This is a genomic window from uncultured Lacinutrix sp., assembly GCF_947500605.1.
Lineage (GTDB): Bacteria > Bacteroidota > Bacteroidia > Flavobacteriales > Flavobacteriaceae > Lacinutrix.
In genome coordinates this window covers 288,357-337,015 of record NZ_CANMSJ010000004.1, presented here as the reverse complement: position 1 = coordinate 337,015, position 48,659 = coordinate 288,357, and the positions used below count along the sequence as shown (strand labels likewise).

Sequence of the window (48,659 nt, the reverse complement as noted above, 5' to 3'; positions counted from 1 at the left end):
CATTAATAGCAACATAAAACAAACTAACATGAAAACCCTTAAACTAACATTAATCGCACTTTTTTCAATAGGATTACTAACTGCAGTATTACCATCTAACGATACAGATACAGTTACAGAAACAGTAAATCACGAATTATCTAAGCCAAGTGTTGACTTAACAGCATTTATTGAGATAAGAGGAAAAAGAAAAGTGCCATCTCAAGGTTAAACTTTACACTTTTAGGTTTCAATATGGATACGTATTTAAAACAAATTTTTATTTTTTTTAGTTTAAATTTGATAAAATCAAAGCATAAACCTTGAAACAACTCTTTATTTTAATTTGTATTTTTTCATTCTATTTTTCTTTTGCTCAAAAGGAGAAATCGAATATTGAATTAGACTCTATATATGCTTATAGGGAATATTCTAAAAACACAAATTCATCTTTTAACAAGCGTATTGTATATGCTAAAAAAGCCATAGAACGCTCTAAAAACTATGGAGAAGATTCAACTATAATTAAAAGCCAAAAGGCTTTATCTTCAATTTATTTGAATCAATTAAATACCGAAAAACTTAAGTCGGTAAATTTTGAAATTATAAAAATAGCTAGCAAAATTAAAGATTCTGCTGCTCTAGCAAATGCAAATTTTATTTTAGGTTACGCTTATGATGAAGAATCTAAGCAAGATAGCGCCTATTTTTATTATTCGAAAGCGGTAAAGCAATACGAAGCTTTAGGGGATACTAAAGATTATATTAATGTATTGTCTAATATGAGCTATATTCAGCAGTCTGAGAGAGATTATATTGGTGCCGAAATTAATACAGTAAGAGCATTAAAAACGTTAGAGAAGCTACCTAATAATGAAGAAAACAATTTTGCTAAATGGGATAAGTATAATTTACTGGGTATAATTTCTGGCGAGCTTAAAAACTTTGATAAAGCACTAGAGTACTATAATCTCTCTATAAGTGTTTTGGAAGACGAACCTAATGCTTATTATTATATTTTATATTCTAAAAATAATATTGGATCAATTTATAGAAGAAAAGGAGATTACCCAAGTGCTATTAAAATTTTTAATACTCTCCTTGAGGATGATAGCTTATACGCTAACGATCCTGAATCTTATGCTAATATAAAAGCAAACTTAGCTTATTCTAAATTCTTAAATAATGATTTTGTTTCAGAAGAAATAGGAGAGATGTTTAGTGAAGCGTTTAAAATATCCAGCGTCATGGAAGACGAAATAGGCATTATGGGAACTAGTACTTATTATGCTGAATTCTTAAAAGAAATAGATCAAGTAGATTCAGCTAAAAAATATGTTAATCTGGCTTATAAAATTGCAAAAAATACTAAAACAAATAGTTTTGTTTTTAAAACATTAATAACAAAATCTGAACTTGAAAAAGACTCATCTGATATTTTCTTAAACAAGTACATAAAATTAAACGATAGTTTAATAACAGCAGAGCGTTCTATGAGAAACAAATTTGCAAGAATAGATTACGAGACAGATGTAATAATACAAGAGAAAGAAGCCATTTCAAAACAGAATCTTTGGTTAGTAATTACTTCAATAGTACTCTTGCTTTCTATATTGCTTTTATATATTATTAAAACACAACGAGAAAAAAATAAAGAGCTTGAGCTTGCGCAGCAGCAACAAGAGGCTAATGAAGAGATATATAATCTTATGTTATCTCAACAAGATAAAATGGATGAGGCTAGAGCTGTAGAAAAAAAGAGGATATCTCAAGAAATACACGATGGAATTTTAGGTAGATTGTTTGGTACCAGGCTTAGTTTAGATAGTCTTAACATGGTTAATACAAAAGAGGCTATTATTAGTAGAGAAAATTACATTAAAGATTTAATGGAAATAGAGAAGGATATTCGTAAAGTTTCTCATGATTTAAATACCGATTTTATTTCGCATGCTAGTTTCTCAGATATGATTAATACACTAGTTGAAACACAATGCACAGCCTATGGTTTAGATTACAAAACTAAAATGAACCATGATATAAAATGGGAGAACTTAACTAATAAAACTAAAATACATATTTATAGAATTATACAAGAATCGCTTCAAAATATTTACAAACATGCAAAAGCAAAACTTGTAAACATAATAGTGCAACAAGAAGATAATTTAATATCTTTATCCATAATAGATGATGGTGTTGGTTACGATAGCTCTAAACAAAAAGAAGGTATAGGCTTAAAAAATATCAAATCTAGAGTGAGTGCCATTGGAGGAAAACAGAAAATAAATACTCAAATTAATAAAGGCACAACAATAAATATAGAAATCCCAATTTAAGATAGAACACATTTAAAATGTCGGAAAAAACTATTAAGATATTAATGACTGATGATCATCCTATGATTATTGAAGGTTACCGTAATACTTTGTTAGCAACAAAAAAAGAGTCTCAAAATTTAACTATTGATTTTGCTACAAATTGCGAAGAATCCATAGATTTAATAAATAAATCGATTGCTCTTGGAGAGCTTTATACTGTTTATTTTTTTGATATTAGTATACCTCCTTCTAAGGATGGTAGATTTAAATCTGGTGAGGATTTAGCAATGTATGTTAGAGAAAAGTCTCCTAAATCTAAAATAGTTATGCTAACTATGTTTAATGAGTCTTACCGTATACATAGTATTATAAACAACATTAACCCAGAAGGATTTTTAATTAAAAGTGATTTAACATCAAGAGAACTTGCTAGTGCTTTTCAAGCAGTACTAAATAATCCTCCTTTTTATAGTGGTACAGTAAACCAAATAATTAAAAAAACAAGATTTAGTAATTTAGAAGTTGGAGAGGCAAATCATCGTATTTTGTATCTAATCTCTAGAGGAATTAAAAATAAAGATATTGCCAAGGAAATGAATCTTTCTTTAAGCAGTATAGAGAAGAAAAAGAAACAATTAAAAGAAATTTTTAGTATTGAAGAAGGAGACGAAAAATCACTTATTGAGAAAGCTAGAGGTTATGGTTTTATAGACTAAATACAGTTTTTTCTTACGATATTGTTAATTTTTTTAAAAATCAAGATTATTTTAAAATCTTTCAAAAGACCGTTTTTATTACTGTTTTGAGAGATTTTAATTTATTGATTACGGTAAAAACCGTAATCATATAATTTTATTTTACTTAAATTTATTCTATCAACAATCATACATGACTGAATTCGTAATTCAATTAGGATTTAGTTGGTAATAGCACATTTACACAAAACCTTGCTTTTTCTTTATGAAATAGCAAGGTTTCTTCTTATTAAAAAATAATGCTTTTATAATCCCAAAAGAGTTTAATAAATAAGCCAAAGTATATTATAGCAACAATAAACTTTATAAAAGTTCCTGTTATAAAACCTAAAAAAGAGCCAAAAGCAGCCTTTAAAGCTGTTTTAGAATCAGCTTTATTAGATAACTCACCTATAAGAGCACCTACAAAAGGCCCAATAATTATACCTCCAGGAATAGGAGCTAGAATACCAACAATAAGTCCAATAGTTGTACCTATCATTCCTGCTTTAGTTCCTCCAAATCTTTTTGCACCTATTGCTGGTATAATATAATCTAAAGCAAAAACTAGAAGAGCTATAACAAGTGTTATACTTAAAAAGGTCCAATTATTTGGTATTGCATCTGTAAGATAGAGTAGTAGTAAACCAACCCAACTTAGGGGTGGTCCAGGTAATATTGGTAGAAAACTACCAATAAGCCCAATAATCATGAAAAGTAAACCAAGAATGGTTAAAAATATATCCATAGTAATGTTTTATTATAAGACGATAAAAATGAATAAAAGTTACATTTATAACTAAAAAATTAGTTTAAACTAAAAAAATAGTTATATTTGAACTAAGGATTTAGTTTAAAAGTGTTGAATTCTAATTTAAAATACATCAAATAAAGATGAAACAACTTACAAAAGCAGAAGAAGATATCATGCAAGTACTATGGCAATTAAAAAAAGCCAATGTAAAACAAATAATAGAAAAGTTGCCAGAACCAAAGCCAGCTTACAATACGGTATCTACTATTGTTAGAATTTTAGAAAGCAAAGGTTTTGTAGATTATGAAAAGAAAGGAAAAGGGCATATTTATTTTCCTTTACTAGAGAAGCAAGACTACAGTAACCAGTCTATTAATAAACTGGTAGATAATTATTTTCAGGGTTCTTTTAAAAGTATGGTTTCGTTTTTTATGAAAAAAAACGACATCAATTTAAACGACCTAGAATCGGTTTTAAAGGAAATAGATAAGGATACTAAAAAATAAAACTATGCTACATTATATTTTACAAACTATCGTGTTTCAGTTACTATTTTTAATGGTTTACGATGTGTTTTTAAGGAAAGAAACCTTCTTTAATTGGAACAGGTTTTACTTACTGGTTTCCGCTTTTTTATCAATTGTATTACCTTTTGTAAAAGTAGATAGTTTTAAAACTGTAATACCAGAAAGATTCATTTATACTTTACCAGAAGTTATTTTAGGAAAAAGTACTACAACTGCAATCGCTGGTCAAGAGTTGTTAAGCGATGTAAGTACTGTTAATAGTTTTTATTTTAGTTGGTCTTATATTATATATTTTGGTTGTGTAATCGCATTAGTATTATTCGCTATCAAGCTTTATAGGTTAATAGCAATTGCTTGTAAAAATCCAAAAGTTAAGTTTGAGAAGGCTATTTTAATTGAATTGGTTAATAGTAAACACGCATTTTCGTTTTTCAATTATATATTTCTAGGAAAAGATATAAATGTAGAAGACAAGCAAACTATTTTAAATCATGAGTTGCAACACGTTAAAGAGAAGCACAGCATCGATTTATTGTTTTTCGAAATCTTAAAAATCTTGTTCTGGTTTAATCCTCTAATTTACATGTATCAAAAAAGGATAGCCAATTTACATGAGTTTATAGCAGATTCTAAAGCTGTAAAATCGAGTTGTAAAGCTAGCTATTATCAAAATTTGTTATCGCAAGTTTTCGATACTCAAAAGGTGTCATTCATCAATCCATTTTTTAAACAATCATTAATCAAAAAACGAATCATTATGTTAAGCAAATCAAAATCAAATCAAATTCATTTAACAAAGTATTTACTATTGTTTCCAATGGTAATTGGGATGTTGTTTTATACCTCTTGTTCAGAGAAAACAGAATCTGAGAGTGAAATTAGTAATTTAGAACAATACTCTTATTCATTAAAACTAGATGAAGAGATGTCTGATGATGTAAAAATTACACATCAAAAGTATGAGTCTTTTTTGAAAGAAAATAAAGACTATGTAAGCTGGTCGGTAATAGATAAAGAAGCAGGAGTAATTTCTTATAGTGTTCATGCTAAGGCTGAAAAAAGACCAATAGGTATGCATGAAATAAGAGTAAATTCTACAGACGGTGCTAGTTATATATCATATTTTAATTTTGATGGTTTAAAAACGGAAAAAGAAGAATATATTGAAACAGCACTTATAGATGATGAATCACTCAGTTTTGCAACTATCAATCAAGTACCGGTTTATCCTGGCTGTGATACTTTTTTATCTAACAAAGATCAAAGAAAATGTTTTAGTGAAAATGTAAATAAATTAGTAAGACAGAACTTTAATTTAGATCTAGGTAAAAAACTTGGCTTAACAGGTAAGGTGAGAATTTACGCTAGGTTTATTATTGATAAAGAAGGTAATATTGAAACGATTAAAACAAGAGCTCCACATCCAGAATTAGAAAAAGAGGCTAGAAGGATAGTGAAGTTAATACCTCAAGTTAAAGCAGGACAACATGAAGGAGATCTTGTAAAGGTTGCTTTCGATTTGCCGATTACATTTAATATTCAAGAATGATTAGAATCTTTATAATAGCATTAATACTAATAACGTTTAAAACCGAAGCTCAATCTTCGGTTTTAAACGTTTCGGACAGTTTAATGGCTAATGGTAATTTTTCTAAAGCTATAGTATTACTTGAAAATAGTAATATAGAAAACACATCATATAAATTAGCAAAAGCATATAACGCTATTGGTAACTACGATAAAGCTATTTTAAACTTTAAAAATGCAATAGAAAACAGTCCAGAAAACACGTTGTTACAATACGAGTATGGAAAACTATTAAGCAAAGTAAAAAACAATGTAGAGGCTGTTATTATATTTAATAATCTAAAAGTAACAGATAGCACAAACCCAAATTATTATTACGAATTAGGTGTTGTTTTAGAGCGTTTAAAAAAAACAAAAGAAGCTCAAGGTAATTTTGAAGCTACTTATAAGTTAGATAAAACGCATCAAAAAGCAATATATAAATTAGCAAAGCACAGTCTTAAAAGTAAAGCTTTCGAAAGGCTTGATACTTTAATTACAGTGGGTTTAAATAGTTATCCAAAAAATGCAGCTTTAACAAATTTAAAAGCACAAAGCTTGTACTTGTTGCAAGATTATACAAAGGCAATTGTTTGGTTCGAAAAACTATTAGAGTTAGGTGAAAGAAGCCAGTTCATTTTTGAGAAATTAAGCTTCGCTTATCGTAAAGATTTAGAGTACAAAAAGGCGATAGAAAACATGGAACAAGCGTTACTTTTCAATCCTAAAAATGCTGAGAATCTATACCGATTAGGATGTTTGTACCAGTTGGTTAAAGATTATAAAAATGCCGAAAAGTATATAAAACGTTCACTCGAAATTCTTGATGTGTCTTTGGATGCCGAATATAGGAAACTGGCAACAGTTTATAATCGTTTAGAAAAACCACAGGTAGCAGTTAAATATTTTAAAAAGGCACTTAAAGAAAATCCAGATGATGAGTTTGCTAAATTTTACCTTGTAACAACAAAAGCAAGTTACTATAAAGACATGCAAAGTAAGATTGAGTTGTTCGATGTTTATATTAAAAACAACCCGGAAAGTATATTTGTGGAATATGCAAAAAGAGAAAGATTAAAACTAAAACAAGAAGCGTTTTTAGATGTTGAAGAACCTAAAAATTAGCTTAAGTATTCTTGCTAATTGAGACGCTGTATTTTAGGTATTTTTTGTAGTAGATAAATGTTGATTAACCTAAGTATATATAAACCGAAGGCATAAGTTTTCGGTTTTTTTATTTTTAAGATAATATATTGTACTTTTCGGTTTTATATCAATCTAAATTGGTGTTAATTAAAGCCATGCAAAAACTATTTGTTTTTTTATTAATTATATGCGCAACCTCTTGCGAGTATTTTAATGCAAAAAAAATAACATCTGAAACTATTTATAATGAAGAATTAAAAATGGTTAATTGGAATGCTGTAGATACCTATCCTACCTTTTCTGTTTGCGATACTTTTGAAACAAAGAACGAAAAGAAAACGTGTTTCGAAAATACATTATCAGAACACATTACTTCAAGCTTACAAAATGAAATAATTATAGTTTCTCAGGATATTGATGATACTGTTGTATTGGAGTTTCAAATTTCCGAACGAGGAGAAATTACAATCAAGCATATTAATTTAAACGCCGTTACAGCGTTAGAAATACCTGAAATTGAAAACATGATAGCAAGTAGTCTAAATACTTTGCCTCAGGTTTTTCCAGCAATAAAACGCAATCAGCCAGTAAAAACAGAGTTTAAATTACCTATTGTTATTGCAGTAAATTAAGTTGGAGTAACTAAATTTTATTAGCTTCTAAATCTTAGTTTACGACTAACCACATAGGGTTAATTTAGATTTTAAATTTTACTTTTATAACTACGTTAATAGCCTTAGTTTTTTTCTGTAAACCTAAATTGTTTTACTAAAAACAGCTTAAAATTAAGATAAGTTTTTTTTAATAAAACGCTATAAATTAAATTTATATCCAATGGCAAAATCAACTGGGAAGTTGTCTTGGGTATCTAAAAAAGCAGCGACAATAGAGTCGTAAATAACAGTCAAGTATCCTTTTCCTAATTTAATATCAGCACCTAAACCAAATATAAATGGCGCATCGAATGCTGTAGAGCTATCTTCTAATGTTATAAAAGCAGTCGCATCACTAGGATCTACAATTGTAGATGTTACTTTAGAGCTTGTATATGTTGCAAACTTAGTTTGCGCATAGATATTAAATTTCGCTTTACTAATAAAACGATAACGATATCCTAAAGCAATTTGCGTAGCCGAATATTGAAAATCATCACTCTCTGTAGTGTGTCTCACATTTAAAAATGCTGCATGTCTAGAGTCTGTATTGTCCGAAACTGCTTCCAGTTCTGTCCCAAAAAGCGCTGTGTTTTTGTTGTTTGGATTTTTATTAAACGGACTGTTAGTAATTCCTCCAAAAACACCTAATCGTAATTTTACTTTAGATTTAGGGTTGCTTGAAACGTAGTTAGAATCTGTAGAACTATTGTATTTATCAATAAAAGATTTAAGACTATAAGTTGTTAGGTTTACTCTAGAAACCTCCATAGAGGTTAAGTCTGCTAATACCTTTTTATATTCTTCTTGATATTTGTTATCTGTATTTTTAGTGTTTTTAAGTTCTGTAATACTGTCATCTTCAGTTTTTATAAAATAGCGATATCTCTCGTTTACTGTATTCCAAAGTAAATCTAAAGTCCCTTCCGTTTCGGTCTTAAGTTCTAAGGTTTCATTTCCAACAGTATAGGTTTGTTGTGCAAAGGTCCAGGTGCTAGATGCTAGAAAGGTGAATAACAAGATGAATTTTTTCATAATATAATAGATTTGGTTCTTAGGGTAAATGTATTAATTTTAACGGACTTATATATTACTTACTGAAACTTCTATCTTTCCATTTATACTTAGTAAATAAAGATATAAAGGCAATATAAACACTAAAGAAAGGATATAAGATGCTAGAAAATATAAAACTTGATAATTGGCCTTCTTGTTTAAAAAAACTAGCAGTTTTAAAAAGAAGTAAAAAATCAACTAGACTTTTTATTATAAAAATATAAAGTAATGGTTTAAGTTGAAGTAGTCCAAATAATACAAAAGTAAAACTACTAACTAAAGCCGCATTCATTAATAGAACAATTAAACCAACTACTTTACCAAAAACAGAATTGTAACTAGATGTTTTTGCAGCCCAACGTTTACGTTGTGAAATTAAAGCATGAATATTGGGTTGCGCTTTGGTTTTTACAATAGCAGATTTAGATTTTAAAAATTGAACAACACTTTTGTTACTTTTAATTGCTTTTTGAAGCAGAAAAATATCGTCTCCACTTGCAATTTCATCATTACCATCAAAACCATTAAGGTCTAAAAACAACTCTTTTTTATAGGCTAAATTTGCACCATTACATAAAAACGGTTTGCCTATACCAAAACCACCAATGGTTGCGCCAATTAGACTTAAAAAATCGAGTAGTTGAAATCGTTTTAAAAATGAATTTATTTTGTGGTAAGTAACAGGAGCAACAATCATTTTTGGTTGTTTTTTCTGAATGAAACAATCTAAAGTATCTAACCAGAATTTTGGTAATACACAATCTGCATCTGTAGTAACAATCCAATCGTGTTTAGCTATTTTTATAGCCGAAGTAATTGCATCTTTCTTTGGTGACTTTGAAACTCTTACGTTATTAATTATTTTAATGTCAGTTCGAGTGAAATTCTCATTTAAAAATTTTTTATCGAGAACCTTTGAAATAATCTCAACTGAATCATCACTAGAGTCATCATCTACAAAAATAAATTCGTAATGTGATTTAAGATATTTTAGCTCACTAATTGAAGCCAGTAGTTCTGGTAAATTTTCAGCTTCATTTCTAAACGGAATAATTATCGAAAATTTTGTTTTTGCTTTAATGTCTTCAACTTTAAAATCTTCAACTTTATCAAAGCCAAAAGCAAGTGCTAGAATTAGCAATAAGTATAAAACCGTTATAATTATTAATAGAAAAATCATAATGACTTATTTTGTTTTTCAAAGTTAAAATTGAGCACATAATAGCTTCCTAAAAGACTTGGTAGCACAAAATTAAATAACCACATTATAGTAATAATACATAAAATAATAACTTCGTTTACTTCAGTAAAAGAAAATAAATATACAGCAACACTACCTTTTACCACAACATCTAATATAAAAATAGATGGTATAACCGAAGCTAATAAATACATAGATGTTATAATTGCCATTGCATCTATGTAGTTTAATTCTACTGCAAAAAGTTGTAATAAAAAGTAAAACTGAAAGGAAAAAACGAAGTAGCGTAATACTGAAATCATAAAAGTAAACACACTAATGTTTAATGGTAATGCTTTTATAAATTGTTTTAATTTTTCAACAGAAAAACCTTTTATTGTGTGCCTTTTTTGTTTTATAACAAATAACAATAAACCCAAAACAGTTAAAATAATAACCAAGAGTTTAGTTACTCTATATGTGTTAATTTCAATAGGATAATACCGCGTAAATAAAAATAAACCAATCGCTCCAAAAATAACAGTAACAGCCATTTGCATTACATTACCAATTAAGTTTAAAAGTAAAATGCGTTTTCTGTATTGCTTGGTAAAATAGATGGCTTTTGCTCCATATTCACCAATACGATTAGGTGTTAAAAGAGATGCCGTAAGCGAACTTAAACTTTGTTTTAAAGCATGATAAAAAGTAATATTTTTAATAAAAGACGTTAGTTTTTGCCATTTTAGTATTTCTAAAAACCAATTAAAAGTGCTTAAGAATAATAGAAAAGTGATGTTTTTTAACGAAAAAACGTTATTTTCTTTCAAAGTAATAATAAATTCAGAAAAATGTAAGGCACTATTATTTGCTAATTTGTTGTAAATAAAATAAAAAGCACCTACAACAATGCTTAATTTAATAAGTACAAAAAAGAATTGTTTAGTTTTGTATGATAAAGCGATGTGCAAAGCGTTATGGAATAGTGCATGCAAATTAAACCAAATATTACAGAATGGAGTCCAAATTTAATTACTATTGTCTTTTAGCCTTATTTTTAGTGAGTGCTTTCGGCTTTTCTCAGCAAGAAGAAAGCAAGTGGAAAGCTTTAATTGCCTTTGGTGTAAATAGCCCATCGCAATCGGGTTTGTTAGAACCATTTGAAGCAAAAGGTGTCAATTTTCCAACTATTAATTTAGGTGTCCAGCACATGTTTAAGCCACAAATGGGAGTTAAGGTCGATTTTGGTTATAATCGTTTTTCTAATACAGATAATTCACCAGATTTTAAAATTAATTACACTAGAATAAATGCTCAGTTTGTTTACGATACTTCTAAGGTTTTCTTTTTTTTACCCGAAGAAATGAGTTTGGTATTTCATGCAGGTCCAGGTTACACCATGATAAAACCATTAGATATTTATAGAGAAAACACAAACTCTTATTTAAATGCAATGGCAGGTGTAGAATTGCATTATGGTATTTCTAGAGCAGTTTCTTTATTTATAGATGGCTCTTATATTATGGGCTTTGCAAAAGATTTTGATCCAGTAATAGAAGGCGCAGGAAGTTTTAATGGTAATATGTTAACAGTAACCGTTGGCGCTTCAATTTCTTTAAGTGGTTGTAGAACTTGTAATTAAATGGCTGAAGAAAAAATAATTTTAGGTATCGATCCAGGAACTACAATTATGGGTTTCGGACTCATAAAAGTGGTGAATAAAAAAATGCATTTTCTGCAACTTAATGAACTCGATTTAAAAAAGTACGACGACCATTATCTTAAGCTTAAGCTCATTTTCGAACGTACCATCGAGCTAATAGATACACATCATCCAGACGAAATAGCTATTGAAGCACCTTTTTTTGGTAAAAACGTACAGAGTATGTTAAAACTAGGTCGTGCTCAAGGTGTTGCTATGGCAGCAGGTTTGTCGCGAGAGGTTTCAATTACAGAATATGCGCCAAAGAAAATTAAAATGGCAATTACAGGAAATGGTAATGCAAGTAAAGAACAAGTAGCTAAAATGCTGCAAAGTATACTTGGACTTAAAACCATACCTAAAAACTTAGATTCTATGGATGGTTTAGCAGCAGCAGTTTGCCATTTTTATAATCAAGGTCGTGTTGAGATTGGTAAAAGTTATTCTGGTTGGGCAAGTTTTGTTAAACAAAATGAGAAGCGAGTTAAGAAGTAATTTTGTCATTCCTGCGAAGGCAGGATCCACTTTATAGTATTGATATAGAATACATATTATTTGCATTATTTGTTTCAGCAACTATTACAGAATCTAAAAATTAAATGTCCGGAATATATATACACATACCGTTCTGCAAGCAAGCTTGCCATTATTGCGACTTTCATTTTTCTACCTCATTGAAAAAGAAAGATGAACTTATTGACGCTTTAATTTCAGAAATAGAAATTAGAAAAAATGAGTTTGAAAGTACTACTGTAGAAACCATTTATTTTGGAGGAGGAACGCCATCGCTTTTAACTTCAGAAGAAATAAAAAGAATAATAGATTCGGTTTACAACAACTACAGCGTTTCAGAAGATCCAGAAATAACGTTAGAAGCGAATCCAGACGATTTAAGTAACAAACGAATAATAGAATTGTTTAAGAGTCCTGTTAATAGATTATCAATAGGTATTCAATCTTTTCATGAAAAAGATTTAAAACTCATGAATCGTGCGCATAATATGCAAGAAGCAATACAGTGTTTAGAAGAGGCGACTAAGTATTTTAATAATATTTCACTAGATTTAATTTATGGTATTCCTAATACTACAAATAAAGAGTGGGAAGAAAATATAGACATTGCTTTAGGTTTTGGTGTAAATCATATTTCTAGTTATGCACTTACTGTAGAGCCAAAAACAGCTTTGGCTTCTTTTATAGAAAAAGGTATTATCGATAATGTAGACGATGCTTTGGCGCAAGAACAATTTCATATTTTAGTAGATAAATTAGAATCTCAAAATTTTGTACATTACGAATTGTCTAACTTTGGAAAACCTGGTTTTTTTAGTAGAAATAATTCGGCATACTGGCAAGGTAAAAAGTATATAGGTATTGGGCCTTCGGCACATTCTTTTAATGGAAAAGAACGTGGTTGGAATGTAAGAAATAATACAAAATATATAAAAGCGATTCAAAATAGCGAGGTGCCAATTGAAACTGAAACACTTACAAAAACCGATCAATATAACGAGTATGTTATGACGGGCTTAAGAACTGTTTGGGGTGTATCAATTAAAAAAGTTAAAACAGATTTTGGCATTACTTTTGAAACCTATATGATGCAACAAGCACAGAAACATATTACTGAAGATTTGTTGTATATTGAGGGTAATAAACTAAAAGTGACTAAAAAAGGAAAATTTTTAAGCGATGGAATTGCTAGTGACTTATTTAAAATAAATTTAGATTGATAACAACAATACAAATAAAATCGAAAAAAATAAAAATAGACTTATCAAAACCGCTAGATATTTCTATGCCATTACGAGCTTCAATTAAAAATGCTAATGCATGGTATATCGATGAGCCTAAAATAGAGCCTGTAAAGATTAAGGAGTGGGTTGCAAGTGTAAAAGAAGGCGCAGATATTAATTTTAATAACATCTCATTTAATCCGCATGCACATGGTACACATACCGAAAGTGTTGGGCACATAACCGAGAAATTGCACAGCATTAATAAATGCTTAAAACGTTTTATGTTTATGGCTGAGGTTATTACTGTAGCTCCAGAAGTAATTGGCGAGGATAAAGTAATATCTAAAGCTCAAATACAATATTTATTAAAAAGAAAACTGCCCGAAGCACTTGTAATACGTACAATGCCAAATACAAAAGATAAAAAATCTAGGCAATACTCGCATACAAATTGGCCATATCTTACAGAAGAAGCCGCACATTATATTAGACAAAAAGGCATTTTACATTTGTTAATAGATTTGCCAAGTGTAGATAAGGAAAAAGACGAAGGTCAATTATTGGCGCACAAAGCCTTTTGGGATTTTAATGGAAAAATAAGAAAAGAAGCTACAATTACAGAGTTTATTTACGTGCCTAATAAAGTAGAAGATGGAAGTTATATGCTAAATCTTCAAATAGCACCTTTCGAGAACGATGCTACACCTAGTAAACCTGTTTTATACAAGATAGAGTAATGGAAATAATTTTTGCAATCATATTTGGCGTATTGTCAGCTTTAGGTGTTTCAACTTATGTAAAGCATATTCAAGGAAAAAAACTAGCACAAACACAATCTGTTGTTCTTTTAGATAAGATTAAAAAAGTGTGTAAAATTATTAGCGTAGAAGGCGATTTTGCAGAAATCTATCATTACGAAGATGTAAAAGAACGATTCTTAAAGCTAGTGTCAAGTAGAAAGAAAGCATTGGTAATTATAGATGCTAAAGCACATGTAGGTTTCGATTTATCTAAAATAGTTATGGATGCTAATCCAGAAGCAAAAATGGTGACTTTAAAACATTTTCCGCAAGCGGAAATACTCTCTATAGAAACAAATTTAAAGTATTACGATAAGCAAGATGGTATGTTTAATAAGTTTCAGGCAAGCGATTTAACAGATTTGCATAACGAAGCTAAGCTTCACATTAGAGATAAGGTACCACAAAGTGGTTTGTTTCAAATAGCACAAAACGAAGCTTTAGATTCTATATTTATTATTGAAGGTTTAGTGCAAACTATTGGATGGAAATTGGATTATTCTGCATTAGAAATTAAGAGCGAAGTTATTCCAGAATTGAAAAATTAGTATGAATACAGGGAATTACTGTGCTGGTAATCGATAATATTAGCTCTTTATCGATTATTTTTATGTAAGGGTATGATAATCTTATAGTTAGTTGTTATTAATATAACTTTACTACTAATTATAAGCCCTATATCAAATGAACAAATTTTTACTTTACATTAACGAGGTTTTAGAAAGTTTAGATATTCTTACAACTACAAATGTTAAGAACATTAAATCATCTACAAAAAGATATTCAAAAGATAATTATCTAGAAGAGAAATAAGTTTTTTTCTTGTAAATTTATTACATGAATATTGAACAAGTCCGAGAGTATTGTCTTGATAAACCGCATACAGAAGAAACTTTTCCATTCGACCAAAACACGCTGGTGTTTAAAGTAGCTGGAAAAATGTTTGCATTAGCTCCTTTAGATAAATGGGAGCAAGGTTTGGCTTCTTTAAACCTAAAAGCCGATCCAGATTATTCTCTAGAGCTAAGGGCAGAATACGAAAGTATTGAGCCAGGTTGGCACATGAGCAAAAAACACTGGAATTCTATTTACATATATAAAGGTGAATTACAACCCAAATTTATTATGGCATTAATAGATCATTCTTATAATATGGTAGTAAAAGGTATGACTAAAAAAATGCGTGTACTGCTTGGGTTAAAACAACTTATCTAAGCTTTCGTGTTATTTATCGACATAAAACCTATAGTCTAAAGAATAAAAAGAAGTTAAGGAGTTTATACTATTAATTTTGAACCATAATTAATTAATAACCTCCTCAAACATGAACCTTCTTAATAGTAGTATTCTTTCCAAAATATTTAGAATTAATACCAATTCCTTAGTAAAAAAGACTGGTAATAAACAGCAAGAAAAGCAAAGACTAAAAGCAAAAGATTGTAAACATTTACATGCTTGTTTAAAGCAGCTAGAGTTTATATCTTGTTTAGAAATGACGTTAGATAAAAAAAAGGAGGATAATTATTCTCTAAACTTTCTTTTAGAACTTAGTAAAGTCAAGCATTATGCAAAGTTAAATACTCTACAGTCTATAGATTATTGCAAAAGCTAAAAATAACTCATTTCCATTCGTCGACACTTAAACGTTATTGGTCTACACTTAAATAGCTCTAATCGAAATTTAAATTTCAACCTTTTTAATAGATGTAGTTTTGGAGATATTCAAAATAAACACCCTCACAATGACTAAAAACCTTAAAATTCTTCTAATTGAAGATGATATGATTGAAATAATGAAATTGAATAGAACAATTTCTACCTTAAAATTAGACCACAAAATTATAGAAGCTAATAATGGTGAAGATGCTTTAGGTATTTTAGAACAAAAAGATAATTTACCTGATATTATTTTATTAGATTTAAACATGCCAAAAATAAATGGTATTGAGTTTTTAAATATTTTAAAAAAGGACGACGTATTAAAATACATACCAACAATAATTTTAACAACTTCAAATAATCAAAAAGATTTGTTGGAATGTTACAAAACAGGAGTTGCTGGTTATGTTTTAAAACCCTTAAAGTATGAGGATTATGTTAGTAAAATTGAAAAATTATTAGCATATTGGAGTATAAATGAATTAATAGTAGTGTAATAAATGAAAGGAATAGTTTTTACGGAGTTTTTAGAGTTAGTAGAGGATAAGTTTGGTCTAGAAATGGTAGACAATATTATAACAAATTCTAAATTAGAATCTGAAGGTGTTTATACAGCAGTAGGGACTTATAGTTTTTCAGAAATGCTACAATTATTACAGCATTTAAGTGAGAATACTGGAATATCAATAGATAATTTATTATTGGTTTATGCAGAACACTTTTTTAGTGTTATAGAAAAAAGTTATCCAGGTCTTTTGGCAACATATAAAGATCCAATAGAAATGATTTCTTCTATAGAAAACCATATTCATGTTGAGGTAAGAAAAATATATCCAGACGCCGAGTTGCCAACTTTTGAAGTCGTCGAAAAAACAGAAAATTCATTAGTAATGATATATACATCAAGTAGAGCAATGCATCATTTTGGTCTAGGATTAATGAATAAAACTTTTGAGCATTTTAATTCAACTGCAAAAATTGAATTAGAAAAAATTAAAGAAGACGGAACTGAAGTTAGATTTATTATTCACAAAAACTAATGGGTCAAGAACAAGTTGAAATATTACAACGTGCTTTAAAAAGAGAAAAAGCGGCAAGAAAAGCTGCCGAAAAAATTCTTGAAGAAAAATCAAGAGATCTTTACTCAACTTCCCAAAAACTAGAAGAACTTCTAGATCAAAAATCCTCACAACTTCAGGGTGTATTCGAAAACATTGTAGATGCATATGTTGTTATGGATATACAAGGAAGATTCATAAAATTTAATGAGGCAGCAACCAAGTTATTTGGCTACGATATTAATAGAGATGAGGTAAATGTTGTGGATCTTATTTATAAAGAAGACTACCAATATGCAATGTCTTCTTTTCTAGAGTTACAAACCAAAGGCTATTTTAAAAATTACGAAGCTAGAGTGTATACTAAATCTAAAGAGGTTAAATGGGTACACATAAATGCAAGTGTAATTTTCGATAAAAACAAAAAACCTGTTGCAGCACAAGGTATTGTTAGAGATATATCTCACCAAAAAGCTTCCGAGGAAAAATTAATTGAATCAGAAAATAGATTAGCATCACTTGTTGTAAATCTAGATAGTGGTATTGTTTTAGAAGATGAAAACAGAAATATAGTACTTACTAATAACAAGTTTTGTGAGCTTTTTGGAATAAATGCTAGTCCTAAAGATTTAGTAGGCTTAGATTGTAAAGTAGCATCAGAACAAAATAAAATTTTATTTAAAAACCCAGACGCTTTTATAGAAAGAATGCGAGCTATTGATGCTAATAAAAAAGTAGTACTTGGTGATGAGTTAGAGATGGTGGATGGTAAAATTTTAGAACGTAACTATACACCAATAGTAATTGGAGAAAAGTCTAAAGGATATTTATGGACCTTTACCGATGTTACCTTAAAACGCACTTACAGAAAAAGTTTAGAAGCACAAAAGCAAAAATATTACAATATTATTGCGAATATGAACCTAGGGATGGTGGAGTTGAATAATAACGACGAAATCCTAATGGTAAATCAAAGCTTTGAGAAAATGTCTGGTTATACAGAAGCAGAAGTTATAGGCAAAAATGCAAGGACGCTTTTTGCTGCTGAAGACGCAGATATATTAAAAAAAGAACGCGAAAAACGAAAAGAAGGTATATCAAACTCTTATGAGTTTAAAGCCATTTGTAAAAAAGGAAAAACAAGACATTGGTTAGTTAGTGGCGCACCAAATTACAATATAGATGGAGAAGTTATTGGGTCTATAGGAATACATTTAGATGTTACTGATACTAAAAGTTTAGAGCTTCAAAAAGAAAAACTTTTAGAAAAGCTAGAAAAAAGTAACGACGAACTTCAAGAATATGCACACATTGTATCGCACGATTTAAAATCACCTTTACGTAGTATTAATGCTTTGGTTAGCTGGTTAAAAGAAGATAATCAAGGGAGTTTAGATGCTACAAGTCTTCAAAATTTTGCACTTATCGAGTCTACTTTAGAGAAAATGGAACAGCTAATAACAGATGTTTTAAACTACTCTAGCGTTGGTGCAGATAATTCTGTAAAAGTAGATGTCGATTTAAATAGTATGGTTAATGAGTTGGTTAGTATGTTATATATACCCGACCACATAGAATTTAAAAGTCTTAATGTATTACCAAATATAAAAGGAGATAAAACTAAGCTACAGCAAGTGTTTCAAAACTTAATTAGCAATTCTGTTAAGTTTATAGATAAAGAATGTGGCAGTATTACAATAGATGTAGAAGATTTTAAAAGTCACTACAAATTTTCAATAAAAGATAATGGAATTGGGATTGAAAAGAAATATCACGACAAAATATTTAAGATATTTCATTCTTTAAAGAAAAGTAAAGATTCTTCGGGAATAGGATTGTCTATCGTCAAAAAAATTATCAATTTACATGAAGGTGAAATATGGTTAGATAGTGAGCCAAATGTTGGTACCACCTTTTATTTCACATTAAAAAAATAAAAATGAAAACAGTACAGTTAGTCAAGCATAAAAATAAAGATTGGGAATATGTTATAGAAAAACAAGATCTAAAAGAACCTTTAGTATTGGTTTTTGGTAACAGATATATGTTAGAAGACGATGCTGTTTATACAGATATTAAACAGTTATTTCCAGATGGACATATTGTTTTTGCATCTTCATGTGCCGAAATATCATCAGATACAGTAAATCAAGATAGTATTACTATAACAGCTATCGAGTTTGAAAAAAGCAAGTTTGTAATTAAAACTAGTAATGTTTTAAATGCAGATTTAGATAGTTATAAAACAGGAAAAGAACTTATTGAGCAATTGCCTCAAGAAGGTTTAAAATACGTGTTTGTGGTTTCTGAAGGCAGTTTTATTAATGGTAGTCAACTTACCAAAGGTATGAGTGCTTCAACAAACGATAATTTAGTAATAACTGGAGGTTTGTGTGGTGACGATGCACGCTTTGAAAAAACATTAGCATCTTACAACGAAAACCCAAAAGAAGGAGAATTAGTCGCTATTGGTTTTTATGGAGATAGCTTAGAAATTTCTTTTTCAATACATGGCGGATGGACGCCTTTTGGACCAGAGCGTATTGTAACAAAGTCTAAAGGCAATATTTTATATGAATTAGATGGGCAACCTGCTTTAGACTTGTATAAAAAATATTTAGGAGATAAAGCTAAAGATTTACCAGGAGCGGCTTTGTTGTATCCTTTAAATGTAACTTCTACAGACGAAAAACAATCTATTGTTAGGTCTATTTTAAATATAAATGAAGAGGAAAATGCTGTAATATTAGCAGGAGATATTAAAGAAGATTCCAAAGTACAGCTAATGATGACTAATGTAGATAACATTGCAAACGCATCAGAACGTGCAGCAAAACAAGCATTAGAGTACAGAAAAAACAAACCTGAATTAGCAATATTAGTAAGCTGTATAGGTAGAAAGCTAGTGCTAGATCAGCGTGTTGAAGAAGAAATAGAAGAGGTTATAGAAGTTATTGGTAAGGATGCTGTAACAAGTGGCTTTTATTCTTATGGAGAAATAGCTCCTTTTCATGGAGAAACTAGTTGTCAATTACACAATCAAACCATGACCATAACGCTAATAAGCGAATAATGAATTCATTATTAAAAAGGCAAATTCGTAAATTTTTAAGTAACGAATTAAAAAACAATGAAGACATAGCAGAGTTTATTAATGCTGTAGACCTGTCTTACAATAATTTTGATGAGCAGTCTGTAATGATTCAAAGAGCAATGGCTATTAGTTCAGACGAATTATATCTTGCTAATAGAAAATTACAAAAGGAAGCAGACGAGCAAAAAGAAGTTATCGATAAGCTTAAAAGTGTTATCGATACATTAAAGTTTTATAATTTAAAAGAAGACGAAAAAGCAGACGATGTAGAGTTAACAGGTTCTAATTTGGTAGATTTTATCGATAGTCAAACCAAAGAAATCGTTCAGGTTAACAAGCAAAAACAATCGATGTTAAACGAGCTTGCGCATCAAAATCAGGAGCTTAGTGATTATGCACACATGGTATCTCACGATTTAAAATCACCATTACGTAGTATAGATACATTAACAACTTGGTTGGCTCAAGATTATGAAGAAACCTTCGATGAAAATGGAAAAAACACACTAAAACTGATAAGAACAAATGTTGAAAAAATGGATACCTTAATTAGTGGTATTCTAGAGTATTCAACAATTGGTAAAAATCAAATAGAAGTTTACGATGTAGATGTAAATAATCTTATTGAAGATATTTTAAATAGTATTCAAATTCCAAGTCATATTAATATAACAAAGTCTAATTTACCAATAACCAAAGGAGATAAATATAGGCTGCAGCAGTTGTTTCAAAATTTAATTGGGAATGCTGTAAAGTATAATGATAAAGCAGAAGGAATTATAGATATTGGCTTTGAAGATCAAGACAACTATTGGCAGTTTTATATAAAAGATAACGGAAAAGGTATCGAAGACACTTACTTCGAAAAAATATTTAAAACTTTCGAAAAACTAGAAAACAATCCAGAATCCTCTGGAATAGGTTTGTCTATAGTTAAGAAAATAGTAGAGTTATATGGTGGTAAAATATGGCTAGAATCTCAAGTTAATGTTGGAACTACTTTTTATTTCACCTTAAAAAAAATCCCAAATGGAACAACCTAATCAATCTTACATTAATAGTTTGTCTGGAGGAGACGAAGCTTTTAAGCAAAAACTTATAGATGTTATTAAAAGCGAGTATCCAGAAGAAAAAGAAGTCTACGTAAATAACTATAATGCTAAAAATTATAAGTTAGCGGCAGATAATGTGCATAAACTTAAGCATAAAATTAGTATTTTAGGGCTTGAAAAAGGTTATGAAGTTGCAGTTGCTTACGAGAATAATTTGCTAGATGGTAGTATAGACCAAAAAGAAGAATTTGAAGCAATATTAGACAGCATTACTAACTACTTAAAGACCCTCTAAATATTATTTATGAATTGTATTATTATTGATGATGAAGCTACTGCAAGAATGATTATTACTCAATTATGCTCGCGTGCACCAAGTCTTAATGTTTTAGAAGAGTTTCCTAATGCAATGCAGGCCATAAAGTATTTAAATCAAAACGAAGTAGATTTAATTTTCTTAGATATACACATGCCAGATTTTACAGGTTTCGATTTTATTGAAACACTAAAAAATCCACCAAAAATAGTACTTACAACATCAGACCCTAACTTTGCAATTCAAGCTTTCGAGTACGATTGTATTGTAGATTATTTAGTAAAGCCAATTACACAAGAGCGCTTTTTAAAAGCAATAGATAAAGCTGAAGCGAAGCAAGAAACGGCAATAAAACCAGAGTCTAAATCTCAAAATGTAGAAACTACTTCTGGTAATGATTTATATGTAAATATAGACAGGCGTTTAATTAAAATAGATATACCAAGTATTTATTTGGTTGAGGCCAAAGGCGATTATATACAGGTTAAAACTGAAGATAAAAATTATACAGTGCATTCTACACTTAAAAAAATTGAAGAAAAACTACCAGACAGTTTGTTTTTAAAAGTACACAGGTCTTACATTATTAACATCAAAAAAATTATTGACATTGAAGATAACAGTGTTTTAATTAAAAAAGATGTTATTCCGGTTAGTAGATCTAACCGACCAGAACTAATGAAACGCTTAAACTTACTATAATCGTGTATTTCGTCGATTATTGTAGTGCTTTGTCTTAAGTGTCTTTTCAAATAAATTTAAAAAATAACAATCACTTCTTAACGTATTACTTTTACAGTGTTATCATTTAAGGGATTGATTGATTATCAACTTAAAAAGACAGAAATTTTAATTTCTGTCTTTTTTTTATGCGTTAAATTCTCCTAATTGCTTCAAATAGAGAAGTGTTGTGTTTTTTTTTAAGTGTGGGAATAATCGGTTAATAGTACTTTTGTAGGTTTAACTTTAGTATTCTACCATTCGTCTATACTTAGAATTGTAATAATCGAAAAATATAAAACACAGCTGTCTTTCAAATTAATTTTGTCATCAAATTAAACCAACCATGATGAAAAATATAATTTTAATAGCCGTTTTGTTTAGTACGTTTTTAATGTCTTGCTCAGTTGAAGAAGAGGCAAACATACCTAATGAATATAGTTCGCAAAACACAAATGTAACATACACGCAGTTAGATTATGAAATTGCAGAGCTTATTAATAGTTATAGAATTTCTCAAGGTCTTAATGCTTTAAATATACTAAACGAAGTGTCTAGAGAAGCTATTACACATAGTCAGTATATGGTTAATCAAGGCGCATTAAGTCACGATTATTTTTATTTAAGATCTCAAAATATAATAGATGCTGTAAATGCCGAAAACGTTTCAGAAAATGTAGGCTTTGGCTTTACTAATGCACAATCGTTAGTTAATGCTTGGTTAAATAGTGAAGGGCACAGGCAAAATATAGAAAATCCAGATTTTACAGACTTTGGTATTTCAACACAACAAGACGAAGAAGGTAAAAACTACTTTACTAACATCTTTGTAAAGCTATAAAAAGTGTTTGTCTACAGAGAATTACCATTCGTCTACACTTAAATTACGCTAAACGAAAAACACTTTTTAAGGCAAGCTATAAAAGTAAATTTGTACTATAATAAAGCAATAAATACGCCATGATAACAAAACTACACACATTAAAAAATCAAACAGTACTACTTTTAGTAATATTGCTAAGCTTAACTACAGAAGCTCAAAACATACCTTTTAATTGCGATTATAGTGCTTATTTATTTCAACGTAATGATGTGTATGCTATAGACCTAGCTTCTGGTAACTCTTACCTTGCAGCAACAGATATTACACCTGGTAATATTAATGCAACGGCATATAATCCTGCAGATGGTTTTATTTGGGGATATTTAAGTTCGCCTTCTAAAACAATTGTTAGAATTGGTAAAGATTTTCAAACTACATCTTTTACAATACCAGAATTAACAAATGGTAATAAATATGTTGGTGATATTAGTTCAGGTGGGATTTATTACTTTAAAGCTGGAGGAACAAGTTATTTTAAAATAGATCTAAATCCAAGTTCTCCTACATATACGCAATACTTGTCTACGGAGAATTTATCACAAAACATTAGCATTCATGATTGGGCATTTAATGCTGTAGATGATAATTTATATGCAGTCGAAAAGAATACTAATATTTTATATAGAATTAACCCAACTACTAGTGTTGTAACGCCTTTAGGTATTATTCCAATTTTATCTGGATTAAGCTATACTTATGGTGCTGTTTATTTTGATGCAGATGGTCGTTTTTATGTATCGGCAAACGAAACAGGAACTGTATATGTAATGCAAAGTGTTCAAGATTTAGATGGAATAAATGTTATAGAATCTAACTTATTTGCATTCGGACCTTCAAGTTCTAGTAACGATGGTGCGCGTTGTCCTACAGCTCCTGTTGCACAAGAGATTTGCGATAATGGAATTGATGATGATGGAGATGGTTTAATTGATTGTGAAGATCCTTCTTGTTCTGGTTTTGGTAATTGCGAAGTTATTGCTCCTCCAACAACAGCTAATGATGGTGGTTTAGAAAGTAACGGAAGATTATCTGATGCCATTAATAAACGTAATTATAATCGTGCTAAAAACAGTTATAAGTTCAACCAGAAGACAGCAAAACGTGTAACGAGAGATTCTAGTAAAAATGCTAATAAAACATCATTTACTGGTTTTCAATTACAAGATTTTGTACCATTAACAACAATTAATGAAGATTATGCTATAGATTCTACGCCACAAGATTTATTAAATATTACTAATGCTACCGAAGTGTATTCTGTAGATTACATGCAAAACGATGCTTCTATAGCTTCAATATTAGCTTTAAAAACTGAGAATGGAGTATACGAACACACAAAATATATATGTGATAGATTATTAGGAGCAGAACTAATTTCGGTTTCAACAATTGATGTTAACGATCAAGCTTTTATAAAGTCTATTATTAAAAATGCAGATGGTAGTTTTGAATACGTTTTAAGCTTATCTGCCAAAGTAGAAAATAACGATGCTAATTTTGCAATAGAAAGTCATTGGAATTTAGATTTGTATGAAGAGAATGTAACGTTTTACAACTTTCAAATCTGGTCAGACTCAATAGACGATTTATATCTTTTAGCGGAAGAAGTATTGAATCTTTTAAATACAGAAAAAACAATTTCAGGTTACCAATTATCTACACCTCCAACGGTTTTTGTTAGAAAAGGAAAGTACAACAATGGTGCTTTAGATCTTCAAATTATAAATACAAATGCAACTGAAGATGTAGCTTTCGATTCTGGTTATAGAGTTACAGAAACTAGCGATTTTAATTACACATCGTCTAACATAAACTTAAACGAAAATTACATTACAGATATTCAAGTGCCAACAGGACATTTATTTGATGTAGGTTTTAGAATTGGAGATGGCGTAAATACACCAGACGATTTATTCATGTCTGATGGACCATGGGGAATTGATGATTCTCAAGCTAGCACAACGGTAAGTGATTATGTTATCTCACCAAATACTAGCGATTTTGATACTCAAGATTTTCCAATAGAAAGAAATTTAAATCTTACAGCAACAACAAGTACTTATTTTGCAGCTTATAGAGCTATTACGCCACGTTTTAAGGCTGTAGATTTAACAGATTTTAGTAGTCTAAAATTAAGAGCAAAAGGAACAGGTAATTTAGAAATTACTTTAGTAAAGCAAAGTATTACTAATTGGGATGAGCAGTACAAAACAACTATTGCATTAACAAACGAGTTACAGAGTTATGCACTTTTATTCTCAGATTTTACATCTCCTTTAGCTGCGTTCGATGCTAGCGATATTGTAACAATTGTATTTACAATGGTAAGTGAAGATGGTACAATTACAACAAAAGAGATGAATTTACAAGATGTACGTTTCTCTAGAGGTAATACCTTATCTGTAAATGATTTTGAAACTAATATTACAACAAATACACTTGCTGCATATCCAAATCCAATGGTTAATACATCAAGCATTCAGTTTACGTCTAATAAAACAGAGACAGTAGAGTTGGTAATATATAATCAATTAGGGAAAATAGTTTTTAATAAAATAGTAAAAACTCAAGTTGGTAAAAATAAAATAGCACTACAGAAACAAAATTTAAGTTCAGGATTATACATATGTAAATTATCTGGAACACAAACACTTTATAATCCCTTGAAGTTGCTAGTTAAGTAACAACTAACATTTAGTTTTTTATTATTAATAGCGTAGAAACTTAAAATTTGTAATAGCATATTAAATAGTTTCTATTAAGGGCAAAAGAAAATCTTTTGCCCTTTTTTTATGGTGTAATTTAATACTAGCTTTTCATTTTTGTGAAAAGGTTTATAGCCCAAAAGAAAGCTAACTTACTATTATATATTAACTATGCCTTTATTTGCATTATTTCTAATAACGATTCTCTTGTTATGGGTTTTACTATAAAATCGCTTACTTGTTCGTAGGTTTTTGCTTTATTAAAATCGGCTGGATCAATAGAAGAACTTACAATATATATAGTTGTTTTTTGCGATATTTTTAATTTAATAAATTCGTCAAGAAACTGCCAACCATCCATTATAGGCATGTTTAGATCTAATAGAATAAGATTAGGAATGGTTTTTCCAGAATCTATAATTTGTTTTAAACCAATAATAGCTTCTTTCCCATTATTGTAAACTGAAAAATTTTCACTTAAATGTGATGACTTTAAAATTCTTTTAACAGCAAAAACAAAAATAGGATCGTCGTCTATTAAGCAGGTTGAATCAATTTGTGTCATGTTTTAAATATATTGTAAACTTTGTACCTTTATTTACTTGGCTAACTACTTTAACCTTACCTCCCATAGCTTCAATTTGGCTTTTTGTAATATAAAGACCTAAACCTCTTGCTTTTTCGTGCCTATGAAAAGTTTTGTATAAACCAAAAATTTTATCTTTATGCAGGTCTAAATCTATGCCTAAGCCATTATCTTTTATGTTTATTTTTATATAGTTTTTAGTTTTTTTTGCACTAATGTTTATTACAGGCTTAATGTTTTCTCTCCTATACTTAATTGCATTAGAAATGAAATTTAATAAAATACTATCTAGATAGGCAGGTATAATAGAAACCTCTGTTTTATCATTTATATCTATATTTATACTAGCCTTTGTTTCTAATATCTCTGCCCTAAAACTTCCTAAAGCATTATTAACAAATTGTAGTAAATTGATGTTTTTAATTTTTTCCTTTTTACTAGAATTTATATTTGAAACTTCATTCAGGTTTTGAATAGTTTCACTTAGCTTGATTACAGCTTCTTTAATTAATGGAAAAAAATCATTTTTAGTTTGCTCTGGAATTTCAGCAGCCATTAGGTCAAGTAACATTTCTAAGTTGCCAGAATGCGATCTTAAATTGTGAGATACAATATGCGCGAAATTTAGAAGTTTTTCATTTTGGTTTTTGGTAGTCTGTAATAACGATTCTACTTTTTTGTAAGCAAATTTTCTTTCGGTTATATCTATAATTTGAGATATAAAGTGAATAGGATTGTTTATTTCGTCTCGCAGTACAGAAACAGACAGAATACAGTATATTATAGATCCGTCTTTTCTAAAATAACGTTTCTCACACTTAAATTTGTCTAATGTTCCATTAATTAAGGCTTCAATATTGTTGGGTATAATATTTATATCTTCGGGATGAGAAAGAGTATTTACTTTAAAACCAATAAGTTCTTCTTTAGTGTAGCCTAAAAAACCGCAAAAACTTTTATTTAAAGAAATAATTTCACCCTTTAAATTTATTAAAGCCATTCCATTGGGAGCATGCTCAAAGGTTGTGCTTATTAGCTTTTCTTTAAGTTCAAGGCTTTTAATTAAATTATTTTTATCAGTAATATCTTGTAAAGCTCCAATAATTTTAACAGTAACTCCATCTTTAATTACAGGATAACCAACAATACGCACCCATTTTAAATTGTTTTTAGCAGTTTTTAATTGAAAATCTGTATCGTATTTTTCTTGATGATTTACAGCTCTGTTAAATAATTTAGTTACTAAATCTCTATTGTAACCTTCTAAAAAAAAATTAATACCTTCTAATATATTAGGCTTATAATCAGGTTCTACTTCATGAATTGTCTTGGTCATTGTACTCCATGTTGCAGTGTTGGTTAGTAAGTTTACTTCCCAAGAACCAATAGCCATAGACTCTTGCAATGAGTCCATGTAAGTACCCATTTCATTTTCATTCGTAGTTAAATTGTGTTTCTGAAATAACTGTTTATAGAGTTCTTTCATAACTAGATGGTTAATTTTTAATAAGATTTGAGGCTTATTAATGGTTAATAGCGAATTAAGAGTAAATATAGTAATTTTTTAAGGTTTAAAGGTGAGTTTATCCGTTAAAAAACGACGATGATTACTGTTGTTTTTTGAGTAATTAAAAAATAAACGAGTGTTTTACTGTGTATTTAATAGTTGCCTGAGTAATGTTAATAAGTATTAGAAACCGAATACTATTTTTTATTTAGGGAATAAGTTTTGGTTCAGAAGGAGTTAATTTTACAGTTATTTTAATTTGATTGCTTAATAAAAATAACAAACTCCTAATTAAACCTTTTACAATTTAAAAAGTCTTACTATTTTAAACCTTCCTATTTTGGTAAAAACACTCTTTGTAAAACAAAAATTACAAGCAATAATAGTGCTGTTGTTAGTATTCTGTTTTTGCGCAAGCTGTAATGGTATTAAATCTGATAATACTGCAGCGTCAACTGTTAGTAATAAAACAATTAACGATAGTATTTCTGTTTATAATTTTGAAGAAATTGAACCTTTATTATATACAAATACTAATAAAACCTACATTGTTAATTTCTGGGCAATGTGGTGCGCGCCTTGCGTTAAAGAATTACCATATATCGAAGCCTATGCAGATAAATATCCTGATGTTGAGGTGTTATTGGTGAGTATGGATTTTCCAAAAGATATTGATACTAAGCTTAAACCGTTTTTAAAGACAAAAAATATAACTAATAAAGTGGTTATTTTAGATGATCCAGATTCTAACACTTGGATAGATAAAATAGATTCAAACTGGTCTGGAGCAATACCATTTACCATTGTTTTTAACAATAAAAAACGTGCTTTTTTCGAGCGTTCGTTTGAAAGTGTAGAAGACTTAGAAACAGAAATAAATAAAACAATTAATAATTAAATAATTTAAAAATGAATAGAATGCGTGTAGTATTTGTAATGCTTGCTTTATCTGTAGGAGTATTAATGTCTTGTAAAGATAAGGAGAGTAATAAAAACGAAATAGCTTTAGAGCATGATGGTAGAGGTCATGGACCAGAAGGTGACCATGAACATGGAGACCGAAAAGGACCACCACCACATGGAGGAGATAGAAAAGGACCGCCTAAAGGAGGTAGCCCAGAACAAACAAAAACTATAGAGGAAATTGGAGGCTATAATATTGGAGATGTCGCTACAGATTTTAATCTTAAAAATGTAGATGGTTCAATGGTTTCTCTAGCTAGTATCGATAATGCTAAAGGTTATATTGTAACATTTACTTGTAACGAATGTCCTTTTTCAAAGTTATATGAAGACCGTTTAATCGAGTTACATAATACGTATGCACCACAAGGTTATTCGGTAATTGCTATAAACCCAAACAGTCCAGAAAACGAAAAAGAAGGTTATGCAGCAATGCAAGCAAGAGCTAAAGAAAAAGGATTTACGTTTTCTTATTTAGTAGACGAAGGTCAGAAAATTTATCCACAATATGGAGCGGTAAGAACGCCACATGTGTTTTTATTAGATAAAGATCGTAAAGTTCAATATATAGGTGCAATAGATGATAATTCTAAATCTCCAGAAGATGTAAAAGTTAAGTATGTTGAAGATGCAATAAAAGCTTTACAAGCAGGTAAAAAGCCAGAGGTTACTTTAACCAAAGCAATAGGTTGCCCTGTAAAAGCTAGTAGAGGATAATTAATAGCAGATTATATTTTATTTTAAAAAACACAAGCGTAAGGCTTGTGTTTTTTTGCTTAATTGCTATGTTTTATTCCCTAAAAAGCGGTTTTTCAAATAATAACCATTTAAAACGTAATCCAATTTCGTTAAAGGTAAATCCTGCTGCAGTTGCAGAGGCAATGTTACTTCGTGTGCCAAATAAATTAGCCATACAACGCTCCGAGAATTTATAACCCAATTTTCCTTGTATTCTGTAAGTGCTTTGGCTACTGTCGTCTTCTATGTATTGTAATCCTGTTGCTGCAGTAAGTTCGTAAAACCATTCTTTAGGTTTTGCAATATTTTCGTCTTTAATAATATTAACAAAAACTTCTACAGCATTAAATGTTTCTGGAGAAAAATAGATTGTTGGTACTTGGTTTTTAAACGTAATGTATTGGTAGTTTAAACCAGCTTTAAGCGAAGGTTTTGGTAATATATTGTAGTATAAAGACGTAAACAATAAATTTCTAGCATTACTATCACTTTGGCTAGTATAAAAGTATTGTGTAAACCATCCTAAATTAAAATTAGTGTTTAAACTGTAATTAGCATAAAAGTTATTTTGTACAATTTCACGATCTAATAACTCTGCATTAAAGCTTTGTAATTCACGTTTGTAACCAACCGTTAAATCCTGTAGCTTAAAAGGTTTTATATTAAAAGACACATCTGTTAATAGTTGTGTGTAATCATTAGTGGTTGCTTTTGCCGATGTTAATCCTGCAGTACCTTTAAAGGTTAAGTTTGGTAATAATTGATAAGATATACCTGCACTAAAGTCGTTAGAGGTAGCATCGTTATTAGTAACAGCATTAGTAGTACTTCTGTAATTATAGCTTCCTAAAATTTTAAATTTTGTAGAAAAAGGAAACTCGACACTATTGTTAAAAGCAAATGCTTCGTTATCTCCATTATCAAAAGTATACGATGTTTTTCCTTCGTAAGAAGGTGTAAATGTAGTGTTAAGATTTTTTATAAAGTTAGTAGCGTCTTTTTGGTTCTTGTAAAACTTTAGAGTGTTTTCGGCAGAAGTATAAGCATCATCATATTTACCTAATGCTTTTAAGGCATTTGCGTTTCCAAGATTGCCATCAAAAGATGTACTATCATTAACCAAAATTTGATTATAATCTTTTACACTCTTTTTAAAATCACTTTTATAAATATTAAGAGTAGCGCGTAAGGCTAATACCCAATTATCGTTGGGTTGGGTTTCTATTAATTTAGCTATAAGTGTATCCGCAGTTTTATATTTTTTATTCCAAATTAAAGCCTGTGCATAACGCTCTGTTGTTTGTTGTGTAAGTGTTGTGTCTGCTGTATCCTCTAAACTATCATAAGCTTGCTGGCTTAATTGTAGAGCATCTTTTTCTTTTCCTTTTAAATGATTTACTAATGCTAAACCATTTAATGCAGTAATTTTATTTTCAGGGTTTTCGGCTAAAATATCATACGTTGCTTTAGCATCGTCTAGTCTATTTGCTATTAAATATAGGTTTGCTAAGTTTAATAATGTGTCTTTGTCATTATTAAACAATGTAAGATTTTGTTTTAATAAGGCTTCTGCTTCATCGTATTGTTGTGCTTGTTGTTTTTGATAAGCGTATCCTAAATACATATACTTTTTAGAGGTTAAAGCATTTGGGTTTCCTGGTAATACGTCCAATGCTTTATCAACATATTTTAAAGCATCTTCATATTCTTTTAAATTGGATAAGGTGTTAGCATAACTTAATAATGCCGGAAAGCTTTTAGGGTCTTCGTCTATTAAACTTTTAAAATAAGTTTTTGCTTTTGGAAAATTACTATTCCATAATAAAGATTCGCCATAATTTAGTTTTACCTCAAAATCTGTTGGATAATCTGCTAATAAGATTGTAAAAAGAGTGTTTGCTTCTTCTGGTTTTCCGTTTAATCCAATGGCACGACCATAACATAGTCTAGCAGTTTTATTGTCTGGATGTTCCTTTAATATGGTTTTAAAAAACGTTTCCGCTTTAGCGTACTTACCAGTTTCTAGATAGGTAAAGCCTTCTTGCATGTCTTGCGAATAGCCAAAAATAGCAGTTAGTAATAAGGTAAGTAGGAGTATAGATTTGAGTTTCATGTTCTAGTTTTAAATCATTTGCAAGTTAAGCATTCATATTCAATCATTCGTCTACACCAATGGTCCACTCATCGAAATTCAAAAGTCTTTGAGAGGTTTGCGTCGCATCTTTGTATCAGAAATCAAACACAAACAATTTAAAAATAACAATTATGGCATTAACAATTTCACAACAAGACAATACAATTACATTAGAAGGTAAATTAAACGCAACAACGGTAAGAAACTTTAAAATGCATTTTGGATTAATTCAAAATCCTTTTAGAAACTTAACCATTGACTTTGATAAGGTTACTGAAATTGATGAATCTGCACTTTATACATTAAAAGAAATGTATAAAAATGAAGCATTAAAAAGTAATCCATTTTTTGTTACAGGCTTTAGAAGTGAAGAAATCTACGAAGATTATCAGTTTTCTAACATAGCCTAATTAATAATACCAAAAACACTTAATAAGATGCAAGCTCTATCTCTTTCAATACCAAAAAAAATATCTCAAGAACAATTGTTTATGCTAAGCGTATTGGCAGTAAATGGAGGAAATTATTTGTACAATCTTATTTTAGGTCGTGTGTTAGGTCCAGCACAATTTGCAGATGCTGCTGTATTAATTACCTTTTTATTAGTGCTATCTTTTGTAGCTATGACGTTTCAATTGGTAACTGCAAAGTTTTCTGTGGTTTTTGAAAACGAAACTTTTACAAATTTTATTTCAAAATTTTATAAAAATGCAACAATTGTTGGTTTAGGGTTGGGAGCGTTAATTATTGTTTTTGCAAATCAATTACAAGCGGTTTTTAATACGTCGTCTTCTAGCATGTTTACTATTTTTGGAATTGGGGTGCCTTTATACTTTTTAATGAGTGTAAACAGAGGTGTCTTTCAAGGTAAAAAAGAATTCAAGTCTTTATCAATTACCTATCAAGCTGAAATGCTAAGTCGATTAGTAATTACGTTAGCGTTAATCTTTTTGTTTGATATACAATCTTCGGTTGTGATTGCTATCGGAATTTTAATCTCTTTTGGATTTGGTTTAGTGCCTTTCAAATTTAAAAACTTAAACTTTAAAAAATCAATTGCTATTGAAGCTAGCCAATCTAAACAAGTTAAAAGCTTTTTTATAATTACAGCGTTTTACGAGCTTACACAGATTATAATTAACAATAGTGACATCTTATTAGTGAAACATTACTTTGATGCTTACGATGCAGGTTTGTACGCTTCTTTAGCTTTAATAGGTCGTATAGTATACTTCGTAGCTTGGATGTTTGTCATGTTATTATTGCCAACAGTGGTTCAGCTTAAAAAAGAAGGAAAAGCAACAGCGCCTATTTTATTTGAATACGTTGGTTACATCGCAGCAATTGCAACAGCAATAGTTATTGGTTGCGCATTGTTTCCAGAAACAGCAATTACCATGTTATTTGGAGATAGCTATTTGGAGATGGCTCCATTATTATGGAAGTACGCATTAGCAACAGGTTTGTTTGCCATATCAAACATCTTTGCTTATTACTACTTATCGTTAGATAAATTTATTCCTGTAGTAATTTCAGGAATCTTCGGAATGCTTCAAATGGTATTAGTTATCTTTTTTCATGACAGTTTAGAGCAGGTAGTACACATGCAGATTATAGCAATGGTGTTATTGTTAGTCATGCAATTGTCTTTCTTTATTTTTAATGTGAAGAATGAGAAGTAAAATATTAGAGTATGTCATTCAGAGCAAGACTGTCATTCAGAGCGAAGCGAAGAATCTCATATAAGAGTGTTGTAGGAAGTATAGATTTTTAAGTGGCATCTCCTTCTAAATGAAAAGATTATTTTCATCATTTCTTCATAAAAACATTAAAATACAACCATCGATAAAAAAGTGAAACGACACTTACTTTCCATTCGTCGACAGCAACTTGCAACCTATCTAAACTCAACTGAATATGTCTCTTTAATAACGCAAATTTGTAGTGTAATTAAGAAACAATATATTAAAAACATATAATAATGAAACTAGCAATCGTAACAGCATATCCACCAAGTAAGGTAACTTTAAATGAGTATGCTTACCATTTAGTAAAGCACTTTAGACAAAAAGAAAATGTTACTGAAATTGTTTTATTAACAGATAAAACAGAAGGAGCAAAAGATATTGCTTTTACAGAAGATGGTTGTAAGATTACAGTTAAAGAGTGCTGGGCTTTTAATAGTTACACAAATATTTTAAATGTAACTAAAGCTATAAGTAAAACTAAGCCAGATGCAGTTTTATTCAACTTACAATTCATGAAGTTTGGAGACAAAAAAATAGCAGCAGCTTTAGGATTAATGTTACCATTGGTTTGTAAACTAAAAAAGATTCCTAATATCGTGTTATTGCATAATATATTAGAAGAAGTAGATTTAGGATCAGCAGGATTTACAAGTAGCAAAATCATGCAAAAAGTATATGGTTTTATTGGAACAAGCTTGACAAGGTTAATCTTACAAGCAGATACGGTTGCAGTAACAATGCAAAAGTATGTTGACATTTTAGAGAAAAAATATAAAGCTAAAAATGTGACATTAATTCCGCACGGAACTTTTGAGATTTCTGAAGAAAAGCCAGAATACGATTTACCACAAGGTCCTTTACAAGTTATGACTTTTGGTAAATTTGGAACCTACAAAAAAGTAGAGGGTATGATTGAAGCGGTTGAGAAAGTAAGAGCGTCTACAGGATTAGATCTTGAAGTTGTAATTGCAGGAACAGACAACCCAAATGTGCCAGGTTATTTAGCAAAAGTCCAAGAAGATTATAAGCATGTGCCGCAAGTACGTTTTACGGGGTATGTTGAAGAATATGAAGTGCCAACCTTATTTAAAGAAAGTGCGGTAGTTGTATTTCCTTATACATCAACAACAGGAAGCTCAGGTGTTTTACATCAAGCAGGAAGTTATGGTAAAGCAGTAGTGATGCCGGATTTAGGAGATCTTGCTTTATTAGTAAAAGACGAAGGTTATAAAGGTGAATTTTTTGAGCCTACATCTGTAGATAGTTTAGCAACAGCAATTGAGGCTATTGTAACAAACGACGCTCACAGAATTGCTTTAGGAAAATCTAATTATCAAGCAGCAACAGCGTATCCAATGGAGAAAATTGCAGACATGTATTTAAATAAGTTTGATGCTATTATTGCTAAAAAGTCGCCAAGTAAAACAGCAAGAAAAACAAAAGAAAAAGCAGTGGTTTTAGAACCAACAACACTAGAATAACAGTAATATACGATACCTTTTTTGTCCCAAACAAATAATATATCAAGTGTCAGTTTATTGACATTATTATCAAAGACTCTCAAGTTAACCTACTTAATTTGATAGTCTTTGTTTTTACAAGAATTACAAAAACAGTATTGAAAATATGATAAATTTCAAGATTAAAGTGAGTTTTAAAATGTTGTCATTCAGAAGGAGGTACGACTGAAGAATCTTTATAAATCAATACTGTTTTGTTATTGAGATTCTTCGCTTCGCTCTGAATGACAAACGAACTACGAATAATGTATTTGATTAAAAGTATTAATTAGTAATATATTTAAATGACGCCTTTTTTACACCATTTTTATCGATAAATCCAAAACGTTTTTGGGTATTACGACGCCAAGGTCTGCTACCTACAACTGCTTTTGGTACATCAACAAAATCATATAAAGTCCAAGACATAAATTGCAACTTATTAGAAGCAATAATCTCTTGGATTTTTTTGTGATAATTAGCTTGGTCTTCTTCAGAGCTTCCAAATGGTTTCCAAAATCCGCTATAAGATGACATTCCAAATTCTTGCAATACTAATGGTTTGTTTGGTATTTGGTTTTGCATCGTTTTTATGGCAGCATCCAATTCGCTTAAGCCTTCATAATAATGAAACGAAACAATGTCTACCTTATCTTTTAAAATTGGTGCACTTTGGGTATTAGACCAACCAATAGTTACAGGATGTACCTTATCTATAGATTTTACTAAATCTATCATGTTGTCTAACCAAGCAATAACCATATCTTTTCCTCTAGACTCAAAATCAAGGTTTGGTTCGTTTTTAATATCCCAAGCAATAATAGCGTTGTGGTCTTTAAAAGTAGAGACTATAGTTTCTGCGTGACGTTGATTTAAGGTCCAATTCATTACAGAATAATCACCATAAAAATCAAATAACGTTACTACTACTTTTAGGTTTTGTTCTTCCGCAGCATCTAAAGTTTGTTTTAATTTTTCTAGCTTTTTAGGATCTACATCAGCTTTTCCAAAGTCATCATATTGCACAAAAATTCTAACCGAATTTAAGCCAGCGTCTTTAATAACTTTAAAGTCGTTGGCAATTGTGTCTTTCGCGAAAGCGTCACCAAACATATTCCAAGGTGTTGCTTTTGGATAGTAATTAATCCCTTTAATAATTAAACTATCAGTTTCAATTTTTGCTATTTGTGGTGCGTAAGGTTTAGTGTTTTCTTTAACTAAATGTCTAATACGCCAAAATCCATCTTCTAGCAAAAACACCATTTTGTAAGTTGAGGTTTCTGTTGTTTCTAGTACTAATTTTTCAGCTTTAAACACCCGTTTATATTCTACAACATTTCTATCTGTAATGACAGCAAGTTGACCGTCTTCACTAAAAAACTTTAAAGTAGGTTTATGGTTTAATGTTGTGGCTTCAATGGTTGTGTTTTCAGCTTTGTTTAATTCTATAAATGCATATAGGTTTTTTCTAGCGCTATCGGTATAATAATCTTTTATACCAGCAGTTTTATTGCTTTTGTATGCCACTTGTTTGACATACCAAGCATCTAAATAATCGTTTTGTAAGGCATTTAGATTTTCGTTATCCATTGGGCGACCTTCATTGTTTAAAGGTTCCCAAATTAATTTTGGAGCGTATTGTTCAATTTTTTGTATTTCGGTATGTAGCATCGTACTTCTGTCTGCTCCCGTATTTAAGTAACTAAAAAGCGCACTTATACCAGATATAATCAAGGCTACAATCATAATATATGAGATTATTAATATGGTACGGAGTATGTTTTTATTAAGACCTACCATAGTTTTTTGTTATTAAATGTTTTGTTTATTCCAGCAGTTTCAACACTAAAACTATACGTGTCGTTTTGATAAACAGCAGGCTTTAAATTAAAAGTAACATACCCATTAAAAGATGTTTTTATAATGGTGGCAATAAGCACATTGTCTTTGTAAATTAAAAGTTTGACGTGTAAACCATCCGGAATCATTTGCTCCATAAAACTTTGTAAAGGACCAACTAAAATTTCACGATTTTTATTAGCAAAAGCAACATCAAAATCTTCAATAACACTTTGGTAACTTAGTGTAATTGTATCGCTTTCTGCCATACCATCAACATAGGCTTTAATGCTCCAGTTGTCTTTAAAATCAGGATGAATAATTTTAGAGTGTGCAACTCCATTAATAGTCGTTCCTGTGGTTTTTAAAATATTTCCGTGGTTGTTGGTTATAAAAAAGGTAACAAATGTACCATCGCTAACCACATTGTCTTGCTTGTCTTTAATTACAGAGGTATTAAAAGTGGTTACCTGATTTCCGTCGGCGTAGTTATGTGGTCGTTTTGCCGAAATTTTAAAATCTGTAGGAATTGCAGCCCATACATTAATGGTAAATTCTTTAGAATTAATTCCTAAACTTTCTGAAGAGACAAGCATCCGTCCGCTTTCTCGCTTAGAATTAATGTTTCTCCAGGAAATTAAATTATTAGTAAAGATGTCGTCATTTTCTTCGGAAGCTAAAAACTGAAACCTCGCATTAACCTTTGTGTTTGTTGGTACAGGATTGTCTAAAGAATCTGTAGGTATAACTACCAACATGGTGTAGTCTGTTCCTCCGGCTTCAATACTTGGAGGTCCAATATAGGTTTCCATGGTTGCGACTTCTGCTTTTGGAATAATATTAAATTGACCGGCAGCAGATTTATTTTTGTCTAATACTATCCAGTTTACAACGCCAATTTTTTTGATTATGTTTTCCGGAATTATATATTGAAGCATACCTCCTTCGGCTATAGCCGAAACTAAAGTTGATCCATAACTATTAGAACAATACAATAATGGTTTTTCGCCTTCTGAAGCAGTAAATTTTAAAACAATTGGCTTACCAACATTATAATCTGTTTGCGTCGTTACTAATTGAATAGGGTTAGTAGCGTCATTGTGTTGCACAATAGCAAACGATGATAATAAAATCAAACCTAAAACAAATATGTATGTGCGTTTAAGTAGCATTAATTTGGGCTTCCTATGTATGTGTTAATTTCTATTTTAATATAACTAAAATCAGGATGGTCAATTTTTTGTAATTGGGCATCGCTATGGTTTTCAATTCTGTTAGGAACAATTTTTCCAGCAATGGCATCGTTTGGTAAACCATTTACAAAAATGTTTTTCATGTCTGTATTAACTATTTTCACCTGACCATCTTGTAATATGTGGTATTCAAAATCTTGCTTACGTTGTTGTCTTACACCTTCTTTTACAAATAGGTGATCTACCCAAACCATGTCTTTATTTTCGTCATAGTAAGTTACTAAAAGTTGAGGGATTGTAATCTCTTGGATACCGCTATTAAATAAGTTTCCGTTTATAATACTGTCTTTAATGCTAATGGCACTTAACACCACGTTTTTGTATAAGTCAGATCCCGAAACATTTCCTGCAACTTGTAAGTTAAATTTTGTTGGTTGTTCTTCAAATTCGATAGGTGTGAATTCGTCTGGATTAAACGTGTCTGGAATAGAATCTTGTGTTCTGGACCAAGCAATACCTTCAAAGTTAATACGGAAACTACTAGACTCTTTAGGCATTAGTTTATGCTTAACGTGGTACTTTGCATTATACGTTGCTAGTTGCTTGTTGTTATCGTTATAAAGTGTGCCTTTTAAAATAACATCTGCAGGGACATTATCTACGTTTTGGACTTCTCCAATTATAGCGTAACTACCATCATACTGCACTAATTTAGCTGAAACAACTTCTAAAACAGGTTGTTTTAAAATGTCTTCATGGTGTGTTGCTTCGGTTGTAATGCGGCGTCTACCTTGATTAAAATACTTGGTTGCATTATCAGAGTATAGTTGATCTGGTGGTAAATCGTTATTTAAATCGTCTGGTTGTAAATACCATTTCCCTTTACGCCTTGATAATGATTTATAGTCAATTTTTTCAATTTTCTCTAAAGGCGTAATCCATTGACTAGTCACTTTTGCAGAGACAGTACTGTCGTTACGTTTTGTAATTTCGGTTTCAATAGCATCCATTTTTGCATAGCTACTTAGTAAACCATCCGTTACCGATATCTCTAGCATATATTGTGCTATTGGTAAGTTGTTTTCAGGATCTATTAAGCTGTGCGCTTTTTCAAATTCTTTAAAATCTAAAGCATCGTAATATGCGATAATGGCATTTTCTGGACTGCGTTGCGAATCGTTTTTTAGATAGAATAAGTAGATGCCATAAAACACTGCTATGGCAAGAATTAATGACCAAACGTGGGTGATTCTTAAAACATTTCTATTAAACTTATTATAGGTAGTCGGAAACTTTAAAAAATCTGGAACTGGTTTAATACGTGTTTTTAAAGCATTAACCCAAAGCATTTGTATGTTTAAAATAAAGGCGATTAAAACAGTTAAAAACGGAATGATTCCCCACATTAATTTTACCCATTTTGCAACATCTTCTTTAGGTAAAATAGAGGATACTGGCGGAATGTTAAGGCGTTCCCAAACCATAATTCCATTTTCTAATTGTCGTAAACGTTGCCAACCACAAAAGTAAAGGATGGGATCGTAAAACTTATCGTTAGAAAATATGTACTTAAGATTGTATTTCTCTGGCGTTGTTAAAAATTGCTGTAGTGATCCAATTCCGGCAACACCTTTAAATTTAGAGTTTTCTAAACGCTCTATTGGTCGTGTGGTTAATTCTGGTAATCGTCTTGCAGAATGGTAGTTTCCATCTACAGTCATAGCATTAGTTTGCGCACTTAACCACGCCATTTGGTCGCCAAAACCTAGTGTTAAAAAACGCCATTTATCATGATCGTCTTGATTTAAGAAATTAACGATAGGTAACATCTTTATTTTCTGTGGTTGTGACGGTCTAAAATAATTTAAACTCATGGTAAATACAATCATAAATACCATAAGTCCGGCTAATATTCCGCCAATAATACGATGGTAAATAGCGCCAAATTTAGACTGAATAAGTTCTTTTAAATCACCTTCAACAAAACGATACACAAATTCGCCCATTAAAGGAATAGATAATATGGACGCCCAAAGTGTAAACCTATCTAAGGTTAAAATATTAAAAGCAGTTTCGCCTAACATTTTTAAAGGTACAGGAGTGGTTCCTCCGGTACCTAATATGGTGCAAATGGTTATTGATAGTCCAAAAAACAAGTAACGTTTGCTGTAATATCTATAAAAAATATAGGGTAATAATATTAGTAAAATTCCCCAAGGAATTAAAAAGAAGACTAAGCCGGAGGATGTGATTTCTAAGAAATTATCGCGAGAGCCATGCGGAATGGGTACTTGAGTAATTGGATTGGCTTTGGAGTTTAGCCAATATGGAAAAATACAACCTACAATTAAGACTAATGAAAGCATCCCGAAACTTACAATACGCTTAAACAGTTTAAAAAAACTGTTTAGAAATAGCTTGAAAGTCACTTCTTTCATGGTGTCGACTTGCTCGCGCGAAACATCCATAATTACCATTCCTATTAAAGGAAAGATAAAAAAGATCATTCCAAAAATGGGCGTCACATGGTGTGAAGTTACCGTGACTGCTATTAGTGATAAAGAGGTTGCTAAATACCATTTTTTACCGGTTTTTAACCATAAATATATCTCAGGAAGGGAATGCATTAAAACCGAAACCCCAACAATACTAGGTAACTGTCCGAAAATATGAAGCGTTTCTACAAACGACGAGCTAAACACAGCCAACACACACGCATAACCTGCAACGGTTTTATTAGCCGTCATCATTAGAGAGAAACGATACGTACCAGTAACAAATAGTACAATTGCAATTAAGGCCACACTAAACATTCCAAACTTTAAGCCACCAATCATGGACAGTAGTCCAATGGTTTGATGCACTAAAGGCGGATAACTTTGTACCGTAAAACCAGTGTACCACTCGTAGTTCCAAGGTTCAAACCAACTGTTTGCATAATGATCTGCAAAAAATAGGTGTATTAACGCGTCATAAGTAGTTTCCAAAGTAAAAAATATGGCACTACCATGAAACGCCAATGCTAAAAGAATGGCGGTGATTAAAAATTTGTTTGAGGTTTCCTTCATATAAAGCCTAAGCTGTAATAATATGGTAAAGATAAATAAATATAATAGTGGTTTGATTTTTAATTATCTACAGCAATCTACCATTCGTCGACACTTAACTATAGGTTAAACTAAATAACAATTTCAAGGCTGTTTTCTCCTGTACATTTGTACCATCAACAACACTTAAACACACTTATTATGAAAGTTTTAGCAATAGACGACCAACAATTAGTATTACTGCCTTTACAAAAAAGATTAGTAGAGTTAGGATACGAAGTAAAAATAGAAACAGACGCCAACAAAGGTTTAGAGATATTTGAGTCTTTTAGTCCGGATCTAGTAATTGTGGACATAAACATGCCAGGCGTATCTGGATTGGAAGTTGTAAAATATATTAGAATTACAAAAAACTCTCAAACGCCAATCATGGTTTTATCGGGAGATACCAAAGACGAAACAATAACAGAAGGTTTTGAATTAGGTATTAACGATTATATGAAAAAGCCATTAAGCTTAAACGAAATTAGCGCACGTGTAAAACGATTAATTGGTGCTCCAGAAGTGCAAAACACAGTGACTAAAAGTAATGTAATAATACAAGAGCGTTGTGTAGGTGTTGTCATCCCTTGTTATAATGAAGAAGAGCGTTTATTAAGTGAAGAATTTATTACTTATATAGATAAAAACTCTGGTTACCATTTGTGTTTTGTAAATGATGGAAGTAAGGATAAAACATTAGAAGTTTTAAAAGAATTGCAAAAAGGAAGAGAAGATTTTATTACAGTTTATGATTGTGAGAAAAACGGAGGAAAAGCAGAAGCTGTTCGTTTAGGAATGTTACACATGGCTGAAAAAGAAGATTTAGATTACATCGGGTTTTTAGATGCAGATTTATCTACAGACTTAGCAGATTTTGATGATTTAGTTAAAACTATCGAAACTACAGAATTTAAAATTGTAAGCGGATCACGTATCTCTAGAATGGGAGCAAATATTACAAAGGAATCTGCAAGAAAAATAATCAGTTTAACCATTAACTTTATTATCAGAAAGATTTTAAAAATGGACTTTAAAGACACGCAATGTGGCGCTAAAATTTTCCATAAAGATGTTATTGATATCGCTTTTGGTAAAAAGTTTGTAACACAGTGGATTTTTGATGTAGAAATTTTTAAAAGAATGAGTATCCATTTTGGATTAAAAGAAGCAAAAACAATGCTTTGTGAGCAGCCATTAAAAAGATGGATTCATGCAGATGGTTCTAAGTTATCAATGAAAGATTCAATAAAAATTGTTGGACAACTAGGACAAATTGCTTGGGTGTACAGAAACAAAAAGCAAAATGTAAAGACAGCTGTTTCAACTGAATTAAAAGTAGCCTAATTGCCAACTTTCTAAAACCCCAAATCATGAAAACAGGTATTATAATAATTTTTCATAATAACGAAAAACACATAGACACAACCATTTTTATAAAACAACTTAGTCAGGCTAAAGACATTCAATTTTGTTTAGTGAATAATGCAAGTAAGGACAATACAATTTTAGCATTGCAAGAAATTAAAGAGGCAAGGTTGCAAAATGTATCTGTAGTGGATATAAGAAAATTTAAGTCGGACGTTTCGGCAGTAAGAGCAGGTGCAAGGTTTATGTTTAGTCAGTTTAACTTAAAGCATTTAGGTTATGTTTCAATCAATTTATTGAATATTAATTATAAAGGATTAAATAGTTTAATAAAAGCAATAAGCGAAAACCATGAGGTTATTGTCGATTATAATGCTGAAACTCTAAAAAGGCGTGATATAAAGCTAACTCTGTTTCAAAGTCTGTTTTCGGTAATAGAATATTTGAAAAAAATAAAGGTAAATAATCAATTTATCGACCGTCAATGTTTAACTCAATTCTAAATCAATTATTATGAAAGTATATCCAATAAAATTCAACCCAATATTAAAAGAGAAAATTTGGGGAGGTAATAAGTTAGGAAACCTTTTAGGGAAAGATACAGATAAAGATAATGTTGGTGAAAGTTGGGAAATATCTGACGTAAACGGAAACATTTCGGAAGTAAGTAATGGTGTTTATAAAGGTGCTAGTTTAAAAACGTTAATAGCAGATTATGAAGCGGAGCTTTTAGGAGCAGATAATTTCGCTAATTTTGGATACAATTTTCCTTTATTGATAAAATTTTTAGATGCAAAAACAGATTTATCTGTACAAGTACATCCAGATAATAAAATGGCTAAAAAGCATCATAATAGTTTCGGAAAAACAGAGATGTGGTATATAATGGATAGTGATACTAATGCTGATATTGTTTTAGGTTTAAAGGATAAAACGGTTAATCCAGAAGTTCTAAACCATATAAATGCCAATAATGTAGATGCTGTTTTTAATAGAGAGCAAGTTAAAAAAGGTGATAGCTTTTTTATTCCAGCAGGGAAAATACACGCTATTGGAGCTGGTGTTTTAGCTGCAGAAATACAACAAGCATCAGATATTACATATCGTGTATATGATTGGGATAGAACAGACGATTCTGGACATAAAAGAGAGTTGCATACACAATTAGCAGAAAAAGCGACAAAGCAATTCGACTCAAACGGAAAAGCAGATTACACTTTGCAACCAAACACAAAAACAAACTTAGTTAATTGCGAGTATTTTACAACTAATATATTAGACATTACAAAGCGTCAAGTAAAAGAGTATTCTAATCTAGACTCATTTGTAGTTTTTATGTGCGTAGAAGGAGAAGCAGAAGTAACTGCAGGTTTACATAAGGAGACTTTAAAAATGGGAGAAACTATATTGATTCCGGCAAGTACACAAGAAGTAACATTTAATTCAGATAATGCTAAGTTATTAGAAGTTTATGTAAATAATGGTTTAGTAGAAAGCATACAACACGCATCTTAGTCCTCTTTTTATGGCATAACACAAAGCAATTGTTATATTTGTAAATATCAAAAAAAATATACAATGAGCGTACTTCAAATGTTACAAGATAGAAGCAATACAACTTGCGAGTTATGTACTTCTAATAAAGATACAAGACAATATAATATTCCACCATCATTAACAGAAACTGTAGATACTTGCGTTTTGCTTTGTGCAAATTGCGAAGATCAAATAGAAAAAAACACAGAAATGGATGTTAACCATTGGAGATGTTTAAACGATAGTATGTGGAGCGAGCACGTTGCTGTACAAATTATGGCTTGGAGAATGTTACAAAGACTTAGAGGTGAAGGTTGGCCTAAAGACTTATTAGATATGATGTATCTTGATGATGATGCTTTGGCAATTGCAAGATTAACAGACGAGCATAAAGATGAAGCAGATAAAATTATCCATAGAGATGTTAATGGTGTAATTTTAGATAATGGAGATTCTGTTGTGTTAATCAAAGATTTAAAAGTAAAAGGTTCTAGTATGGTTGCAAAGCAAGGAACCGCTGTTAGAAACATTCGTTTAGATAGAGAGAACGCTACCTTTATTGAAGGTAAAGTAGGGCCAACGCAAATTGTAATTATTACAGAGTACGTTAAAAAACTATAGTGTTAGAGATTAGACCAACTTGCGAGCATTGTAATAAAGCATTGCCTTTCGATTCTAAGGAAGCAGTAATTTGCACCTTCGAGTGTACTTATTGTGCAAGTTGTGCTGCAGGTTTATTTAAAAATGTTTGTCCAAATTGTGGAGGTGATTTTACACAAAGGCCAAAACGTCCAGAACATTTATTAGATAAATATCCAGTGTCTAAAACGGTTATCTATAATCCAAAAGATGTAGGTGCACACTTAAAGAAATATAATCTATAATTTTTTAGATTATAATAGTAATAGAAAACAAAGTGAAGTATCCTATAGATGCTTCGCTTTTTGTTTTTATGATTTTAAATTTACAGTAACTTCTTTTGTCCATTATAAAAAGCATCAGCTTGTAATTGCATTAATTCTCTAGCTTTTTTACGTTTGTATTCATATAATTCATCTTCCTCAGCAATGTCTTTGTAAACACGATCGTTAATTGTAAATTCTGTTTTTAATGCTAGTTTACGTTCTGCTACTTTTTGGTCTACTAAAGTTTTAATAGCTGTTTCTTGATCTTCTAATTTAAAATCGTATTCACCTTTTGGTGATAATAGTTTGGCGAAAATAGGAGAGGTTTCAATAGCTAAAAACAACAAGAATATAAAGAAAGAAGGTATCCAAGGCAAAGTGTTTAAAGCATTAACTCTTGCCATTAAACCATCGAAACCATCAATTATTGGTTGTGTTGTGGCTACTTGTGTATCGTAATCGGTTTTTAATTTAGTAATTGCAGTTTCTGTAGCTACAATTTTTTCGGCATTTGTAGCTTTTAGTTGTTGTAATTCGGCTAAAGCAGTATCATGTTTATCGCGCTTTTCTTTGTAAACAGGTCCTTTGCCTAAACGGTTTGTTCCGGCAGTACCTTCAGCTTCATTAATATAAACAGCATAAAGCGCATTAACTTCGGTTTCTTTAGTCTCTATTTCATTTTTTAAAGTTGAAATCTCCTGTTCTAAAGCTTCAGTTTTTGGATTAAACTGAAGTGCAATTTGGTCTTGATTAGCAAGCGTGAGTTCGTTTTTTTGCTCTAGTAATACTTGGTTAATTTCTTTTTCAAAAATCTTTAATTCTAAAGGTTTAGAAATAACAATAGCAATAATTAATGCTAATATTAGTCTTGGTAATGCTTGAATAATTTGGTCTATAATACTGCCTCTTTTTTTTATGGTTGAAACAATAAAACGATCTAAATTAAAAATAAGTAAAGCCCATACGAGTCCAAAGCTAATGGCTGTAAAGAGATTATCGAAAACAGTAAAAAGCGCATAACTAGAAGCTATAAAAGCCATAACAGAGGTAAAAAATACAGTAGCACCAATGCCTGCGTATTTGTTTTGTTCGCCATTAGAACTATCCTTAAGAATGTCTGTGTCTGCGCCAGAGCAGATAAGAAAAAAGTGTTTAAGCATGATGATTGATTTTGATTGATGATTAGACTATTAGAACGCTAAAACATGCTTTTTGTTACACTATTTAACAAATAAAAAAAGCCTCAGTGAAGAGGCTTTAATCAATCTTAAAATAAATATGTGCTATTCTTCTTTTTTTACTAATTTACCATTAACTGTTGTAATGCCTTTTTTAGATAAATGAACTGTAGATACTCCATTATTACTTTGCATTGATACATTTAGTTTAGGATTTTCCTTTGTTAACTCAATAGCTTTTGCTTCAGAAATTTTTTCACCTTCATAGAAAAAGGTTGTTCCGTTAGCTTCCATGCCTTTAAATTGCTCGTAAAGCGGCCTTCTAATTTGACTTCTTCTGTTTTTTAGCATTTCTTTCCTTTCCTCAAGCATTGCTTTTCTTTCTTCTTTTCTGTTTTCTAAAAGTGCTTTCCTATCTTCTTTTAAAGCTTCAAGTGTTTGTTTTCTATTTAAATGAAGAGAGGTCGTGTTTTCAACTGTTCCAGTTTTTTTAAATTCAACAACAACTTTATTGTCTTTGTATACTTGAGATATATTCTGACCAGGAATAACTTGGTCACCATTTACAGGGTTGTTAGATAATACTTTACCGTTTGCATCTGTTAAGTAGCCTTTTCTATTATAATATTTAGTGCTGCCAGAATGTATAACTTTATAATGGGTGCTACCATTTATATTTACAAAAGCGGTTTGGATTTCATTTTGGCTATGAGATAGCTTTTGAGTGTTACTTTTAATAAGGTTTTCTGCTTTAATTGTAGTAGCAGCTCCTTTTGCATCAGAGAGTTGTACTCTGTATTCTCCACGTCCAATTTGCTGCGTTAGTATATCTATTTTTCCAGCTTTCTTGTAAATGGCTGTAGCTTCTTTAGCTGTAATTTCTTTGCCGTTATAAAAAATAGCGTCTTTATTTGCTTCGGTTTGTTTCATGTATTTTATAAAATCAGCTTCGGTACCAATTATTTCTTCTTTTCTTAAAGGAGCTGGCGGCGGCGGAATAAGTGAGGCTTCTCCTTTCTTTACTTTTCGGGCATTAGTCATGACAAGGTTTTTTGCTTTTATTGTTGTTAAAGCTCCTTTAGCATCAGAAAGATTTACTTTGTATTTTCCCTGTCCAATATGCTGTGTTAGTATATCTATTTTTCCAGCTTTCTTGTAAATGGCTGTAGCTTCTTTAGCTGTAATTTCTTTGCCGTTATAAAAAATAGCGTCTTTATTTGCTTCGGTTTGTTTCATGTATTTTATAAAACCAGCTTCGGTACCAATTATTTCTTCTTTTCTTAAAGGAGCTGGAGGCGGAGGAATAAGTGAAGCTTCTCCTTTCTTTACTTTTGGTGGTGTAGGCGGAGGAGGTGGAAAATTAGGAAATGGTTCAGCGTTCTTTTTTTGAGCATCACTCATTAAATTGTATAATTCTTTAATACGATTAATGTCTTTTAATTTAATTATTACGTTACCCTTTATTTCAGTATTATAATGTTTAGCTAATTTGTTGTATTCTGCAACTTGTTTTGGTGTTGCTTCTTTTTGTGATTTTTTATTTTCATAATCTGTATTGTCTTGAATATAAGCTTCTTCAGATAGTTGAATTTTTAAAAGATAGTCTTTAGAAATTACAGACATTATTTCTTTAATTAGATCATAGTCTATAGGGCCTTTAGCTTCTATTTTTAAATCTGATTTATTACCATCTGTAGCTTTAATAAAATCATTTTTTAAAGTTTCTAAATTTGTTTGTTCTCCATTTAATACTAAGTGTAATGGTTCTTGTTTTAATTCAAGTATCGGGTTTGTGTTATTAGTTTTTTCTTCAGAAGGAAAAGCCATAGCAGGAACTACATCTTTTTCAATCTGTTCTCTTCCGCTAAAGCTAAATAGCAATCCGCCCAAAAGTGGCACTAATAATAAACTTCTAAGCCATATGGCTTTTCTTGAGGTTTGTGTTTTCATAATTGTAAATCGTTTTTTGATTAATGAATAATTGATGGCATGCGCTAAGGGCACTTGGTTTGCATTCGAAGTGAATTGAAGCAATGTTTCCTGGTAAATTGATGAGTCTATACCTTGCTTTAAAACAGCATCGTCTGCTAAAAATTCGTGATTAAGTTTTATGTCTTTTTTAATAAAATAAAGTAATGGGTTAAACCAAAATATTACTTGCAAGAGTTCGATAAATAAAATATCTAAACTGTGCTTTTGGTTGGCATGTGTCTGCTCGTGTAGTATTACTTCTTGTGGTATTGCTTTAGCTTCAAATTTAGTTTTGTTTAAAAAAATGTAGCTAAAGAATGTGTGTGGTATTATTAAATCGTTTAATAAAACCGAAATAAAATTATTATGTTTTTGTTTTTCGTTTTTATTAATTTTCGCAATAATACTATAAAGGTTAAAGCAGAATTTAGATAAAAATAATAGAGCGCCTAAACCGTAAAGACTCCAAATTAATATTGGTAAATAGTTTGTTGGTTCTTCTGTAATAATCTCTTCTGTAGGTATTAGTTCTAAAGGAATAGAATGGTCTGCCTTAAAATAAGGAACAGTTAATTGTGGTTCTATGTACTCTATAAACGTAATAAACGGAATTATTAAAGACACTACCAATGCTCCTAACAAATAAAAGCGTTTAAATTTATGTATGGCTAGCTTCTCTAAAAACAGTTTGTAGAAAACCATTAATATCGCTAGGCAAGCTGCAGATTTTAAAATTAAGATTTCCATTATTACTTATTTTTAAT

The 48,659-nt window shown here is 30.5% G+C and carries 46 protein-coding genes (1 of these 46 only partly in view); 33 read left to right on the top strand and 13 right to left on the bottom strand.

Annotation, left to right across the window (positions count from 1 at the left end):
• The 3 genes from Q0935_RS08575 to Q0935_RS08565 form a co-directional block, all read left to right on the top strand.
• Positions 1 to 211: hypothetical protein (locus Q0935_RS08575; protein ID WP_299384638.1), on the top strand; the 211-nt coding region annotated here is incomplete at its 5' end.
• 91 nt (positions 212 to 302) lie between these two features.
• Positions 303 to 2,318, top strand: a complete 2,016-nt coding sequence (locus tag Q0935_RS08570; protein WP_299250584.1) for a sensor histidine kinase — start codon at positions 303 to 305, stop codon at positions 2,316 to 2,318.
• A gap of 17 nt (positions 2,319 to 2,335) precedes the next feature.
• Positions 2,336 to 3,016 carry a response regulator transcription factor gene (locus tag Q0935_RS08565; protein ID WP_299250586.1) on the top strand — a complete coding sequence of 227 codons (681 nt, stop codon included), beginning with the start codon at positions 2,336 to 2,338 and terminating at the stop codon, positions 3,014 to 3,016.
• Positions 3,017 to 3,284: 268 nt separating this feature from the next.
• On the opposite strand, the gene Q0935_RS08560 is transcribed toward Q0935_RS08565, so the two are convergent.
• Positions 3,285 to 3,782, bottom strand: coding sequence for a DUF456 domain-containing protein (locus tag Q0935_RS08560; RefSeq protein WP_299250588.1), 498 nt, complete (start codon positions 3,780 to 3,782; stop codon positions 3,285 to 3,287).
• 146 nt (positions 3,783 to 3,928) lie between these two features.
• Here Q0935_RS08560 and Q0935_RS08555 point away from each other — a divergent pair, with 146 nt between their 5' ends.
• The 4 genes from Q0935_RS08555 (at position 3,929) to Q0935_RS08540 (ending at position 7,659) form a co-directional block, all read left to right on the top strand.
• Positions 3,929 to 4,294 (top strand): BlaI/MecI/CopY family transcriptional regulator, encoded by a 366-nt coding sequence (locus tag Q0935_RS08555; RefSeq protein ID WP_299250590.1) that lies wholly within the window; start codon positions 3,929 to 3,931, stop codon positions 4,292 to 4,294.
• Between the two features lie 4 nt (positions 4,295 to 4,298).
• A complete protein-coding gene (locus tag Q0935_RS08550) occupies positions 4,299 to 5,864 on the top strand; it encodes a M56 family metallopeptidase (RefSeq protein WP_299384635.1) in 1,566 nt (521 codons plus the stop codon).
• Positions 5,861 to 7,006 (top strand): tetratricopeptide repeat protein, encoded by a 1,146-nt coding sequence (locus tag Q0935_RS08545; protein WP_299384632.1) that lies wholly within the window; start codon positions 5,861 to 5,863, stop codon positions 7,004 to 7,006. Before Q0935_RS08550 ends, Q0935_RS08545 begins: the two co-directional genes overlap by 4 nt.
• Positions 7,007 to 7,182: 176 nt before the next feature.
• Positions 7,183 to 7,659 (top strand): hypothetical protein, encoded by a 477-nt coding sequence (locus tag Q0935_RS08540; RefSeq protein ID WP_299384627.1) that lies wholly within the window; start codon positions 7,183 to 7,185, stop codon positions 7,657 to 7,659.
• Positions 7,660 to 7,839: 180 nt separating this feature from the next.
• On the opposite strand, the gene Q0935_RS08535 is transcribed toward Q0935_RS08540, so the two are convergent.
• The 3 genes from Q0935_RS08535 to Q0935_RS08525 are packed head-to-tail and all read right to left on the bottom strand — an operon-like array spanning position 7,840 to position 10,746.
• Positions 7,840 to 8,715, bottom strand: a complete 876-nt coding sequence (locus tag Q0935_RS08535; RefSeq protein ID WP_299384625.1) for a hypothetical protein — start codon at positions 8,713 to 8,715, stop codon at positions 7,840 to 7,842.
• Between the two features lie 55 nt (positions 8,716 to 8,770).
• Positions 8,771 to 9,916 (bottom strand): glycosyltransferase, encoded by a 1,146-nt coding sequence (locus Q0935_RS08530; RefSeq protein ID WP_299384622.1) that lies wholly within the window; start codon positions 9,914 to 9,916, stop codon positions 8,771 to 8,773.
• Entirely contained in the window at positions 9,913 to 10,746 is an 834-nt protein-coding gene (locus Q0935_RS08525) for a hypothetical protein (RefSeq protein WP_367275020.1), read from the bottom strand. Before Q0935_RS08525 ends, Q0935_RS08530 begins: the two co-directional genes overlap by 4 nt.
• A 185-nt stretch (positions 10,747 to 10,931) precedes the next feature.
• Here Q0935_RS08525 and Q0935_RS08520 point away from each other — a divergent pair, with 185 nt between their 5' ends.
• The 16 genes from Q0935_RS08520 (at position 10,932) to Q0935_RS08445 (ending at position 25,623) form a co-directional block, all read left to right on the top strand.
• Positions 10,932 to 11,558, top strand: coding sequence for an outer membrane beta-barrel protein (locus tag Q0935_RS08520; RefSeq protein ID WP_299384616.1), 627 nt, complete (start codon positions 10,932 to 10,934; stop codon positions 11,556 to 11,558).
• Positions 11,559 to 12,113 (top strand): crossover junction endodeoxyribonuclease RuvC, encoded by a 555-nt coding sequence (ruvC, locus tag Q0935_RS08515; RefSeq protein ID WP_299384612.1) that lies wholly within the window; start codon positions 11,559 to 11,561, stop codon positions 12,111 to 12,113.
• 104 nt (positions 12,114 to 12,217) lie between these two features.
• Positions 12,218 to 13,351, top strand: a complete 1,134-nt coding sequence (gene hemW / locus Q0935_RS08510; RefSeq protein WP_299384609.1) for a radical SAM family heme chaperone HemW — start codon at positions 12,218 to 12,220, stop codon at positions 13,349 to 13,351.
• On the top strand, positions 13,348 to 14,094 hold the full coding sequence (locus Q0935_RS08505) for a cyclase family protein (RefSeq protein ID WP_299384605.1): 747 nt from the start codon (positions 13,348 to 13,350) through the stop codon (positions 14,092 to 14,094). Before hemW ends, Q0935_RS08505 begins: the two co-directional genes overlap by 4 nt.
• Complete coding sequence (locus tag Q0935_RS08500) at positions 14,094 to 14,705, top strand: DUF4230 domain-containing protein (protein ID WP_299384601.1); 612 nt, start codon at positions 14,094 to 14,096, stop codon at positions 14,703 to 14,705. The genes Q0935_RS08505 and Q0935_RS08500 overlap by 1 nt, the downstream gene beginning before the upstream one ends.
• A 136-nt stretch (positions 14,706 to 14,841) precedes the next feature.
• The gene (locus tag Q0935_RS08495; protein ID WP_299250616.1) at positions 14,842 to 14,970 is read left to right on the top strand and encodes a hypothetical protein; all 129 of its coding nucleotides are present in this window, start codon (positions 14,842 to 14,844) and stop codon (positions 14,968 to 14,970) included.
• 24 nt (positions 14,971 to 14,994) lie between these two features.
• Entirely contained in the window at positions 14,995 to 15,372 is a 378-nt protein-coding gene (locus tag Q0935_RS08490; RefSeq protein WP_299384599.1) for an MmcQ/YjbR family DNA-binding protein, read from the top strand.
• Between the two features lie 527 nt (positions 15,373 to 15,899).
• Positions 15,900 to 16,313 carry a response regulator gene (locus Q0935_RS08485; protein ID WP_055434816.1) on the top strand — a complete coding sequence of 138 codons (414 nt, stop codon included), beginning with the start codon at positions 15,900 to 15,902 and terminating at the stop codon, positions 16,311 to 16,313.
• A gap of 3 nt (positions 16,314 to 16,316) precedes the next feature.
• On the top strand, positions 16,317 to 16,856 hold the full coding sequence (locus tag Q0935_RS08480; RefSeq protein WP_299384594.1) for a heme NO-binding domain-containing protein: 540 nt from the start codon (positions 16,317 to 16,319) through the stop codon (positions 16,854 to 16,856).
• Positions 16,856 to 18,811 carry a PAS domain S-box protein gene (locus tag Q0935_RS08475; RefSeq protein WP_299250625.1) on the top strand — a complete coding sequence of 652 codons (1,956 nt, stop codon included), beginning with the start codon at positions 16,856 to 16,858 and terminating at the stop codon, positions 18,809 to 18,811. The genes Q0935_RS08480 and Q0935_RS08475 overlap by 1 nt, the downstream gene beginning before the upstream one ends.
• 2 nt (positions 18,812 to 18,813) lie before the next feature.
• Positions 18,814 to 19,947, top strand: coding sequence for an FIST signal transduction protein (locus Q0935_RS08470; RefSeq protein ID WP_299250627.1), 1,134 nt, complete (start codon positions 18,814 to 18,816; stop codon positions 19,945 to 19,947).
• Entirely contained in the window at positions 19,947 to 21,011 is a 1,065-nt protein-coding gene (locus Q0935_RS08465) for an ATP-binding protein (protein ID WP_299384593.1), read from the top strand. Before Q0935_RS08470 ends, Q0935_RS08465 begins: the two co-directional genes overlap by 1 nt.
• Positions 20,998 to 21,315 (top strand): Hpt domain-containing protein, encoded by a 318-nt coding sequence (locus Q0935_RS08460; RefSeq protein ID WP_299384591.1) that lies wholly within the window; start codon positions 20,998 to 21,000, stop codon positions 21,313 to 21,315. Before Q0935_RS08465 ends, Q0935_RS08460 begins: the two co-directional genes overlap by 14 nt.
• 9 nt (positions 21,316 to 21,324) lie before the next feature.
• A complete protein-coding gene (locus Q0935_RS08455; protein ID WP_299384588.1) occupies positions 21,325 to 22,038 on the top strand; it encodes a LytTR family DNA-binding domain-containing protein in 714 nt (237 codons plus the stop codon).
• A 364-nt stretch (positions 22,039 to 22,402) separates the two neighbouring features.
• Entirely contained in the window at positions 22,403 to 22,897 is a 495-nt protein-coding gene (locus Q0935_RS08450; RefSeq protein ID WP_299250634.1) for a CAP domain-containing protein, read from the top strand.
• A 119-nt stretch (positions 22,898 to 23,016) separates the two neighbouring features.
• Positions 23,017 to 25,623, top strand: a complete 2,607-nt coding sequence (locus Q0935_RS08445) for a T9SS type A sorting domain-containing protein (protein ID WP_299384584.1) — start codon at positions 23,017 to 23,019, stop codon at positions 25,621 to 25,623.
• Between the two features lie 190 nt (positions 25,624 to 25,813).
• Here the strand turns inward: Q0935_RS08445 and Q0935_RS08440 are convergent, their stop codons facing one another.
• On the bottom strand, positions 25,814 to 26,209 hold the full coding sequence (locus Q0935_RS08440) for a response regulator (RefSeq protein WP_299250638.1): 396 nt from the start codon (positions 26,207 to 26,209) through the stop codon (positions 25,814 to 25,816).
• Entirely contained in the window at positions 26,196 to 27,716 is a 1,521-nt protein-coding gene (locus Q0935_RS08435) for a PAS domain S-box protein (protein WP_299384581.1), read from the bottom strand. The genes Q0935_RS08440 and Q0935_RS08435 overlap by 14 nt, the downstream gene beginning before the upstream one ends.
• Before the next feature lie 361 nt (positions 27,717 to 28,077).
• On the opposite strand from Q0935_RS08435, the gene Q0935_RS08430 reads away from it, so the two are divergent.
• Both Q0935_RS08430 and Q0935_RS08425 read left to right on the top strand, forming a co-directional pair.
• Entirely contained in the window at positions 28,078 to 28,635 is a 558-nt protein-coding gene (locus tag Q0935_RS08430) for a TlpA disulfide reductase family protein (protein WP_299384576.1), read from the top strand.
• A gap of 11 nt (positions 28,636 to 28,646) precedes the next feature.
• Entirely contained in the window at positions 28,647 to 29,417 is a 771-nt protein-coding gene (locus tag Q0935_RS08425) for a thioredoxin family protein (RefSeq protein WP_299384572.1), read from the top strand.
• A gap of 73 nt (positions 29,418 to 29,490) precedes the next feature.
• Here the strand turns inward: Q0935_RS08425 and Q0935_RS08420 are convergent, their stop codons facing one another.
• Positions 29,491 to 31,551, bottom strand: coding sequence for a tetratricopeptide repeat protein (locus Q0935_RS08420; protein WP_299384569.1), 2,061 nt, complete (start codon positions 31,549 to 31,551; stop codon positions 29,491 to 29,493).
• A gap of 152 nt (positions 31,552 to 31,703) precedes the next feature.
• Here Q0935_RS08420 and Q0935_RS08415 point away from each other — a divergent pair, with 152 nt between their 5' ends.
• From Q0935_RS08415 to Q0935_RS08405, 3 genes are all read left to right on the top strand, one after another.
• Positions 31,704 to 31,982, top strand: a complete 279-nt coding sequence (locus Q0935_RS08415) for an STAS domain-containing protein (RefSeq protein WP_299384565.1) — start codon at positions 31,704 to 31,706, stop codon at positions 31,980 to 31,982.
• Between the two features lie 27 nt (positions 31,983 to 32,009).
• On the top strand, positions 32,010 to 33,254 hold the full coding sequence (locus Q0935_RS08410; RefSeq protein WP_299384562.1) for an oligosaccharide flippase family protein: 1,245 nt from the start codon (positions 32,010 to 32,012) through the stop codon (positions 33,252 to 33,254).
• Positions 33,255 to 33,553: 299 nt separating this feature from the next.
• Positions 33,554 to 34,801: a glycosyltransferase gene (locus Q0935_RS08405; RefSeq protein ID WP_101202000.1), complete on the top strand. Its 1,248-nt coding sequence runs from the start codon at positions 33,554 to 33,556 to the stop codon at positions 34,799 to 34,801.
• Positions 34,802 to 35,104: 303 nt separating this feature from the next.
• Here Q0935_RS08405 and Q0935_RS08400 read toward each other — a convergent pair whose 3' ends face one another.
• From Q0935_RS08400 to Q0935_RS08390, 3 genes are read right to left on the bottom strand one after another with little or no spacing between them, the layout of a single operon-like run.
• Positions 35,105 to 36,619: a glycoside hydrolase family 2 TIM barrel-domain containing protein gene (locus tag Q0935_RS08400; protein ID WP_299384556.1), complete on the bottom strand. Its 1,515-nt coding sequence runs from the start codon at positions 36,617 to 36,619 to the stop codon at positions 35,105 to 35,107.
• Complete coding sequence (locus Q0935_RS08395) at positions 36,613 to 37,830, bottom strand: hypothetical protein (RefSeq protein ID WP_299384552.1); 1,218 nt, start codon at positions 37,828 to 37,830, stop codon at positions 36,613 to 36,615. The genes Q0935_RS08400 and Q0935_RS08395 overlap by 7 nt, the downstream gene beginning before the upstream one ends.
• On the bottom strand, positions 37,830 to 40,919 hold the full coding sequence (locus Q0935_RS08390; protein WP_101201997.1) for a hypothetical protein: 3,090 nt from the start codon (positions 40,917 to 40,919) through the stop codon (positions 37,830 to 37,832). Before Q0935_RS08390 ends, Q0935_RS08395 begins: the two co-directional genes overlap by 1 nt.
• Positions 40,920 to 41,099: 180 nt before the next feature.
• Here Q0935_RS08390 and Q0935_RS08385 point away from each other — a divergent pair, with 180 nt between their 5' ends.
• The 5 genes from Q0935_RS08385 (at position 41,100) to Q0935_RS08365 (ending at position 44,725) form a co-directional block, all read left to right on the top strand.
• Positions 41,100 to 42,284 (top strand): response regulator, encoded by a 1,185-nt coding sequence (locus tag Q0935_RS08385; protein ID WP_299384545.1) that lies wholly within the window; start codon positions 41,100 to 41,102, stop codon positions 42,282 to 42,284.
• A gap of 26 nt (positions 42,285 to 42,310) precedes the next feature.
• Positions 42,311 to 42,808: a glycosyltransferase family A protein gene (locus Q0935_RS08380; protein WP_299384541.1), complete on the top strand. Its 498-nt coding sequence runs from the start codon at positions 42,311 to 42,313 to the stop codon at positions 42,806 to 42,808.
• A 10-nt stretch (positions 42,809 to 42,818) separates the two neighbouring features.
• Complete coding sequence (locus Q0935_RS08375) at positions 42,819 to 43,820, top strand: type I phosphomannose isomerase catalytic subunit (RefSeq protein WP_299384538.1); 1,002 nt, start codon at positions 42,819 to 42,821, stop codon at positions 43,818 to 43,820.
• 63 nt (positions 43,821 to 43,883) lie between these two features.
• A complete protein-coding gene (locus Q0935_RS08370) occupies positions 43,884 to 44,462 on the top strand; it encodes an alkylphosphonate utilization protein (protein WP_299384534.1) in 579 nt (192 codons plus the stop codon).
• Positions 44,462 to 44,725, top strand: coding sequence for a DUF1272 domain-containing protein (locus Q0935_RS08365; protein ID WP_299250667.1), 264 nt, complete (start codon positions 44,462 to 44,464; stop codon positions 44,723 to 44,725). Before Q0935_RS08370 ends, Q0935_RS08365 begins: the two co-directional genes overlap by 1 nt.
• 80 nt (positions 44,726 to 44,805) lie before the next feature.
• On the opposite strand, the gene Q0935_RS08360 is transcribed toward Q0935_RS08365, so the two are convergent.
• The 3 genes from Q0935_RS08360 to Q0935_RS08350 form a co-directional block, all read right to left on the bottom strand.
• Positions 44,806 to 45,906, bottom strand: a complete 1,101-nt coding sequence (locus Q0935_RS08360; RefSeq protein WP_299384530.1) for a DUF4407 domain-containing protein — start codon at positions 45,904 to 45,906, stop codon at positions 44,806 to 44,808.
• 123 nt (positions 45,907 to 46,029) lie between these two features.
• Positions 46,030 to 48,642 (bottom strand): M56 family metallopeptidase, encoded by a 2,613-nt coding sequence (locus Q0935_RS08355; protein WP_299384528.1) that lies wholly within the window; start codon positions 48,640 to 48,642, stop codon positions 46,030 to 46,032.
• Positions 48,643 to 48,644: 2 nt separating this feature from the next.
• Positions 48,645 to 48,659, bottom strand: the 3' end of a protein-coding gene (locus tag Q0935_RS08350; RefSeq protein WP_299384526.1) for a BlaI/MecI/CopY family transcriptional regulator. It continues 351 nt past the right edge of the window; the window shows 15 of its 366 coding nt (coding positions 352-366); its start codon lies off the right edge, out of view; the stop codon is at positions 48,645 to 48,647.

What these genes read in the sequence shown, in the direction of transcription:
- Q0935_RS08565 (WP_299250586.1), top strand. Translation starts at nt 2,336, where the DNA reads ATGTCGGAAAAAACTATTAAGATATTAATGACTGATGATCATCCTATG.
- Q0935_RS08560 (WP_299250588.1), bottom strand. Translation starts at nt 3,782, where the DNA reads ATGGATATATTTTTAACCATTCTTGGTTTACTTTTCATGATTATTGGG.
- Q0935_RS08555 (WP_299250590.1), top strand. Translation starts at nt 3,929, where the DNA reads ATGAAACAACTTACAAAAGCAGAAGAAGATATCATGCAAGTACTATGG.
- Q0935_RS08550 (WP_299384635.1), top strand. Translation starts at nt 4,299, where the DNA reads ATGCTACATTATATTTTACAAACTATCGTGTTTCAGTTACTATTTTTA.
- Q0935_RS08545 (WP_299384632.1), top strand. Translation starts at nt 5,861, where the DNA reads ATGATTAGAATCTTTATAATAGCATTAATACTAATAACGTTTAAAACC.
- Q0935_RS08540 (WP_299384627.1), top strand. Translation starts at nt 7,183, where the DNA reads ATGCAAAAACTATTTGTTTTTTTATTAATTATATGCGCAACCTCTTGC.
- Q0935_RS08535 (WP_299384625.1), bottom strand. Translation starts at nt 8,715, where the DNA reads ATGAAAAAATTCATCTTGTTATTCACCTTTCTAGCATCTAGCACCTGG.
- Q0935_RS08530 (WP_299384622.1), bottom strand. Translation starts at nt 9,916, where the DNA reads ATGATTTTTCTATTAATAATTATAACGGTTTTATACTTATTGCTAATT.
- Q0935_RS08520 (WP_299384616.1), top strand. Translation starts at nt 10,932, where the DNA reads ATGGAGTCCAAATTTAATTACTATTGTCTTTTAGCCTTATTTTTAGTG.
- ruvC (WP_299384612.1), top strand. Translation starts at nt 11,559, where the DNA reads ATGGCTGAAGAAAAAATAATTTTAGGTATCGATCCAGGAACTACAATT.
- hemW (WP_299384609.1), top strand. Translation starts at nt 12,218, where the DNA reads ATGTCCGGAATATATATACACATACCGTTCTGCAAGCAAGCTTGCCAT.
- Q0935_RS08500 (WP_299384601.1), top strand. Translation starts at nt 14,094, where the DNA reads ATGGAAATAATTTTTGCAATCATATTTGGCGTATTGTCAGCTTTAGGT.
- Q0935_RS08495 (WP_299250616.1), top strand. Translation starts at nt 14,842, where the DNA reads ATGAACAAATTTTTACTTTACATTAACGAGGTTTTAGAAAGTTTAGAT.
- Q0935_RS08490 (WP_299384599.1), top strand. Translation starts at nt 14,995, where the DNA reads ATGAATATTGAACAAGTCCGAGAGTATTGTCTTGATAAACCGCATACA.
- Q0935_RS08485 (WP_055434816.1), top strand. Translation starts at nt 15,900, where the DNA reads ATGACTAAAAACCTTAAAATTCTTCTAATTGAAGATGATATGATTGAA.
- Q0935_RS08480 (WP_299384594.1), top strand. Translation starts at nt 16,317, where the DNA reads ATGAAAGGAATAGTTTTTACGGAGTTTTTAGAGTTAGTAGAGGATAAG.
- Q0935_RS08475 (WP_299250625.1), top strand. Translation starts at nt 16,856, where the DNA reads ATGGGTCAAGAACAAGTTGAAATATTACAACGTGCTTTAAAAAGAGAA.
- Q0935_RS08470 (WP_299250627.1), top strand. Translation starts at nt 18,814, where the DNA reads ATGAAAACAGTACAGTTAGTCAAGCATAAAAATAAAGATTGGGAATAT.
- Q0935_RS08465 (WP_299384593.1), top strand. Translation starts at nt 19,947, where the DNA reads ATGAATTCATTATTAAAAAGGCAAATTCGTAAATTTTTAAGTAACGAA.
- Q0935_RS08460 (WP_299384591.1), top strand. Translation starts at nt 20,998, where the DNA reads ATGGAACAACCTAATCAATCTTACATTAATAGTTTGTCTGGAGGAGAC.
- Q0935_RS08455 (WP_299384588.1), top strand. Translation starts at nt 21,325, where the DNA reads ATGAATTGTATTATTATTGATGATGAAGCTACTGCAAGAATGATTATT.
- Q0935_RS08450 (WP_299250634.1), top strand. Translation starts at nt 22,403, where the DNA reads ATGATGAAAAATATAATTTTAATAGCCGTTTTGTTTAGTACGTTTTTA.
- Q0935_RS08445 (WP_299384584.1), top strand. Translation starts at nt 23,017, where the DNA reads ATGATAACAAAACTACACACATTAAAAAATCAAACAGTACTACTTTTA.
- Q0935_RS08440 (WP_299250638.1), bottom strand. Translation starts at nt 26,209, where the DNA reads ATGACACAAATTGATTCAACCTGCTTAATAGACGACGATCCTATTTTT.
- Q0935_RS08435 (WP_299384581.1), bottom strand. Translation starts at nt 27,716, where the DNA reads ATGAAAGAACTCTATAAACAGTTATTTCAGAAACACAATTTAACTACG.
- Q0935_RS08425 (WP_299384572.1), top strand. Translation starts at nt 28,647, where the DNA reads ATGAATAGAATGCGTGTAGTATTTGTAATGCTTGCTTTATCTGTAGGA.
- Q0935_RS08420 (WP_299384569.1), bottom strand. Translation starts at nt 31,551, where the DNA reads ATGAAACTCAAATCTATACTCCTACTTACCTTATTACTAACTGCTATT.
- Q0935_RS08415 (WP_299384565.1), top strand. Translation starts at nt 31,704, where the DNA reads ATGGCATTAACAATTTCACAACAAGACAATACAATTACATTAGAAGGT.
- Q0935_RS08410 (WP_299384562.1), top strand. Translation starts at nt 32,010, where the DNA reads ATGCAAGCTCTATCTCTTTCAATACCAAAAAAAATATCTCAAGAACAA.
- Q0935_RS08405 (WP_101202000.1), top strand. Translation starts at nt 33,554, where the DNA reads ATGAAACTAGCAATCGTAACAGCATATCCACCAAGTAAGGTAACTTTA.
- Q0935_RS08400 (WP_299384556.1), bottom strand. Translation starts at nt 36,619, where the DNA reads ATGGTAGGTCTTAATAAAAACATACTCCGTACCATATTAATAATCTCA.
- Q0935_RS08395 (WP_299384552.1), bottom strand. Translation starts at nt 37,830, where the DNA reads ATGCTACTTAAACGCACATACATATTTGTTTTAGGTTTGATTTTATTA.
- Q0935_RS08390 (WP_101201997.1), bottom strand. Translation starts at nt 40,919, where the DNA reads ATGAAGGAAACCTCAAACAAATTTTTAATCACCGCCATTCTTTTAGCA.
- Q0935_RS08385 (WP_299384545.1), top strand. Translation starts at nt 41,100, where the DNA reads ATGAAAGTTTTAGCAATAGACGACCAACAATTAGTATTACTGCCTTTA.
- Q0935_RS08380 (WP_299384541.1), top strand. Translation starts at nt 42,311, where the DNA reads ATGAAAACAGGTATTATAATAATTTTTCATAATAACGAAAAACACATA.
- Q0935_RS08375 (WP_299384538.1), top strand. Translation starts at nt 42,819, where the DNA reads ATGAAAGTATATCCAATAAAATTCAACCCAATATTAAAAGAGAAAATT.
- Q0935_RS08370 (WP_299384534.1), top strand. Translation starts at nt 43,884, where the DNA reads ATGAGCGTACTTCAAATGTTACAAGATAGAAGCAATACAACTTGCGAG.
- Q0935_RS08360 (WP_299384530.1), bottom strand. Translation starts at nt 45,906, where the DNA reads ATGCTTAAACACTTTTTTCTTATCTGCTCTGGCGCAGACACAGACATT.
- Q0935_RS08355 (WP_299384528.1), bottom strand. Translation starts at nt 48,642, where the DNA reads ATGGAAATCTTAATTTTAAAATCTGCAGCTTGCCTAGCGATATTAATG.